Origin of the sequence: Pantoea sp. VS1 (assembly GCF_002207995.1) — a bacterium.
Lineage (GTDB): Bacteria > Pseudomonadota > Gammaproteobacteria > Enterobacterales > Enterobacteriaceae > Pantoea > Pantoea dispersa.
This window is the reverse complement of the sequence record NZ_NHZE01000038.1, coordinates 1-52,634: the sequence shown is the minus strand read 5'-3', so window position 1 is coordinate 52,634 and position 52,634 is coordinate 1. Positions and strand designations below refer to the sequence as shown.

Genomic DNA, 52,634 nt, shown 5'->3' with positions numbered 1-52,634 from the left:
GTTGTACTTGTTCAGTTCATCAGAAATGTTTTTTAATATTTTTTTAGCATCAGACTCACTATTACAAAGGATTCTATAATCATCTTTAAATCTAACACCAACAAATTCAATACCTTTGAGTTTTAAAGATACATCTCTATCAACTTTGGAAAGAACTATTTCCGCAATCAAATCACTTAAAGAAGATCCAACTGATATGCCGTTAGTTTTTTTATCATTTGAGTATTGTAGCAATCTATCAAGTTTATTACCTAAAAGAGTATATTCTTTATCGTCACGTGATTTATTTTTCTCATGTAATGCCCAAGGAATGCTATGAGTATATATTGAGGCATAAAAATTGGTAATATCAGTTCTAACTAAGTAGCTATAGTTTACAGCATCAACAATCAGATCCCTTTCAGCCATCTCAATCCACTCATATATCATCCTCCCAGAACGTATGGGTGAAAAAGACAAATCCTCTGCTTTAGTAACCGGAATAGGCAAACTGTAAGTAAAAATTTTAGTTTCATCATTAAAAAGGTGGTTGACTACTAACTGCCAATCTTTGACAAGCCAATAAACCATATCATGATAATATTTGGGATGCTGTATACCAAAAATACGATGAGTGAGTGATGTTTTAGGGTATGACACATTAACAATCTCTTTCTCTTTAAGATTGTTTAGGTTATCAAAATACGGTTCTCGATTTAATTTATTCCTTCTGGCTTTGAAGCTAGGGGGTAAAACGTATTCCTCTGGGAAATAGCCATCATTCAGTAACCATTGACCAACTACTTTTGGCTTAATACCATTAAGAAGTTTTTTAGTTTCTTGATAATGCTCCCTAACTAGCATGCAACCCTCGCCGACTCAAACGTTATGGTTTTACCATGAAAATGATAGTCTTATTCTACAACACTTTTCAAGTGACGCATCAACATAGTTACTTACTGCATAGATTATTTACCAACACATTAAAAGCATGCAATGCGGCAGCCTGAAAAAATAAACACTCCTCTGACCAAAAAGGCACTACACCGCAACCGCCTGCCACTTTCATACCAGTAAATTTTTTTAGTTTTATTTTTCTACAAACCGGTAAGCCAGCCCGCGCCAGTACAGGTTCTTTGGCATGAAAACCGGACTGGAAAAATAGAAACGAATTTCACTTTTTTTCAATTTCTGCACTTTCAGGGCTGGCACTAATTTTTTCAGATGCTTGTTTCAGAAGGGATTTTTAATTTTACGTCACTGTTCGGTAAGAGGTAACGCCTAACATGAAAATAATAATATTATTAAACTCAGATGGTTATTAAAGGGGGATACTGAAAAATTTTCATCACATTTTAGCAGTGCCGGGCATGCGTTTCGCCTCCCGGTCTGCTGCCGTTAAGCCCGTTTTTTTCGCCCTTAACAGAAGTTCCAGCGCCTTATCGCTATCTTGTTCCGGCAGGGCATCAATCAGTTCTTTAACCCTTCCCTGCCCCTTAAGGGCGCTGGGGCTGATGGTATGCGAAAAGGACGCGCTTATCACAAATGTGTGGCCGCATTCAACGTTGGTACAGCTACAGTAAACGTCCGCCAGTTGCGGATGCCTACGGTTGGTCTTGCGGATCGTGGCGTCAGCAAGACATTCAGGGCAGGTCATTTTCATTATGCGCATGCAGTTTACTTAATTAATTGCCTGACAGAATAAGTCTGTTTACCTGAGAGCGTGTAACAGCGGCAATACTGGTAACATCATTGATTTATAACGATAAATACCGTTACTCCTGCATTTCTTGTCGAGGTAACGTGTGGTAACACCCGGTTTTTGTTACCTTTGTTACCCCCCCTGTTTTTTAACCGGTAACACCCACAGCCCCTGTGGTGCCTGGCTTTGACGTTAATTTACTAAAATTAGGATCATATTTATGTTTTAAAAAGGATTTTATTGATGTGAGTTGACTTGAGAAAACTAGGGTGTGGTGCCGGAAACAGGAGTCGAACCTGCGACCTTCGCATTACGAATGCGCTGCTCTACCAACTGAGCTATACCGGCATTGAGGCGGGAACTACGGGGAGTAAACATAGAAAAATCGGGGGGATGAGTCAAGATGGTGCCGGTTAAGTGCTGCGTTTTTCAGCATCACCCGCGCTGGCCTTCCGATTTTGACGCGGAGAAACCGCCGCAAACAGTGCCCTCTCGCGCCAGGTACAAAAAAAGGCGAGGCCGCAGCCTCGCCAAAAGGTGCTGGCCTCAATCGTAATAAGGAAGCTTACGATCGACACCGTTGATATTGACCAGCACAAAGCCCGTCGGCGTGGTTTTATTGGTCGGCGTACCTGCTGCCGTCGCGACGGTAAGCACGCCTTTCTCGTTAGCCCCAATACCCGCGACGCCATTGTGCAGGCCAAAGCGCGCCGCCGGTTTGAGGGTGCCCATTTTGGTGGTATCCGTCACCACCGAGAAATCAGGCTGGAACAGCGAGCAGGAGCCGGCTTCAAAACGCGTCGGACCGGTGGTCTTCAGGTTAATCAGCGTGTCGCCGCTGTTGGCGCGCAGCTTCACCCATACCACGGCATACGTGGTGCCGACGCGGCTGTAGCGAATATCCAGCACCGCCGGCTGCCCCATATGGCAGGCGTCAGCCCATACCGTTTCCAGCCGCTGCAGGTTAATCCACGTTTTCCCGGTGCCCGCCAGATTGACCGGCGAAGCGGCCGTTCCGGTTGGCTGGGTGGCGTCGGCTTTACCAATCAGCTCCATCACCCACTGCTGATTCGCCGTCGGGAAGAACAGCTGGCCGAGGCGATACCAGTTATCGGTGTCGGTATTGTTGGTGACTTTGTGGCCGCTGTAGTAGCCCGCGCGGAATGAGCCGGTAATCAGCGTGCCGTGATGCTCTTCACGGCGATAGCCGTAGTCAAAAGTCGACAGCCAGCGCGTGCCGGCCATATCGTTCGAGATCTTCGCCCCGGACTGCAGGCCAATCTGGCGCATGATGACGCGCGCATTATTGAGATTGAACGGCGTGCCGCAATCCTCAATGTTCAGCGTATCAATGCTCCAGGCACCGTCCGACAGATCGCCCGGATTACGCGTGTGCTCAATCCACACGTTACGCATGATGCCCTGCGTCACGCGCGGCATGTACAGCGTGGCGTCGCCGTAGCCGGTCTGGAAGTTACAGTTGCAGATCTCGATAGCCGTTGAGTGGTCCCACTTGCCGTTTGGCGAGTTCGACCAGCCAATATCAAACACCCGGCCATAGGTCCACAGCGAGTAGATCTGGTCGAATTTACTGTCGAGCGTATCCAGCGCTTTAATCACCGTGCCGCCGCTGTTTTGCGCACGGAAACAGTAAATATTTAACGTGGTGCCTTCGATGCAGGTGTTTTCGAAGAACGGCTGCACGTTGGTGCACATCTCGGCGGTGATAGTGCCGGTGTTGGTGGTGACGTCGGCCGATGCCTGACCGTGCCAGGTAATGCCTTTGATCGCGGTCCGCCGTGCTTTCACTTTGAACACCGTGTTGGCACTTTTGTCGGAGATGATGGTGGTGCGCGGCAGCGAACCCAGCTCCACGTCATCCCCCTGCAGACCAAAAAAGGCGATCTCGGTGGCGCTGATGTCGATTGGGTTAATCAGGAATTTACCGCCCGGGAAACGCACCGGCAGGTCACGGATGTTACCGCTGTAGCCCTGCGTCCACGCCAGCATGCGGTTAAAGGCGTCGGTATCGTTAGCGTAACCGTCCCCTTTCGCGCCGAAGTGGTAGACGTTGACGTCGGCCGGATCGTTGATCACGCGTTTCCAGTAAAAGCCATTACCGACCGCCAGCGTACCGCCGTCATCGGCGGCCGTGGTGGTGCCGATAAAGCCGGTGAAATCACCGCCGCCACGGAAGGTGGAGTCAGGATTATAGCGGCGCAGGAACGCCAGATCGCCGTTTTTGGCCGGCACAGTGGTACGCAGTTCAGCAAAAGAGTTAACTTCGATCATCTTAGCCTCCTCGGCATTTCAGGTTTGCAATACAAAGCGAGAGAACAGCGTCAGTGCGCCGCCGGGCGGCAGTGCTGGTCCCAGAGATCGTTGTGGTTGTTGATGGCGCGCACGGTGCGAATGTCCATGCGTTCGGCGTCATTGCCGTGGGTGTAAATTGGGGAAAATAACGAACAGGCGGAGTCGATAACGACGGGCGCCTCAGGGTTGGTGGTATTTCGACTGCTGCAGCTTGTCGCGAGCAGCAGCGTCATCAAGATTACCGTTGCGGGTTTCCACACGTCTGGCCTCCTCACGCAGCTGTTGCTGCTGCTGATTAACTTCAACCGCCTGCGCGGCGGTCTTTTCGGCCTGCGCAACATCAGCTTTCGCCTGCTGCTGCACCTTGCCGATTTTTTTGCCGCCGGCGTAGCTGGCAATCAGCGCGGCAATCACGCCGCCAATTGCTGCCAGCCAGTGCCAGCTGCCGGCAAGCTGAGAAAGAAGAAAGCTCATGGTTTGTCCTCCAGCGTTTTTCTCTGCTCCACCAGGTTCTTCTGACGCACGAACTGCGCCAGTACGCCCATCGCCACCATAAAGGCGCCGATCAGGCCGAGATAGTTGTGCGGCAGGATCTCTTTGATATCCGCCGGCAGCGCGTTCCACGCATCCAGCGCTGACGAGGGAAACGACTGCACCCAGGCGCTGAGCATTGAACCCAGCGACGCCAGCCACACCGACCAGGTTTTAAACAGCAGGCGCGCGTGTTTAACAAACTCCAGCGTGGTGAAGCGCTGGAGCAACAGCAGCAGGATGATGGCCGCCAGCACGGCGATAACGAACAACAGCCAGCGCATGTTCATAACAGCCCCCTGTAAATGTCGTAGGTGCCCGTGCGCATCACTTCGGCATGACGCCGGGCGCGCCCCGCGGTTTGCCGCGCCCACAGGCTGTCGAGCATGGCGTTCGCCGCCGCGTCGAAATCACGTTGCGTCACCGCGGTGAGCATGCCGCGAAACAGCGCCAGACCGTCGACGCCCATCTGGTAGGCCATGCTGATCAGCACATCGCTGCGCGCTTCATTGCATTGACTCAGTGCCTGCTGCACCAGTGCGCGCTGCTGCATCTCCTGCACCTTGCCTTCAACGATGCACTGCTTCCACACGTCGCCAACGCGGCGCGGTACGCGGAAGATATAGTGGCTGAGCGACGCGCCTTTCGGCCCGATGCGAATACCGCCCGCAACGGTGGGAAACCCCTGCGTGTCGAGGTAAGGCGCTTCGCGGTATCCCTCTTCGAAATTCAAAATGGCAATGATTTGGCTCATAACGGTTCCTCTTTGACGGGCGCAACGGCATGAAAAGCTGCGCAAATAACCACAATACATAAACCTCGCTGATCGGTTGCGCCGGGCGACAGGCAGCCGTTAAGCGCAACGCTCAAGCGCAACTAAACAGTGAGGGAAGGTGAAACGTTCCGTTCAGAACTGGGAAAACAGCAGAGAATTAACGCACGGCGTACAGATGAACGTGGGGCAAACAGCAGTTATCAAAGCTGGGGTTGTCGTTGCAGGGCCGGGTGGGCGCCAGTACTGCGCGGTCTACCCGGGAGCGGATTTCCCGCTGGCAGATGCGCTCGGCGGTGCGCAGGGTGATCTCATCACACTCCAGGCCCAGGGCACTGTCGATGCTGCGCTTCAGGCGGCTGAGCGGCTGACGCCGCCGGTGGCGACGGGTGCGCGCGTTTCCGCTAAAGACTGATTTGCCATATTGAATAATCGCCATAACTCCTCCTGTGAATGAGTCTTTGGCGATGGGGTGGTGAGCACGGCGATTCGGCACAGACCGGGACGTCCGTGGCCCCTCTGCAATCACCCGCAACTGGCTTGCCCGGCCGTAAAAAACGGCCAGGTATAAGCAGAGGAGAGTGAAAGCAGAGGACAACTGACGACGCTGCTAAGTGCGTATCCACCCCATCCCAAAATTCACTGACTTTGGGTGGGTTGTCTCGCGCTTGTGCAGCGCCTCAATTGTTTAAGAGCGGGCTCGTCCGGGAGCAGAGATGTCGTCCATCTATGGTCAAATTATTAACAGGTTCTAATGCATTGGCAAACACTGACAGTTAATTTTTTATTTACCGACAGTTAAATTTTTGATTTCAGCCGGATTATTTTTTTGCCGGTTAGCGCACTGCTGCTCAGCCCAGAATCTGATAGTCACGCGCCTGGCTCATGATGACGCGGGCAATCACCTGCAGCGACGCCGCTTCGTCCAGCGTCAGATACCAGGTCTCGTAGCGTTTGTTATCGGAGATCACCGCCACCTTCTTGTGCTGTAACTGCAGCCGCTTGAGGTAGAGCTGGTTGTCGAGATTGAACAGATAGATACCGTCGCCGTCGAAGCGGTGCACGCTGATATCAACGAACAGCTGATCGCGCGGTGCGAAGGTACCGGCCATGGAGTCACTGTTCAGGGCAATCAGCCGGATATTTTCGGCCGGGCGGCCGTTAAACAGCACGCGCGCCTCATCCAGACCGTATTCAATCGCCTGAATGGTCTCGACCAGTTCGTCGCGCGCGACAATACCCTGTGCGCTGCGTTGCCCGATGTCCAGGCTTTCGACGCGGAACATGTGCTGCGGATCGATCAGGCGCTGACGGGCAAGCGCCACATCCGGTTTTTCCATGCCGAACTGCAGCCACTCCACGCGCACGCCTAACAGCTGGCTGAGCGCCAGCAGATTACTGTCATCCGGAATGGATTGCGCGTTAAACCATTTCCAGACCCCTGGAGTTGAGATCCTGCATCCCCGTTGTTGCAGTGCCTGAGCGACCTGTTTGTTCCGTCCATGTCCGACAATTCCCGCGCTCTCGCATGCGGCAATCAGCCTGGCAGTAAAAGCTTGTCTCGTACTCTCTTTTTTAACCATCAGTTAATAGTCTGCCATCAGTAAAAGACTGAATGTTATTTTCATTTTTGCTACCAGTTCATTTTATATTACCGCTAGTTTACTACCCAACCGCTTTTATCAATAAAGCTGGACGATCATTATCCTCTTCGCCCTGGTGGAAACCAGTAATGAATCTCTGACAGCTTGTTCTGACAGGGGTTTTCAGGATTGTTCTGTAACGCTGAGACCAGCACCCACAGCAAAAAATGGGCGAAAAGCCGCAGGCGCGCCACAGATGACAGGAATAAAACGAAAAGCTCTGGAAATAACTGGATCGAAAGCGATCAAAAAGGGCACCGCGTCAGGTGCCCATTATGATGCCGGAGAGAAAACTAACGGCGCAGGGTATCGTCGCCCCAGCCAATCCATTTGTAGGTGGTGAGCGCTTCCAGCCCCATCGGACCGCGCGCATGCAGTTTCTGGGTACTGACCGCCACTTCAGCGCCGAGACCGAACTGGCCGCCGTCGGTAAAGCGGGTGCTGGCGTTGACGTACACCGCCGATGAGTCGACCTGATTCACGAAGCGATTGGCGTTGCCAATACTGCGCGTCAGAATACCGTCGGAGTGCTGGGTGCCGTGCGCGCGGATGTGCGCGACCGCTTCATCGAGGTCCGCCACCAGCTTGACGTTCAGATCGTTCGACAGCCACTCATCGTCGTATTGGTGCATCTGCACCGCCACCACGCTGGCCGGGCCCTGCTGCAGCAGCGCCAGCGCGTTTTGGTCGGCGTGCAGCGCAATGTTCTCCTGCGCCATACGCTGCAGAAACGCCGGAATGAAGCGCTCAGCCTGATCGCGATGAATCAGCAGGGTTTCCAGCGAGTTACAGGCGCTGGGACGTTGCTTCTTGGCGTTAACAATCACCTCCAGCGCGGCGTCCGTCTCCATGGTTTCGTCAAGATAGAGATGGCACACGCCGATACCGCCGGTGATCACCGGAATGGTGGAATTTTCGCGACACAGCTTGTGCAGCCCGGCACCGCCACGCGGGATCAACATGTCAACGTAGCGATCGAGCTTCAGCAGCTGATTCACCAGTTCGCGATCCGGATTCTCAATCGCCTGCACCGCTGCTGCCGGTAAACCATGCTTGATGAGCGCGTTCTGGATCACCCGCACCGTGGCGGCGTTGGTGCGCCAGGTCTCTTTGCCGCCGCGCAGAATCGCCGCGTTGCCGGTTTTCAGACACAGTGACGCCACATCAACCGTGACGTTTGGGCGCGCTTCGTAGATCACCCCGATCACGCCGAGCGGCACGCGACGTCGTTCAATGCGCAGGCCGCTGTCGAGCAGCCCGCCGTCGATCAGCTGGCCAACCGGATCGGCCAGACGGCACACCTGGCGCACGTCATCCGCGATGCCTTTCAGGCGCTGCGGATTGAGCGTCAGACGATCGAGCAGCGCCGCGCTCATGCCGTTAGTGCGCGCATCGGCCAGATCCTGCTGGTTAGCCGCCAGAATGTCGGCGCTTTCCGCTTCCAGCCGATCGGCGATGGTCAGCAGTACCTGATTTTTTTGTTCGGTGGAGAGCTCCGCCAGTTTGTACGACGCCTCACGCGCCGCTTTCCCCATCTGTTCTAACATCATCCGCTCCTTAACTGACGATCATATCGTCGCGGTGCACCGCAACCGGGCCATATTCGTAACCGAGAATCTCACCAATCTCCTGACTGTGATGACCGGCGATCATGCGCATCGCATCGCTGTTATAGCGCGTGACGCCGTGGGCGATATCGCGCCCCTGCAGGTTACGGATGCGGATCACTTCGCCGCGCGAGAAATTGCCCTGCACGTCACGGACGCCTTTCGGCAGCAGTGAACTGCCGCGCTCCAGCACCGCCGCCAGCGCGCCGTCGTCTATGGTGATCTCGCCCGCCGGTGGCGCGCCGAAGATCCAGCGCTTGCGGTTTTCCAGCGGTGACTGCTGCGCGTGGAAGCGCGTCCCCACCGGTTTGCCGTGCAGCACATCCCCAATCACATCCGCGCGGCTGCCGGCCGCAATGATGACGTCAATACCGGCGCGGCAGGCAACATCCGCCGCCTGCAGTTTGGTGGCCATGCCGCCGGTGCCGAGACCGGAGACGCTGCCGCCAGCCAGTGTGCGCAGCGCATCATCAATCTGATGCACATCGCTGATCAGTTCTGCCTCGGGATTGGTGCGCGGATCGGCGGTAAACAGGCCAGGCTGATCGGTCAGCAGCAGCAGTTTATCGGCACCGCCGAGCATCGCCGCCAGCGCGGACAGGTTGTCATTATCGCCAACCTTAATTTCCGCAGTTGCCACCGCGTCGTTCTCGTTAATGACCGGCACGATATGGTTGTCGAGCAGCGCGCGCAGCATATCGCGCGCGTAGAGGAAGCGTTCACGGTCTTCCATGTCGGCGCGCGTCAGCAGCATCTGCCCGATATGGATACCGTAGATGGAGAACAGCTGCTCCCACAGCTGGATTAAACGGCTCTGCCCCACCGCAGCCAGCAGCTGCTTTGAGGCGATGGTCGGTGGCAGTTCCGGGTAACCAAGGTGTTCGCGACCGGCGGCAATCGCGCCTGAGGTGACGATGATAATGCGATGACCGGCGGCGTGCAGTTGTGCACACTGCCGAACCAGCTCCACCATATGCGCCCGGTTCAGCCGGCGCGATCCGCCGGTGAGGACGCTGGTACCCAATTTGACCACCAGGGTCTGACTGCCACTCATGTTTTTCCTGCCATGTAAGAAAAAAATCTGCGAAGGGACGTTTTATCAGGAGTCAGCAAGGAAGCCAACAGCGGCAAGGGGAAAAGCACAAAAAACGCCTGACAAGCGGGTAGACCAAAAGTTCGCGATTAACAAGAAATCAGAAAAAATGTCATAAAACCTTCATTGCCAGTCGGTAAAACGTCCCGTGTTTTACAAACCTTTTCACGGGTACAACAAATCTTACTCATTGGGATTGATAGCAAAATGAAGAAAAGCACACTGGCACTCATCGTTTCCGCGCTGGCTCTGGCCTCGACCGCACAAGCCGCAGAAGTTTATAACAAAGACGGTAACAAACTGGATCTGTACGGTCGTGTGAAAGGCATGCACTACTTCAGCGACAACGCAGCCGCTGACGGCGACAAAACTTACATCCGTCTGGGCTTCAAAGGGCAGACGCAGATTAACGACCTGATGACCGGTTACGGTCAGTGGGAATATCAGTTCCAGGGTAACCGCGCGGAAACCAACACCGACGCTAACATCGGTAACAAAACCCGTCTGGGCTTTGCCGGTCTGAAGTTTGGTAACTACGGCTCTGTTGATTACGGTCGTAACTACGGCGTGGTTTACGATGTGCTGGCATGGACCGACGTGCTGCCAGAATTCGGTGGCGACAGCGCCTACACCGACACCTACATGCTGGGCCGTACTTCTGGCGTCGCCACTTACCGCAACAGCAATTTCTTCGGTCTGGTTGATGGCCTGCGTTTCGCGGTGCAGTATCAGGGCAAGAACGATTCCACCAGCGCCAACGGCCGTTCAGAGATTCCTAAGCAGAACGGCGACGGTTACGGTGCGTCACTGGGTTACACCCTCGGCGATAGCGGTGTCAGCCTGATGAGTGCGATCTCCTCTGCTGACCGTACCAACTCGCAGGACGTGGCGACCCGTCTGGGCCGTGGTGACAAAGCGGAAGCCTGGGGCGCGGGCATCAAATATGACGCGAACAGCATCTACCTGGCATCGACCTACTCTGAAACCCGTAACATGACGCCAATCACGGGCGGCGTGGCGAATAAAACGCAGAACTTTGAAGTGGTTGCGCAGTATCAGTTCGACTTCGGTCTGCGTCCATCGCTGGGCTACGTGCAGAGCAAAGGCAAAGACATTGAAGGCATTGGCGATGCGGACATCGTGAAATATGTCGACGTGGCGATGACGTACTACTTCAACAAAAACATGTCGGCCATGGTTGACTACAAAATCAACCAGCTGGATGACAACAACCCGCTGGGCATCAACAGCGATGACGTGGTAGCGGTCGGTCTGACCTACCAGTTCTAAGCGTCAGCATTACCCTGTCTGTGTCTGTAAAAAAAGAGCCGGCTCATCACCGGCTCTTTCTTATTCTGGTCTGACTCAGGTTCAGGCGCTGAGTTTAACCGGCTCTTCTTTGAACCCTGCCGCGGGCCTGAGATCAAGCTTAAACTCATGCAGCGTGGCTTTCAGGCGCTCGTGGAAATTACGCAGCGTGCTCTCCACTTTCTCATTGTTCTCTTTGCCCTTGATGGCGGCCACGCTCCAGTCGCCGTCTTTATCAAACAGGCCGAAGTGGTATTCGTAGGTGAAGTGATCTTCATAGGCGTTCAGCGTCATCCACCAGCCCCAGAACTCGCGGCTTTCCGGCGCCGGTTTGACGTTGACGCACGCTGCCAGGCAATCAAAGAAGAAACGCGTCTCTTCACACTGTCCTTCACGGATGTACGGCCCCAATTCGGTGAAGCGCTTAAGCAGGCGACTACGGGGGTGACCACTCGGTAACGTCATGCTAACTCTCTCCCTCAAATAAACCGTATAAAACGCAGCGCGGCGGCAAAACGCCACCGCACGTATTTTCCCGAAGATAAGTTGTAGCAGAGTCTGCGTATTTCGCCAGTTAGCGCTGCAACTGTTTTGCCAGCCAGTCGCAAATTTGATTGAGCGCCCTGTCAAAGCTGGCAAACACTGGCGTAGCGGGAATCGCCAGCGCCTTGCCCTGCGCCGAGGAGTTGACGATCAGCTGCGCCTCCTCTTCCGGGCTGAACAGATCGTTGGGCCAGTAAGCGGCCAGCATCGGTACCGGCGTCCGGCGGCCCAGCAGGCCCTGTACTTTGAGCGAATAGCGGTTGAGCTCAATGCGCAGATTGCTGTCGGAGGTCGACGACATACCCAGCCGGCTGGCCAGCATGTCCATATACATATCAGGCAGTTGCTGCTGGCGCTGCGCATCGACAAACACGTGATGCACCATCGGCCCGAGCGATGCCACCGCGCGCAGACGCGGCACCTCAAGGTAAGCCAGCCGCGTCGCCACGTTGGCACCAAAGCGGTAACCGAACAGCGCCACGCGCGTGTGGTCAATCCACGGCACGTTGCTCAGCTCGCGCAGCACCTGCTGATGCAGCTGGCTGGTGTCCTGATTGAGCGTCCATTTGCTGCTGAAACCCACCGACGGCATATCCAGCGTCAGCATGGCGATGCCGCGCGGTGCCAGATAATCGTGAAACAGCCGGTAATGGTCGCTCTGCAGCGAGTCGAGACCGCCGCACAGCAGCACGGTGGGATACGGCGCGCTGGCCTGCGCCGGCATATGCAGGAAGCCGGTGACCGGACTGCCGCCGCTGATGGGAAAGGTCAGGGATTTCAGCTCGCCGGGCAGGCGCTGGGTGGCTTCTTCATAAGCGCGATTCGCCAGCACCTGCGCCTGATCCGCCAGCTCATCACCTTTAATGTACGGATACGCGGCCAGGCTGTAGAGACTGGCGGCATGCAGCCACTGCTGGCCGGCCTCATCGTGATCGGCGTTCTGCATCGCGCGCTGCTGCCACAGCGCCGCCTGCTTCGACCACTCATAGTTCCAGTTGCCGCCGCGATAGCCAATCACCGTGTCCAGCAGCGTTTCGTCGGTGTGTTCAAACTCACTGACGGCAATGCGCGCCAGCACTTCGCTGATCTCCTGCGGCGCCAGGCCGCGCCATGTCCACAGCAGCTTGTTCAGCATGCGATACCAGCCGCGCTGGGTATCGCCTTCCAGGGCATTGTGCACCTGCGCCGTCGGGTGGTGCTGGCGATGCACCAGCGAGGAGGTTTCCGGGTGTTTGAAGCGGGGTTTGAACAGTTCTTCGCTGAGATTTTTCTCGGCCATCTTAAGCTTCTCCTGCGGCAGTCGCATAGATGGCTAAGAGTGTACTGCACCCGCCGCACGGGCGCGAGGCGCAGAAAGCACCACGCCCGGCATAACCGGGCGTTGTTTGCGTTGCATCAATCAGCTTTTTACAATCGGCGGAATGTACACCACGCCCATGTCCCACGGCTGCTCGATCCAGGTGTTCTGCGGAATATCGACAATGTAGTCGTCCACCAGCGCGCGGCCAGCCGGCTTGGCGAAAATGGTGCAGAAACGCGCTTTTGGATACATATCACGAATCGCCTGCGCGGTACCGCCGGTATCCACCAGATCGTCGATGACCACAAAACCTTCACCGTCGCCTTCTGCGCGCTTCAGCACTTTCATTTCACGCTGGTGATCGTGATCGTAGCTGGAGATGCACACGGTATCGACGTAGCGAATCCCCAGTTCACGCGCCAGCAGCGATGCCGGAACCAGACCACCGCGGCTGACCGCGATGATGCCTTTCCACTGTTCCACAGGAAGCAGGCGCTGGGCCAGTTTACGGGCATGAATCTGCAGCATGTCCCAGGTAACGACGTATTTTTCGCTCATAAAAGGAATCCCGGCCAATGAGATTGGCTTAAAAATATGCAAGGGGGAAAAGGTTGCGCGAGATTATAAGGATCTGACGCGTTAAAAACCAGCACCCGTCACATCGGTTGCAGGTTTTTAGCGCGCCCGATGGCGCACCCGGCAGGAAACAGTGATATTCTCTGGCCCATCACGTCAGATGTGCTGACGGCGATCTTTCACTGGAAACCCGCGTGCGAGCGGTATGTCCGCCGCGCTGACACAGGAGACGCGTTGTGTCTGAATTGTCTCAACTTTCCCCGCAGCCGCTGTGGGATATCTTCGCAAAAATCTGCTCGATTCCGCACCCTTCTTACCATGAAGAAGCGCTGGCCGAATACGTTGTTGGCTGGGCTAAAGAGCAAGGTTTCTGGGTTGAACGCGATCAGGTCGGCAATATCCTGATTCGTAAACCTGCTACCGCAGGCATGGAAAACCGTACTCCGGTGGCGCTGCAGGCGCACCTCGATATGGTGCCGCAGAAGAACAATGACACGGTACACGACTTCACCAAAGACCCGATTCAGCCGTACGTTGATGGCGAGTGGGTGAAAGCGCGCGGCACCACGCTGGGTGCGGATAACGGTATCGGTATGGCCTCTGCGCTGGCGGTGCTGGCGGACAACAGCCTGACCCACGGTCCGCTGGAAGTGCTGCTGACCATGACCGAAGAGTCGGGCATGGACGGCGCCTTTGGTCTGCAACCAAACTGGCTGCAGGCGGACATCCTGATCAACACCGACTCGGAAGAGGAAGGTGAGATCTATATGGGCTGCGCCGGGGGTATCGACTTTATCACTACCCTGCCGCTGAGCCGCGAGGCCGTGCCTGCCGGTTTCGAAACCCTGAAGCTGACGCTGAAAGGTTTGAAAGGCGGCCACTCCGGCGCGGACATTCATCTTGGTCTCGGCAACGCCAACAAGCTGCTGGCGCGCTTCCTTGCCGTGCACGCGGCTGAGCTGGATATCCGTCTGATTGAGTTCACCGGCGGTACGCTGCGCAATGCGATTCCGCGCGAAGCGTTCGCTACGTTAGCCATCGACAGCCATAAAGTGGATGCGCTGAAGTCTGCTGCCGCCCATTTCCAGGCCACGCTGCAGAATGAGCTGGGCAGTAAAGAGAAGAACGTCGCCGTGCTGAGCGAGCCGCTGGCGCATCAGGGCCAGGCGCTGACCGCAGACAGCCGCGATCGCTTCATCAACCTGCTGAACAGCACGCCAAACGGTGTGATTCGCAACTCGGACGTGGCGAAAGGCGTGGTGGAAACCTCGCTTAACGTCGGCGTGGTCACCATGGAGCAGGACAGCGCCGAGATCATCTGCCTGATTCGCTCGCTGATCGACACCGGTAAAGATTGGGTGGTCGAAACCCTGACTTCGCTGGGTGCGCTGGCCGGGGCGAAAACCGCGCCGAAAGGCGGTTACCCGGGCTGGCAGCCGGATGCCGACTCGCCCATCATGGCGCTGACGCGTAAGACCTATGAAGCGCTGTTTGGCAAGACGCCAAACATTCAGGTGATTCACGCCGGTCTGGAGTGCGGTCTGTTCAAAAAACCGTATCCGGACATGGATATGGTGTCGATTGGGCCAACCATCACCGGTCCACACTCGCCGGACGAGCAGGTGCACATCGACAGCGTCGGTCTGTACTGGAAACTGCTGACCGCGCTGCTGAACGTGGTGCCGGAAAAAGCGTAACGCCGTTGCGATAAAAAAAATCCTGCCCCCGGGCAGGATTTTTTATTTACGGTAACGGTGCCGCGTCAGGCGACCGCGCTGTAGCTCTCTTCCAGCGGCAACATCTCCAGCAACGGCAGCGTCTCACTGCGTGCCAGCTGAACGCCGCTCTCGACGCGCACATCGAGGTTGTCCAGACTGAGCGTGGCGGGAGAGGCCGACTGCGGCGACTCGCTGAACAGCTGCGGCGCGGCATCGCTTAGCAGCGACGTCAGCGTCAGCGAGCTTTCATCCAGCGCCAGCATCGTGAAGTCCTCTTCAACCGGCTCCTCAACCACCAGGCTGAACGCTTCGGTCTTCAGATGACGCCCCTGAATTTCAAAGTTATGTTCACCCGGCTCAAGGTGCCATTTGGGTTCCAGCGTCCACTCGCCTTTACTGTTTACCTTAGCGGAACCGACTTTCTCGCCGTTATCCAGCAGATAAATGAATTCGCCCGGCAGGCCAGTGCCTTTAAACTGCGGCTTGCTGTCATCGGTGATATCGCCTGGCTGCAGCAGCGCCGGCTCGTTGACATCATCCAGCACCTGAGTAATTTTCAGCTCAACGACAGTGATCGGCATGGTGTTGCCGGCTGTACCCGCAACTTTCGCCACCAGCTCATGCTCACCCACCGCGAGATCGCTGTGCGGCTGGAATTGCCACATGCCATCCGGCTGGATCTTCACGCTACCGATCGACACGCCGTTATCGAAAATTTCCACCAGCGCGCCAGCGCGCCCCTGGCCGGTAATGACCGGACGACGATCGTAGAAGTTGCCGTTTTCAGAGATGTAGTCAACGTTGCGCACGTTATCGTCCAGCCACAGGATCTCCGGCGCGTCTTCCATTGCGGCCACGATCTCAACATAGAAAGGCTGGCTGTAAAAACCGTCGCTCACCACCATCAGTTTATGTGAACCCACCGGTAAGTCGCGCACCGGCTCAATCTGCCACAGTCCATCCTCATTGACGATGGCACTGCCTAATACCGTACCGCCTACAATCAGTTTAACCAGGCTGCCCGGCTGACCCATGCCGCTTGCTTTGGGACGCGTATCATCGGTGACGCCATTATTGCCGATGGTTCCTTCCATCCCGACATCATCGTACAGATTCAGAATGCGGTTTTCCGCCACCACGTCAATCTTCCACGGCGCGCTCTTCTTACCGTTGCTGTCGACCACCAGACTGTAGCTGCCCGGATCCAGATCGCGGTACGGCTCCATCGTCCAGTTACCGTGCGCATCAACAAGGGTGTTCGCCACCTGAATCCCATTGGCCAGCAGCGTGACGGTTTCGCCCGGAATGCCTTTGCCGCTCAGGGTTGGCCGTGCATCGTCGGTTTTGCTGCCGTTGGCAACATTACCAGCATGGTAGCCCGCATCGTCATACACCGCGTGGATCTCCGGTGCCTGACCCTGCATGGGCACAATGTTAATCGGATAGATGTCGCTGACCGAGTCGCCGTTGCTGACCCAGAGCTTATTCAGACCATAACGCAGTTCGATATCCGGCTTGATGCTCCAGTTACCTTGCGCATCCGAACGCGCGCTGCCGAGGATACCGCCGGAATCCAGCAGCCAGATGGTGGTGTGCGGCAGCGCGGTGCCGCTGACAATCGGACGGCGATCGTCGCTGTCTTTACCTGGCTCAACCACCCCCACTTCATTCACATTGTCATGAATAGCCACGATCACCGGCTCAGACCCTTCACGGATCACCACGTTGAGTTCAACCGGTTCACTGACCACGCCATTGATGTAAACCGCGAGGTGGTGTTTACCCAGCGCCAAATCGTTAGTCGGCTGCAGCGTCCAGTTGCCCTGCTTATCCACCACGGTATAAGTAATGCCGCGGCCATTGTCCATCAGCCACACCACCGCACCCGGCGTGCCCACGCCTTTCAGCAGCGGACGACGGTCGTCGGTATCATCACCAGGCTTCAGCAGGCCGGTTTCATCCACGCGGTCAAAGATTTCCAGAATTTCCGGTTTGATGGTTTTCACCGGCACCACCTCGACCTTGAAGCCGCTGCTGCTCATGCCCTGGCTCTGCACCGTCAGGTGATGTTCACCTAACGCCAAATCGCGCGACGGCTGCAGGCTCCAGTTGCCTTTGGCATCAACGCGGGTCTGGCCGATTACCGTGCCGTTATCCAATAGCGTTACGGTGGCCCCCGGCGTGCCGCTGCCTTTGATCAGCGGGCGGCGATCGTCGGTCTTGTCACCGTGCAGCACATCACCGGTTTCACCCACGTTATCGTACAGTGAGAGAATTTTCGGCGGCTCGACGTTGACTGAAGAGATATTGATCGCGTAAGGCTCGCTGTACTGGCCCTGGCTGGATAACCGGAAACTGTGTGCTCCCGGCGGTAAGTCATACCCGAAGGTCACGTCAAAGGTTCCGTCGCGCCCGGCCTGAAACTGGTAAATAACCCGATTGTTGTCATAGAGGTAAATCATCGCCCCCGGATTCGCTTTACCGGTAATGCGTGGACGCGCATCGTCAGTGAACCCGCCGCGTGAAACGACGCCGGTCTCGCCAACATCATCATAGATTGACGTAATGGTCGGGCGGATTGAGTAATAATTTGCCATGTTGCACCTTGAGTGAGGAGTGTAAAAGCGTGCATTGTTGGCGATTCATTAGTGGAACGATGTACGAAACGTCCCGAAGAGAGTTGAAGCGGGCGCGGCGTTACAGTCCCAGCACCAGCTGGCGCTCCAGCTGCGGATTTACCAGCGTGACGTGGAGCCCCACCAGCCGCACACCGCGTCCGGCGCGGCGTTCATCCCAGGCCTGACGCGCCACGGCGATCATGTCGTCTTTATTCAGCACCGGCCAGACATGTTCCTGGGTGGTGAGCTGAAAATCGTTGAATTTCAGCTTTACGCCCTGACGTGCAATCTGCTTATCCGGGCGGATCGCGCTGAGACGGCGATCGAGCTCGGCGTAAAGAAAATCAATAATCTCCAGACACTGCTCCCAGTGATGGATGTCCTCGCCCAGCGTACGCTCGACGCCCAGCGATTTGCGTTCGCGCTCCACCACCACGTCGCGATCGTCGATGCCGTTGCTGCGCTCCCACAGCACGCGGCCAAATTTTCCAAAGCGCTTCAGCAGCTGCGCCAGATCGGCCTGCTGTACGTCAGCACAGGTGCGCAGCCCCATCTCTTCGAGCTTTTTGGTGGCCACTTTGCCAACGCCGGGAATCTTGCTCAGCGGCAGCGTCAGCAGAAAGTCCGGCATCGCCTGCGGCGTGATCACATACTGGCCGTCGGGCTTGTTCATGTCTGAGGCGATTTTGGCGAGGAACTTGATCGGCGCAATGCCGGCAGACGCGGTCAGGCCGGTTTCACGCAGAATATCGGCGCGAATCGCCTGCGCCATCAGCGTGGCCGATCCCTGGCAGTGTTCACTGTCGGTGACGTCCAGGTAGGCTTCATCCAGCGACAATGGCTCAATCAGTGGCGTATAGCGGGTAAAGATGGCGCGAATCTGCTGCGAGGCTTCTTTATAGGCATCGAAGCGGCCGGGCAGCAGTTTCAGGTGGGGACAGAGGCGCAGCGCCGTGGCGGTTGGCATCGCGCTGCGCACGCCGTATTTCCGCGCCGGATAGTTGGCGGTGCTGATTACGCCGCGCTGCACGCGGCTGCCGCCGATGGCAATCGGGATATCACGTAATGAAGGATCGTCGCGCATTTCCACTGCCGCGAAAAAGCAGTCCATATCGACATGAATGAATTTGCGCATACGCCCCTCCGGATACTGGATAAGTATACAGCAGAGAAAAACAACGGCAATATTTGTGGCGCGTGCGATTAAAGTTTACAAATTTGTGGTCGTATTCCCTTTAGGATTGCACCATTTTCTCGGACTCCGGCTTGATTAAACGCCAGACAATGATAATGTTGCGCTGCGGTAGCGGATATTTCCGATAATGCAATACAGTGACGCACTGCGTCAGCGTTCCTCTTCACTTCAAGGTACACACAGAATGGGCAGAATCGCATTATTGTTTGCGATGATTCTTATGCCGCTCCTGAGCTGGGCAATGACGCCTGAGCCAATGCAGCCGCTGGCTCCGGTGAGCAAAGAGTTAAAGAAACAATTACTGGGTACACCGGTATTTATTCAGATCTTCAAGGAAGAGCGTACGCTGGAACTGTACGGCAAAATCGGTAATGAATATCGTCTGCTGGACAGCTATCGCATCTGTAACTTCTCCGGCGGCCTCGGGCCGAAACGTCGTCAGGGCGATTTTAAAAGTCCGGAAGGCTTTTATAACGTGAAGATGAATCAGCTCAAGCCGGACAGCCGTTTTTATCGCGCCATCAATACCGGATTCCCGAATCAGTACGATCGCGCCAAAGACTATAACGGTAACTATCTGATGATTCACGGCGATTGCGTGTCCGTGGGCTGCTATGCCATGACCAACGCGTCGATGGATGAGATCTTCACTTACGTGAACGCCGCGCTGCGTAACGGTCAGCAGGATGTGCAGGTCAACATCTTCCCGTTCCGCATGACCGACAGCAACATGCAGCGTCATCGTTACTCGACTTACATCAGCTTCTGGCGTGAACTGCAGCCGGGCTATGCTTACTTCGCCAAATACCACGTGCCGCCAACGGTCAACGTGACGGCAACCGGTCAGTATGCGGTGAACAACACGCCGGTCATGACCACGCCGGAAGCGGCGTCGAAATCATTCCTGGCGCTCACCCAGGTAAAATAATGCCCACTCACCTGGCACGATGCGGTGCCAGGTTTCATTACCGGTCAGCGGCTGCGTCGCAATCACCGTCACCACGTCTTTCGGCGTGGTCTGCTGCAGAAAATCAATCTCCACATCCTGATCGAGCAGCTTCGCTTTGCCAAACGGCGCGCGGCGCGTAATCCAGTACAGATTGGTTGAGCAGAAGGCCATTAAATAGCGTCCGTCAGACAGCAGCATATTGAATACGCCCTTCTGGCGCAGCTCCGTCGCCAGTTCCGCCACATAGCGAAACACCGCCGGCCAGTTGCCCGGCGTGCGCGGATAGCGCTCAGCCAGCTTATGCAGAATCCAGCAAAACGCCTTTTCGCTGTCGGTTTCGCCTACCGGACGGAAATGCCCGGTCTCCAGCTGGCGATAGCCCTTTAGCTGGCCGTTGTGCGCGTAAGTCCAGTTGCGGCCCCACAGTTCGCGGGTAAACGGATGGGTATTTTCCAGTGACACCTGGCCGCGATTGGCCTGACGAATATGCGCCACCACCGAGTGCGACTTGATTGGATACTCCTGCACCAGGCGGGCAATCGGCGAGTTGTAGCTCGGCAGCGGATCTTTAAAGGTGCGGCAGCCTTTATCTTCGTAAAAGGTGATGCCCCAACCATCTTTGTGCGGCCCGGTTGCACCGCCACGCTGCACCAGACCGGTAAAACTGAAACAGATATCCGTGGGGACATTGGCGCTCATCCCGAGCAATTCGCACATAGCAACCGCCTTATCAGAACCTCCCGCAGGCGCGGGAGGAGCACGTCATCACTTAACCATCTCTTTTTCGATTAACAGCATCAGGATGTGGATCACTTTGATGTGAATCTCCTGAATGCGATCGGCATAACCAAAGTGCGGCACGCGAATTTCGATATCGGCCGTACCGGCCATTTTGCCACCGTCTTTGCCGGTCAGGGTAATCACTTTCATGCCTTTGGCGCGCGCGGCTTCTACGGCTTTGATGATGTTGGCCGAGTTACCCGAGGTGGACAGCCCCAGCAGCACATCGCCCTCACGCCCGACCGCCTCGATGTAGCGGGAGAACACATAGTCGTAGCCAAAATCGTTGCTGACGCAGGAGAGATGGCTGACATCCGAAATGGCGATGGCCGGATAGCCAGGACGATTTTCGCGGTAGCGCCCGGTCAGCTCCTCAGCGAAATGCATGGCATCGCAGTGCGAGCCGCCGTTGCCGCAGGAGAGCACTTTGCCACCGGCTTTGAAGCTGTCGGCCAGCAGCACGGCTGCGCGCTGAATGGCGTGAATGTTGGCTTCATCACTCAGGAACTTATTGAGCGTATCGGCGGCTTCATTGAGTTCTGAGCGAATAATGTCCTGATACATAGGGATGTCCTTTAGAGGAAAATTGACCCAGCAAGTTTAACGGAATGGGCCAGAGCCGCAAAGCGCCCGCAGCAGGGAAAAGCGCGACGCCGCGCTGGCGTCCAATTGCCGGCACGATTTTGTGAGTTCGGTTCTAATTGCGATGTAAACAGATTGATAAATTTCGTGCACTGCTCTAAACCTTATCACTAACAGGTCAGACCTCTTACAACTTACGGAGCGGTTCATTATGTTGCTTGCCTCGATCATCGCGACGCTGGTGTTAATTAGCGCCCTCTTCTACCATCAGGTTTCACTGCGGCTCAGCAGTGCGATTGTGCTGCTGTGGACCGCGGCACTGGCCGCCACCGGCCTGTGGACGCCGTGGCTGCTGCTGCCGCTGGCCATCATTCTGCTGCCTTTCAACCTGCCGGCGATGCGCCGCAGCATGTTCTCTAAGCCGGCACTGCACAGCTTCCAGAAGGTGATGCCGCCGATGTCGCGCACCGAAAAAGAGGCGATCGACGCCGGTACCACCTGGTGGGAAGGCGATCTGTTTCGCGGCAAACCGGACTGGCAGAAACTGCACAACTATCCGCAGCCGCGCCTGACCGCAGAGGAACAGGCGTTTCTGGATGGCCCGGTAGAAGAAGCCTGCCGCATGGCTAACGACTTCGAAATCACCCATGAAATGGCCGATCTGCCGCCGGAGCTGTGGGCTTACCTCAAGCAGCACCGCTTCTTTGCCATGATCATCAAAAAAGAGTACGGCGGTCTGGAGTTTTCCGCTTACGCGCAGGCGCGTGTGCTGCAAAAACTGGCAGGCGTGTCCGGGATCCTGGCGATCACCGTCGGCGTGCCGAACTCGCTGGGTCCGGGTGAACTGCTGCAGCATTACGGTACCGATGAGCAGAAAGATCACTACCTGCCACGCCTCGCGCGCGGTGATGAAATCCCCTGCTTTGCGCTGACCAGCCCGGAAGCGGGCTCCGACGCCGGCGCCATTCCAGATACTGGCGTGGTGTGCATGGGCGACTGGCAGGGTCAGCAGGTGCTGGGCATGCGCCTGACCTGGAACAAGCGCTACATTACCCTGGCGCCGATTGCTACCGTGCTCGGCCTCGCTTTCAAGCTCTCCGACCCCGATCATCTGCTGGGCGAAACCGAAGAGCTGGGCATTACCTGTGCGCTGATCCCGACCCACACGCCAGGCGTTGAGATTGGCAGACGTCACTTCCCGCTGAACGTGCCGTTCCAGAACGGGCCGACGCGCGGCAAAGATATCTTTGTGCCGATCGATTACATCATCGGCGGTCCGGCGATGGCCGGTCAGGGCTGGCGCATGCTGGTTGAGTGCCTGTCGGTAGGACGCGGCATTACCCTGCCGTCTAACGCCACCGGCAGCCTGAAAAGCCTGGCGCTGGCGACCGGTGCCTACGCGCACATTCGCCGCCAGTTCAAAGTCTCTATCGGTAAAATGGAAGGGATTGAGGAGCCGCTGGCGCGCATCGCCGGTAACGCTTACGTGATGGACGCGGCGGCGACGCTGATCACCAGCGGCATTATGCTGGGCGAAAAACCGGCGGTGCTGTCAGCGATTGTTAAATACCACTGCACCCATCGCGGCCAGCGCGCCATCATTGATGCAATGGATATCGCCGGCGGTAAAGGCATCATGCTTGGCGAGAACAACTTCCTGGCGCGTGCCTATCAGGGCGCCCCGATCGCCATCACCGTTGAGGGCGCGAACATCCTGACGCGCAGCATGATTATCTTTGGCCAGGGCGCAATCCGCTGCCATCCGTGGGTGCTGGAAGAGATGAACGCCGCCGCGAAGAACGATCTCGTCGCCTTTGACCGCGCGCTGTTCAGCCATATCGGCCACGTCGGCAGCAATAAAGTGCGCAGCCTGTGGCTTGGCCTGACCGGCGGCCGCACCAGCGCTACGCCAACCCGTGACGCGACCCGCCGCTACTATCAGCAGCTGAACCGCCTGAGCGCCAACCTTGCGCTGCTGTCGGATGTGTCGATGGCGGTGCTGGGCGGTAGCCTGAAACGTCGCGAACGTATTTCGGCACGCCTCGGCGATGTGCTGAGCCAGATGTATCTGGCATCCGCCACGCTGAAACGCTATGACGATGAAGGCCGCAACGAGGCGGATCTGCCGCTGGTGCACTGGGGCGTGCAGGATGCGCTGCATCAGGCGGAAGTGGCGATGGACGATCTGCTGCGCAACTTCCCGAATCGCCTGGTTGCGGGCGCGCTGCGGCTGGTGATTTTCGCCGGCGGCAAACACTGCCCGGCACCGTCCGATAAACTGGATCATAAGCTGGCCAAAATGCTGCAGCTGCCGTCCGCAACCCGCACCCGTCTGGGCCGCGGCCAGTATCTGACGCCGAGTGAGCACAACCCGGCCGGTCAGCTGGAACAGGCGCTGCAGGATGTGATGGCGGCGGAAGTGATTCACGATCGTCTGTGTCAGCAGCAGAAAAAACACTTCTCCTTCACCCGGCTGGATGCGCTGGCCCAGCGCGCGCTGAAAGAAGGCTGGATTGACGAGAGTGAAGCGAAGGTGCTGACGCGGGCCGAAGCCAGCCGTCTGAAGGCCATCAACGTGGATGATTTTGCGCCCGAGGCGCTGGCGGTGGCCAAACCGGACAGCAAACCCAAACCGAGCGCCCGCCCCAGCGAAGCGGCGTAACCGTAAAAAGCCTCCAGCCGGAGGCTTTTTTTATGGCCTGCGGCAGCGGATAAGCGCACTCAGCATCTGTGCCACCCACGTTTAGACGTCTAAGCGTCTCGATTGCCAAGTGTTAACATCCTGTTTATAGTGGCTGCAGCACAAGGTTACTCCGCAACGACATTCGCGCTTAAGGCACCCGATAATGACGCAGCCCAACCTGATCCCCGAGAGCAAACTACCGGCGCTCGGCACCACCATTTTTACCCAAATGAGCGCCCTCGCCGCCCAGCACAACGCCATCAATCTGTCACAGGGTTTTCCCGATTTTGACGGCCCGCGCTATTTGCAGCAGCGCCTGGCACATCACGTCAGCGAAGGCGCTAACCAGTACGCGCCGATGATTGGCACCCTGCCGCTGCGCGAGGCGATCGCCGATAAAACCGCAGATATGTACGGTCACCGGCCGGATATCAACAGCGACATCACCGTGACGGCGGGCGCGACCGAAGCGCTGTATGCCGCGATCACCGCGCTGGTGCGGCCGGGCGACGAGGTAATCTGCTTCGATCCCAGCTACGACAGCTATGCGCCGGCGGTTCAGCTGGCCGGCGGCGTGCTGAAACGCATCGCGCTGCAGCCGCCCGCTTTTCAGGTCGACTGGCAGGCCTTCAGCAGCCTGCTCAGCGCGCGCACCCGGCTGGTGATCGTCAACACACCGCATAATCCGTCCGCCACCGTATGGCACGCCAGCGACTACGCCGCGCTGTGGCAGGCGATCGCCGGACAGGAAATTTATGTGCTCAGCGATGAAGTCTATGAGCACATCTGTTTTGATGAGCAGGGCCATGCCAGCGTGCTGGCACATGCCGACCTGCGTCAGCGCGCCATCGCAGTCTCATCCTTCGGCAAAACCTTTCATATGACCGGCTGGAAAGTGGGTTACTGCATCGCTCCGGCGGCGATCAGCGCCGAAATTCGCAAAGTGCATCAGTATCTCACTTTTTCAGTGAATACCCCGGCGCAGCTGGCGATTGCCGATATGCTGCGCCAGCAGCCGGACCATATTGATGCGCTGCCGGCATTCTATCGCGCCCGGCGTGACCGCCTGACGCAGGCGCTGGCCGCCAGCCGGTTTAAGGTGCTGCCCTGTGCCGGCACCTATTTCCTGCTGGTGGATTACAGCGCCATTTCCGATTTGGATGATGTCAGTTTCTGCCAGTGGTTAACCCGCGAAGTGGGCGTGGCGGCGATTCCGCTGTCAGTGTTCTGCGCGGACCCTTTCCCGCACAAGCTCATTCGCCTGTGCTTTGCTAAACAGGAAGCGACGCTTGACGCCGCTGCGGAGCGTTTATGTCAGCTTTAAAACTTACCGTATTACAGGAAACCCTGAGCTGGATGGATGGCGCGGCCAACCTGCGTCATTTTGATGAGGTGCTGCAGGGCATGACGGGCCGCGATGTCATCCTGCTGCCGGAGATGTTTACCACCGGCTTCGCCATGGAGGCGGCGGCCAGTTCGCTGCCGCAGGATCAGGTGGTAGCGTGGCTGCACGGTCATGCCAAAGCCCTGAATGCCCTGGTCGGCGGCAGCGCGGCGATTCAGAGCGACCAGGGCGCGGTAAACCGTTTCCTGCTGGTGGAGCCCGACGGCACGCTGCACCAGTACGACAAACGCCATCTGTTCCGCATGGCCAGTGAGCACCAGCACTATGTGCCCGGTGAAACGCGCGAGGTGTTCCACTGGCGCGGCTGGCGTATTCTGCCGCAGATTTGCTACGACCTGCGCTTCCCGGTGTTTTCGCGCAACCAGAATGATTACGATCTGGCGCTGTACGTCGCCAACTGGCCGGCACCGCGCGCGCTGCACTGGCAGGCGCTGCTGCTGGCGCGCGCCATTGAGAATCAGGCCTATGTAGCCGGGTGTAACCGCGTCGGCAGTGACGGCAATCAGCATCAATACAGTGGCGACAGCCGGATCATCTCGCCGCAGGGTGAGATCCTCGCGGCCGCTGACTCCTTCGCCCGCGCGCGCCTCGACGCCGAGTTATCACTGGAGGCGCTGCAGGACTATCGCGAGCGCTTCCCGGCCTGGCGCGACGCCGATGAATATACGCTGAAGTAATAAAAAACCCCGGCCAGGCCGGGGTTCGCGTTATTCACGTCAGTTGCTTACAGATCGAACCGGTCGAGGTTCATCACTTTGGTCCAGGCAGTCACGAAGTCGTTAACGAACTTCTGCTTCGCATCGCTGCTGGCGTAAACTTCCGCCAGCGCGCGCAGGATGGCGTTAGAACCAAACACCAGATCGGCGCGGGTGGCGCTGTACTTCACTTCTCCGCTCTGACGATCGCGGCCTTCGAACAGCTCAGCGCTCTCATCGGTGGCGCGCCATGCGGTGCGCATATCCAGCAGATTGATGAAGAAGTCGTTGCTCAGCACGCCCACGCGATCGGTAAACACGCCGTGCGCGCTGCCGTCGAAGTTGGTGCCCAGCACGCGCAGACCACCCAGCAGTACCGTCAGCTCTGGCGCGCTCAGCGTCAGCTGTTGCGCTTTGTCCAGCAGCAGGGTTTCGGTGGAAGAACCGCCCTGTACGCGGCGATAGTTGCGGAAACCATCGGCCAGCGGCTGCAGTACGTTGAATGACTCGACATCCGTCTGGTCCTGACGCGCATCTACGCGGCCCGGCGTGAACGGCACCTGCACCGCGACACCTGCCGCTGCTGCCGCCTGCTCAATCCCGACGCTGCCCGCCAGCACAATCACATCCGCCAGCGACGCTTTACCTGACTCCTGCTGAATCTTCTGCAGCACCGGCAGCACATCGCGGGTGACACTGGCGTTGACCGCCCAGCCGTTCTGCGGCGCCAGCGCCAGACGGGCACCGTTCGCGCCGCCGCGTTTATCGCCGCCACGGAAGGTGGAAGCAGACGCCCAGGCCGCAGAGACCAGCTGGCTGACGCTCAGACCCGAAGCGGCAATTTTCGCTTTCAGATCGGTGATGTCATCCGGCGTCGGCTGATGCGTGGCCTGCGGTAACGGATCCTGCCACAGCAGATCTTCCTTCGGCACTTCCGGACCGAGGTAACGCGCTTTTGGTCCCATATCGCGGTGCGTCAGTTTGAACCAGGCACGGGCGAAGGCTTCGTTGAACGCCTGCGGATCGTTGAGGAAACGACGCGAGATCTTCTCGAACTCCGGATCGAAGCGCAGCGTCAGGTCGGTGACCAGCATGGTCGGCTTGCGTTTTTTCTCTGGATCGAACGGATCCGGGATAATCGCTTCGGCATCAACCGCTTCGAACTGAATCGCGCCCGCTGGGCTGTGCGTTTGTACCCACTCATATTTGAACAGGTTCTCGAAGAAGTAGTTGCTCCACTGCGTTGGGGTTTGCGTCCATACCACTTCCAGACCGGAAGTGATGGCATCGGCACCGGCACCGCTGCCGTAGCTGCTGTGCCAGCCCAGACCCTGCGCTTCCAGCGGCGAGGCTTCCGGATCGACGCCCACGTGGCTGGCCGCAGCGGCACCGTGCGTTTTACCCAGCGTGTGACCGCCGGCAATCAGCGCGACGATCTCTTCATCGTTCATGCCCATGTTGCCGAAGGTAGCGCGAATCGCCGGGGCCGCCGAGCGCGGATCGCCGCTGGCTTCCGGACCTTCCGGGTTCACGTAGATCAGGCCCATTTCCGTCGCACCCAGCGGCGCGTTTGCCAGGCTTTCCGGATGGCGGTGCGCCAGCCATTCGGTCTCATGTCCCTAGTCCACGTCCATGTCCGGTTCCCAGACATCTTCACGACCGGCACCAAAGCCAAAGGTACGGAAGCCGGCGTTTTCCAGCGACACGTTACCGGCAAGAATGTAGAGATCGGCCCAGGAGATTTTCTGGCCATACTTCTGTTTCACCGGCCACAGCAGACGACGTGCTTTGTCGAGGCTGACGTTATCCGGCCAGGAGTTGAGCGGCGCAAAGCGCTGCTGGCCACGTCCGGAACCGCCGCGACCGTCGATGGTGCGGTAGGTGCCGGCGCTGTGCCATGCCATACGGATAAACAACCCGATGTAGCTGCCCCAGTCGGCAGGCCACCAGGATTGCGAGTCGGTCAGCAGCGCACGAATATCGGCTTTCAGCGCGGCGTAATCCAGTTTGCTGAACTCTTCACGGTAGTTGAAAGTGTCACTGAGGGGGTTAGAACGGCTGGAATGCTGGTTTAACAGATCGACGCGCAGCATGTTTGGCCACCAGTCGCGGTTAGTGGTCCCGCTTCCGGCGCCACGCGCTAAAACGCTTTTCTCTTCCGATGCTCCATGATGAAAGGGGCATTTTCCTGAGGCGGCTGCATTATCATTATTTTCGGGCGTGCTCATTTCTCGGCTCCATTGGCTTCACGTTGTTCGGTTAAGATAACCGCACCGTGTTGCAGAATATATTTGGATGGACCGAAGGTTTTGATAGTTACTGGCTTTCAAGCGCGAGGTTTGTGATAGAGAGCACGAATTTCAGCGGGCCTGAGAGGGTATGAAGCCGGTACTGCAAGTCGCACAAGATTCGTAGCGGCGCGATTCATCGCGCATTAAATTGCGCCGCTACCAAAACGCAACCGTTGTTAAGCGGATTTACAATTTAACAGACAAGCATTGCGCCATTTATGGCGACCTGGATCAACTCCCGCGGTAAGTCGACCACGACCATGGGGAAATGAGGAACGGCAGGTGATAATGGCTGCCGGCGGAGCCAATCACAAAATCAATCTGCGCGCTGACGTACAGCGCATCACGTCCGTCGGCGGCGAAATAGTCACCGATCTCCGCGGTTAAGCGATAGTGGCCCGGCGCCAGCGGTTCAGGCGTGAGATCTTTGATGCGTCCGTCGCTGTCGGTTTCGCCCTCGGCCACCGGCAGCCAGCCCTCAGGGCTGTTCTGCTCCAGCGACATCGCGACGCCAATCGCCGGTTTGCCCAGCGCGGTGTCGAGAATATGGGTAGTGATGGTGCTCATGTGATGCTCTCCTTAAGCCGTAACAGGGTAATTTCCCGCAGCTGCGCCAGTGCTTCCTGCTGCTCAGTCTCTTCATCATTGTTGAGCCTGCGCTGTAATTCCGCCAGCATCTGCTCGCCGCTGCGCCCTTTGGCGCGAATCAGAAACACCCGGCCGAAGCGCTGCTCATAGCGCTCATTACCGGCCAGCATCGCCAGCTGCAGCGCGCCGTTAGCCTGCTGCATCGCCGCCTGTTCCTGCTGCGACAGCGCGGCCTCTTTACCCGCGCCCTGCGCTTTTTCGCCGATGCGCGGATGGGCGCTCAGCGCCTGTCGCAAGGCGTCGCCCTGCCACGCCAGCGCCAGCTGTTGCGCCGTGGCGTACAGCGCCGTCAGGCTGGCGAACGGCCGCGCCGCCACCAACGCCTGCTGCCAGGCGGGAATCGCCACGCAGTGGGCAATCGCCGCCTGCGCCTGCGCGACGCTCGCCTGATTAAAATCGTTCAGATCCATTTCGCGGCTCCTTTAGCTGCGCGCCAGATCGCACACCGCCTGCAGATAGGCCTGCACGCCGAGCGCCACATCGGCCACCTGCACCGATTCCGCCGGATGATGGCTGATACCGCGATGGTTGCGCACAAACAGCATGCCCACCGGCCAGCGTTCAGCCATCGCGATCGCGTCGTGACCGGCTCCGCTCGGCAGCGCCAGACTGCGCCCCTGTACGGTTTCTACCGCATGGCTTAGCGCCTGCTGCAGCCGCGTATCACAGGCGGTGGCCGCGATGCGATAGTACTCGTTAGCGCTGAAGCTGAGCCCGCGCCGCAGCGCGATGGCTTCCGCCTGGGTCAGCAGGCTGGAGAGCAGACGCTCCAGTGGTTCATCCTGCGGTCCGCGCACGTCCAGCGACAGTTGCACTTCGCCGGGGATAACGTTAACGGCGCCCGGCAGACAGCTCAGCGTGCCCACCGTTGCCACCAGCTGCGCATCCTGATCCTGCGTGGCCTGTTCCACAAACACCATCCACTCTGCCGCTGCTGCCAGCGCGTCTTTGCGGTGCGTCATCGGCACCGTGCCGGCATGACCGGCCTCTCCGACAAAGCGGCAGTTAAGACGGCGCGCGCCGTTAATCGCCGTCACCACACCAAGCGCCAGATCGTCCTGTTCCAGGCACGGTCCCTGCTCAATGTGCAGTTCGAGATAAGCCACAATGTCGCTCACCTCACGTGCCGCCTGCGGGATCAGCGCCGCGTCCAGGCCGAGGTCCTGCATCGCCTGCGCCACCGTAATACCGTTACCGTCCGGATGTGACACCCAGCTCTCCGGCCAGCTGCCGGTGAGACCGCGGCTGCCAAGCAGCGTGATGCCAAAGCGCGTGCCCTCTTCATCGCCGAAGCCGACAATTTCAATCGCCAGCGGCAGGCGCTGCTGATGGTCATGCAGCCACTGCACGGTTTCGATGGCGCTGAGCACGCCCAGCATGCCGTCGTAACGTCCGGCGTTGCGCACGGTATCAAGGTGCGAGCCGAGCAGCAGCGCCGGTGCGCCCGGCTCCGCCGCTTCATAGCGACCGCAGATATTGCCGACCGCATCCTGCCAGGTGTGCATACCTGCCGCCTGCATCCACTCAGCAACGCGCGCGTTGGCGCGCACCTGCTCCGGCGACAGATAGACGCGGGTCAGCCCCTCTTCGCTCTCACTGATTGCTGCCAGCGCGTCACAGCGCGCCATCACCCGCGCCGCCGCTGACTGCGCCTCACTGGCGCTCATCAGGCTATGACTCATGCGTGGCTCCCGTAGTGGTCCCAGGCAGCCTGCAGCGCCGCACCCTGAGTGGTGCGGAAACCGACGTGATTCAACACGGACTCCAGCGCGCTCAGCGTCAGCATCACGCAATCTTTGCGCGCGTTGTAGCCCATGGTGCCGATGCGCCACACTTTGCCGTGCAGCGGACCGAACGAGGTGCCAATCTCAATGCCGAAATCGTCCAGCATCAATTTGCGTACCTGGTCGCCGTTAATGCCCTGCGGGATCACCACGCCAAGCACGTTATTCATCTTGTGTCTGAGATCGCCAAAGGTTTCCAGCCCCATGCCCTGAATACCTTTCAGCAGCGCATCACCGTGCAGCTTGTGACGCGCGATGCCGTTATCCAGCCCTTCCTGCAGGATCAGACGGGCACATTCGCGTGCGCCAAACAGCGCCGAGGTGGCTTCGGTATGGTGGTTGAGCCGCTCCGGTCCCCAGTAATCCATGATCATGCCGAGATCGAAGTAGTTGGAGTAGATCATCTCGTCGACGCCATCCTGATGTGCGTCGGTGCGGATGCCCTGCTCCACGCACTTACGCTGGCGGATCACCGCTTCCATTTGCGGGCTGAGGGTGATCGGCGAGGTACCGGACGGACCACCGAGGCATTTCTGCATGCCGGCAGAGACCGCATCCAGCCCCCAGGCATCGGTTTCCAGCGGGTTGCCGCCCAGCGATGCGGTGGCATCGGTGTACAACAGCACGCCGTACTGGCGACAAATCGCACCGAGCTGCTCCAGCGGTTGCAGCATGGTGGTTGAGGTATCGCCCTGCACCGTCAGAAGCAGGCGCGGTTTGACTTTTTTGATCGCATCTTCGATCTGATCCGGGGTAAATATCTCGCCCCACGGCACCTCGATGGTATGGACTTCCGCGCGGCAGCGACGGGCAATTTCGCACAGCAGATGGCCGAAGCGGCCGAACACCGGCACCAGCACTTTATCGCCCGGACGAATCGCCGACAGCAGGATGGCTTCGATACCGGCGCGTGAGGTGCCATCAATCAGCAGGGTCCAGCGGTTTTCAGTGCGGAATACGCCACGGTACAGCGCCATCACCTCGTTCATATAGTGCGTCATCGCCGGATCGTACTGCCCAAGCAGCTGGCTCGACATGGCGCGCAGCACGCGCGGGTCGGCGTTGATCGGGCCCGGTCCCATCAGCAGACGCTGTGGCGGATTGATTTGCGAGAACTGGCTGATATCCATGAGGGGTTCCTTATTGTTCGGTTACAGACGCACGGTCGAAATAAACTGCTTCAGCTCGGCGGTTTGTGGATTTGCAAACAGCGTTTTGCTGTCGCCCTGCTCCCACACGCGTCCCTGATGCATAAACACCACGCGGTCGCCCACGTCGCGGGCGAAGTTCATTTCATGGGTGACGAGAATCAGCGTCATGCCTTCGGCGGCCAGCTGCTCCAGCACTTTCAGTACTTCACCCACCAGCTCCGGATCGAGCGCCGAGGTGATTTCGTCACAGAGTAAAACTTTTGGCTGCATCGCCAGCGCGCGGGCAATCGCCACGCGCTGCTGCTGACCGCCCGACAGGTTGGCCGGGTAGTAATTGAGGCGTTCGCCGAGCCCGACTTTTTCCAGCATCTGCGTAGCCAGCGTGCGGCACTCCGCCTCGCTCTTTTTCAGCACGCGGCGCGGTGCCAGCATCACGTTTTCCAGCGCGGTCATGTGCGGAAACAGGTTGAAGTTCTGAAACACCATGCCCACCGAGCGGCTGATTTCACGCGCCTGCGATTCACGATCGGTAATCGTCATGCCGCCCAGTTTAATGCTGCCTTCCTGATAGCCTTCCAGCCCGTTCATGCAGCGCAGCAGGGTACTTTTACCGGAGCCGCTGCGGCCAATGATGGAAATCACCTCGCCGTTGTCGATATCCAGATCGACCCCTTTCAGTACGTGGTTATCACCGTAGTACTTCTGGACCTGATTAATGGTGATGAGCGGCATTGAATTTTTTCTCCAGGTACTGGCTGTAACGCGACAGCGGATAACACATCAGGAAGTAACCGAGCGCCACCAGGCCAAACACCTTGAAGGGCTGATACGTCACATTATTGAGAATGGTGCCGGCTTTGGTCAGCTCGACGAAGCCGATAATCGACGCCAGCGCGGTGCCCTTGATCACCTGCACGGCAAAGCCGACGGTCGGCGCGATGGCGATGCGGATCGCCTGCGGTGCCACCACGCGATACAGCGTCTGGCCAAAGTTCAGGCCGAGGCAGCGCGACGCTTCCCACTGCCCTTTTGGCAGCGCGCGAATGCTGCCGTACCAGATATCCAGTAAAAACGCGCTGGTATACAGCGTCAGTGCCAGCGACGCCGCGGTCCAGGGCGCGACGTCGATGCCGAACAGGCCGACGCCGAAGAAGGCGAGAAACAGCTGCATCAGCAGTGGCGTGCCCTGAAACAGCTCGGTATAACAGCGAACCAGGCGGGTGAGCCAGCGCCGCTGCAGCAGACGCAGAAACAGCAGCGGCAGTGTCACCAGCGTGCCGCCGAAAAAGGCCACCAGCGACAGCAAAATCGTCCAGCGCGCCGCCAGCAGCAGGTTGCGCAGGATGTCCCAGTCAGTAAACGTTGTCATGCCGGCTGCGCTCCAAACCATTTGCGACCCAGCGCCAGCAGCAGCTGACGCATGGCAATCGACAACGCCAGATAGATCAGCGTGGTCACCAGATAGACTTCAAAACTCAAAAAGGTGCGCGACTGAATCAGGTTGGCGGCAAACGTCAGCTCTTCATAAGAGACCTGTGACACCACCGACGAGCCGAGCATCACAATAATGCACTGGCTGACCAGCGCCGGATAAATGCGCTGCAGCGAGGGCGGCAGCACCACGCGGATGAAGGTTTGCGTGCGGCTCAGCCCGAGCACGCGCCCCGCTTCCCACTGCCCGCGCGGCGTGACCTGGATACCGGCACGGATGATTTCAGTGCTATAGGCGCCAAGGTTAATCAGCATCGCCAGCAGCGCCGCTTCACCGGCCGTCAGTTTCAGCCCGAGATTAGGCAGACCAAACACGATAAAAAACAGCTGTACCACAAACGGCGTGTTGCGAATCAGCTCGACGTAGATGCCCCACAGGCGGCTGGCCCAGCCCGGTTTGCCGCTGCGCAGCGCCGCGCCGAGAATACCCAGTCCGACACCGCCCACCGTTGCCAGCACCGTAAGCTGCACCGTGACCCACAGTCCGGCCAGCAGCTCTGGCCAGTGCGGCCAGAGATCTGCAAAGTTAAGTTGCCCAATCATTGGCCGTTCCTGTTATGCGCCGAGGTTGGCAGGCAGCGGCGCTTTCAGCCACTCTTCCGACAGCTTGTTCAGCGTGCCGTCTTTAATACCCTGCTCAATCAGTGCGTTCACTTTCTCTTTCAGCGCTGGCTCATTCTTTTTCAGGCCGATAAAGCACGGTGAATCTTTCAGCATAAACTGCGGCACCGGGGCTTTTTCCGCGTTCTGGCGCGCAATCGCCGCGACCACCAGGTTACCGGTAGCGACATACTGCACCTGACCGGAGAGATAGGCGGACAGCGTGGTGTTGTTATCTTCGTAGCGCTTCACCTGAGCATCTTTCGGAGCAACATCACTCAGTACCATGTCCTCTACCGCACCGCGCGTCACGCCAATCGATTTACCGCTCAGCGCCGCCGCATCTTTCAGCGTCTCGCCTTTCGGGCCGAACACGCCGAGGAAGAACGGCGCGTAGGCGCGGCTGAAGTCGATCACTTTTTCGCGCTCGGCGTTTTTGCCCATGCTGGAGATCACCAGGTCGACCTTGTCGGTCTGCAGATACGGCACGCGGTTGGCGCTGGTCACCGGCACCAGCTGCAACTTCAGTTTCATCTGCTTCGCGAGGTATTTCGCCATGTCGATGTCATAGCCCTGCGGCTGCAGATCGGTACCGACCGAGCCAAACGGCGGGAAGTCCTGCGGCACCGCCACGCGAATCACACCACGCTTCTGGATATCCTGCAGCTGATCGGCCATGGCGCTGCCTGCCTGCGCCAGCAGCAATGCTGCCCCTGCTACTGCCAGTAATACTTTGTTCATTATGCACCCCGGTGAGTTAATGGTGAAACAAAAGATTCTTGATAAATTGATTTGCAACTAATGTGCCAACCACAACGGGCAGCAAACGCAGCGGCCAAGCGGAGGATTTAAGGCGATTAAGGGCGCATCTTAACGGGGAGCACCCCGTTAGCAGACGCGATCAAAAAAGGTGCAAAGCACCAAAACAGTGCCCTTTAGCGGTGTTCCAGCTCGTCGAGCTGCTGGTAAAGATCGGCAATCTGATGAATGCGCTGACGCCCCTGCGACAGCATTTCGTGCAGTAGTGCGTTGGCCAGCAGGTTGATCAGGCTCATTGCCGAGGCGTAGCTGTCAAAGGCGGAAACGCTGTCGAGCGGTGCGCACAGCTGCCAGCGCGCCAGGGTGAGAATGCCCTGCGCCTGGGGTTCGCACAGCACCAGCACCGGGATGCCGCTCTGCTGCAGCTGCTGCATCAGTGGACGAATGATGCGTGGCCGGCGGCGAAACGCCATCACCACCACCACATCTTCCGGCGTCATGTCCACCAGCTCTTCGCCCAGCGTCTGGCCGGGCTGTGGCAATACCTGCACCTGGGCACGCGCCTGTAGCAGCTGCTGACGCAGATGCAGCGCCACCGGATACGCGTTGCGCATACCAATGATGAACACCCGCCGTGCGGCGCCCAGCGCGGCAATCACCTCGCTAAACTGCCGGGCGTCAATGCTGTTGACCCACTGCGTCAGGTTCGCCATCTCCTGCTTGTAATGACGCGACAGCAGCGTGTTGCCCTGCACCGCGTCGCGGTTATCGGTCAGCGGCATTCCGCTCTGGCGCAGGGTGCGCAGCTCATCACGCATGTCTTTGTATTTTTCATAGCCGAGGCGTTTGAACAGCCGGCTTACCGTGGCCTTTGATACGCCGCTGAGCCGCGCCAGCTCAGCGCTGTTATAGCTAATCAGATCATCAAAATGGTCAAACACAAAGTCAGCAATGCGCTGCTCCTGCGGCGACAGTTGCGGATAGTGACTGCGAAGGCGTTCATCGAGCTGTTTCATCATCGGTCCTGTAACTTTCGTTTCATCACAAGCTAGCATAAATCGATCCAGGCTGGCGTAACACCAAAACTGGAACGGCTCTTGCTTTACCATTGCTACAGACTGGTAGCGGCGCAATTTGTTGCGCTTGTTTTCCCTATCCAGCGCGCCAAATCGCGCCGCTACAAAAGAATAATCCGGGAACAGTTCATTATGATTCAAAGCAATATGGCCCCGATGGGCATGGCGGTGACGCCACATCACCTTGCCAGCGAAAGCGCACTGGCGGTTCTGCGTGAAGGCGGCAACGCGCTGGAAGCCATGGTGGCCGCCGCGGCGACCATTGCGGTGGTCTATCCGCACATGAATGGCCTCGGCGGCGACGGCTTCTGGCTGGTGGTGCCGCCCGGCGGCGATCCGATTGCTATCGATGCCAGCGGCGCCGCCGGTTCGCTGGCGCACCCCGACTTCTACCACGGTGAGAGCCATATTCCGCATCGCGGCCCTAAAGCGGCACTGACGGTTGCCGGCACCGTCAGCGGCTGGCAGGAAGCGCTGACGCTGGCGCACGAACTGGGCGCGACGCCGCTGCCGCTGAGCCGTTTGCTGCGCGATGCGGTTCGCTATGCGGCCGATGGCATTCCGGTCACCGCCTCGCAGGCGGCGGCGACGGCGGCAAAACAGCATGAGCTGCAACATCAGCCCGGTTTTGCTGCCACCTTTCTGCCTGATGGCGCACCGCCCGCTGCCGGCAGTCGTTTTACCCAGCCGGCGCTGGCGCAGACGCTGAGCGTGCTGAGCGAGCAAGGGCTGGAGAGCTTTTATCGCGGTGAGCTGGCGCACCAGCTGGCACGCGAAATGGGCGCGCTCGGCATGCCGATTACGCTGGACGATTTACACCGACAGCGCGCCCGGCGCTGCACGCCGCTGCACCTCGCGCACAGCGAAGGCGATATCTGGAACATGACGCCGCCGACGCAGGGGCTGGTGTCGCTGGCGATCCTCGGTATCACCGATCGTCTGGCGATGGCCGACGCCAGTGAAGCGCAGACGGTGCACCGCATCGTTGAAGCCACCAAACAGGCCTTTGCCCTGCGCGATCAACACATCACCGATCCGCGTCACATGGCGATTGATGTGCAGTCGCTGCTGAATGCCGATCATCTCGGCACGCTGGCCGCGCAGGTGCAGGACGATCGCGCCGCGCCCTGGGGCACCGGACGCGGACCGGGCGATACCGTGTGGATGGGGGTGATGGACAGCAGCGGCCTGGCGGTCTCCTTTATCCAGAGCATTTACCACGAATTTGGCAGCGGCGTCGTGCTGCCCGGCACCGGTATTACCTGGCAAAACCGTGGCGCGGCGTTCAGCCTGCAGCCGGATCACCTGCTGACGCTGGCACCGGGCAAACAGCCGTTCCATACGCTCAATCCAGCGGCTGCACGCCTGAAGGATGGCCGCACGCTGGTGTACGGCTCGATGGGGGGTGATGGCCAGCCGCAAACCCAGGCGGCGATCTTTACCCGCTATGTCATTCAGGGCCAGCCGCTGCAGCAGGCGGTCAGCGCACCGCGCTGGCTGCTTGGCCGCACCTGGGGCCAATCCTCAGACTCCCTCAAGCTGGAGGCGCGCATCGCGCCTGAAACCGTGCAGCAACTGCGCGCGCTCGGTCATGAGGTCGAACTGCTGGCTGAATACAGTGAAGTGGTGGGTCACGCCGGCGCCATCGTCAGACACAACAATGGCATGCTGGAAGGCGCGTTTGATCCGCGCAGCAACGGCAGCGCTGCCGGCTTTTAACGGAGACAATCATGAATGCACAACCGGACTGGGCAACCTATATCGCCCAAATGGAACAGATTCTGGCGCTGGAGCTGGACGACACGCGCCGCGCCGAGCTGCTGACGCAGTTTAACCGTATCGCCGCTATGGCGCAGCCGCTGATGGCGCTGCCGCTGGACGATCGCCTGGAAGTGGCGGGAGTATTTCATCCATGACGCTGGCAGCCTTATCGATTAGCCAGCTGCAGCAGGCACTGGCGCAGGGCGATCTCAGCGCACGCGACATCGCACAACAGACGCTGGCCGCCATTGAACAGCATAACCCGGCCATTAACGCCTGGACCGCCGTCACCGCGCAGCGCATGCTGCGGGAAGCCGATCGGCTGGATCAGCAGCGTCAGCGCGGCGAGCCGCTGCCGGCGCTGGCTGGCATTCCCTATGCGGTAAAAAACCTGTTTGACGTCGCCGGTCACAGCACGCTTGCCGGTGCCAGCCTGTTCAGCGAGCGGCCGGTGGCACAGCAGGATGCGTGGGCGGTCTCCAGACTGCAGCAGAGCGGCGCGCTGCTCTCCGGCATGCTGAATATGGACGCCTACGCCTACGGCTTTACCACCGAGAACACCCATTATGGTGCCACCCGCAACCCGCGCGATCTGTCACGCGTGGCCGGCGGCTCATCTGGCGGTTCCGCAGCGGCCGTCGCTGCCGGGCTGGTGCACTTTTCACTCGGCACCGACACCAACGGCTCGATTCGCGTGCCTGCTTCGCTGTGCGGCATTTTCGGCCTGAAACCTACCTTTGGTCGTCTGTCGCGCAGCGGCAGCCACCCGTTTGTCGCCAGCCTCGATCACATCGGTCCGTTTGCCCGCTCGGTGGAAGATTTGAGTCTGGTCTACGATGCGCTGCAGGGCGGCGACGCCAGCGATGCATTCCAGGCGGCGCGCCCTGCGGAACCGGTCAGTGACAGGCTCTCTGCAGGCAGCGAAAAGCTGCGCAGCGCGGTGCTGGGCGGCTTTTTTGCTGACTGGTGCAGCGATGAGGCGCGCGCGGCGGTGGCGGTAGCGGCCCGCGCGCTCGGCGCGACAGAAGAAGTGACGCTGCCCCAGGCCGAACTGGCGCGCTCGGCCGCGTTTATCATGACCGCCGCGGAAGGCGGCAATCACTATCTGCCGGCGCTGCGCACCCAGCCAGAACGCTTTGAGCCGAATTCACGCGAACGCCTGCTGGCTGGCGCGATGCTGCCCGCCGCGTGGTATGTGCAGGCCCAGCGTTTCCGCCGTCACTTCCAGCAGCAGGTGCTGCCGCTGTTCGACCATTACGACGTGCTGATCGCCCCGGCCACGCCCTGTACCGCCACCACCATCGGCCAGGAAACCATTCACATCAACGGTCAGGATTTGCCGACACGCGCCAGCATGGGCATGCTGACGCAGCCGATTTCGTTCCTCGGCCTGCCGGTGTGTAGCGTACCGCTGCTCACTGCCAGCGGCTTACCGATTGGCCTGCAGCTGATTGCCGCGCCGTTTAACGAACAGCTGGCGCTGCGCGCCGCCTGGGCACTGCAGCAGCAGGGTGTGACGCTGCCACAAACCTCTTTTATGGATGCCTGAAGATGACACCTGAACATATCGATCGTCCGGCGATACTGGCTGAAGTCACCGCCGCGTTTTACCGCTACGAGCAGGCGCTGGTGAGCAATGATGTCGCCGTGCTGGACGAGTTGTTCTGGCACGATGCGCGTACGGTGCGACTCGGTGCCGGAGAAAATCTGTACGGGATTGACGAGATTCGCGCCTTTCGCGCGGCGCGGCCGTCAAAAGGGCTCGATCGCACGCTGCGCAATACGGTCATCACTACTTTTGGCGATGACTATGCGGTGTGCAGCACCGAATTCACCCGCGAGGGCGTGGAGAAGACTGGCCGTCAGCAGCAGACCTGGGTGCGACTGCCGTGTGGCTGGCGCATCGTGGCGGCGCAGGTGAGTTTGATGAGCTGACGCAGGCGCGAGTGTTGCCCTCTCCTGGCAAGAGAGGGCAAAAACGACCTGACATCCGTGAAAGGTAAGGCCGCTCAGGCAGCCGGATGCGTCTTCATCCAGTGATCGGCAATCTGCTGACGCGTACACACCCACACCTTGTCGTGCTGCTGGATATGGTCGAGGAAACGCTGCAGCGCGCGGAATTTCCCCGGACGCCCCAGCAGACGGCAGTGCATGCCAATCGACATCATCTTCGGCGCCGTCGCGCCCTCTTCATACAGCACATCAAAGGTATCGCGCAGATAGGTATAGAACTGCTCGGCGGTGTTGAATCCCTGCGGCGTGGCGAAGCGCATGTCGTTGCACTCCAGCGTATAGGGAATGATCAGATGCGGCTTCACCGTGCCGTCCTGACAGGTGACCTGCGTCCAGAACGGCAGATCGTCACCGTAGTAATCGCTGTCGTAGCTGAAGCCGCCCTGCTCGACCACCAGCCGCCGCGTATTGGGGCTGTCGCGCCCGGTATACCAGCCGGTGGGCGCTTTACCGAATAGCTCGGTGAGCACGTCCACTGCCTGCTGCATGTGCTGACGCTCGGTTTTGGCATCCATCCCCTGATAGTGAATCCAGCGCCAGCCGTGGCTGACCACATCGTAATCGGCGGCTTTGATGGCCTCGACAATCTGCGGATGCCGCGCCAGCGCCATCGCGACGCCAAAGATGGTCAGCGGCAGGCCGCGCTGCTGAAACTCCTGATGGATGCGCCAGAAACCGGCACGCGAACCGTACTCATACAGGGAATCCATCGACATGTGGCGATCGGCATAGCTGGCGGCACCGATGATGTCGGAGAGAAACTGCTCAGAGCCCGCGTCACCATGCAGCACATTGTTTTCAGCGCCCTCTTCATAGTTGAGCACGAACTGCACCGCCACCCGCGCCTCACCCGGCCACTGCGCGTGCGGCGGCTGGCCCGCATAGCCAATCAGATCGCGCGGATAATTTTTGTTGAAGCTGTACTCTTTCTTTTCAGATACATCACTCATTCTGCAAGTTCCTGTCATCAGTCCTCAACCAGCCCTTAGTTTAGGTGCTGAAATGCCGCGCTGAGCGGTTTTTTAATCGGGTAAGCCAGATCGCCGTGTTTGCTGGTACCAAAGCCCAGCGCCAGTAATGACTCGACCATTTTCACCGCCGCACTGACGCCATCAATCACCGGCAGGCCCAGCTCTTTAGTCAGATCCTGCGCCAGCGACGCCATGCCGCCGCAGCCCAGCACAATCGCCCCGCTGCCATCTTCACGTTTCGCCTGCAGGCAGCGCTCGCGCACTTTCTCCTGCGCGACGCCGCTGCCGTCCTCAAGCGCCAGCACTGGCAGGTCAATGGCGTGCAGCGCGGCACAGTGATGGCTGAATCCGTACTGCTGCAACAGATGGCGGGCGATCACCAGCGTGCGCGGCAGCGTGGTGACAATCGAAAAGCGCGTCGCCACCAGCGTCGCGGTGTGCATCGCCGCTTCGGCAATGCCAATCACCGGTCCGCTCGCCAGTTCGCGCGCCGCCAGCAGTCCCGGATCGCCAAAGCAGGCGATGATATGGCCGCTGACGCCCTGCTCTTTGCCGCGTTTTACCTGTTCCAGCACGCCCACCGCGGCAATCGCTTCATCAAAGTGTCCTTCAATGGAGGGCACGCCCTCGCTCGGGCACACCGCCACAATCTCCGTGCCAGGTGCGGCCACGGCGCGCGCCGCTGCACCGATGGTCGCCGTCATGGCGGCGCTGGTATTCGGGTTGATCACCTGGATCAGGCTCATGATGCCGCTCCTTTATGACCGGCAAATAACCGGGTGAAATCAGGCAGGGTTTCGCCGCTGCGCTCAAAGTGCAGGCTGGCAACGATATGTTCGAAGTGATGCTGCAGCGCCGTGGTTAACGCCGGCAGATCGTTTTGCCGCAGCAGATCCACCAGCCGATCGTGATGATCGCAACGACAGCCGCGCTGCCAGGGTGCACCGTAAGCGGCGATCACCAGTGAGGAGCGCTGCGTCAGGCGCGTCACCATGTCAGTCAGCACCTGGTTGCCGGAAATCGCCTGCAGCTGGATATGAAAAGCCGCAGACAGACGGATGGCGGCGGCCCCGTCGTGCTGCTGGTGCGCCTGCTGCTCGTCGGCAATTAAGCCACTTAGCGCGGCGAGATGCGGCGGCTGCAGATGCGCCAGCACCGCCGGTAGGTTGGCGCACTCCAGCAGGCTGCGCGTGGCGAAGATGTCGCGCGCTTCCTCCACGCCCGGCGTCGCCACCTGTGCACCACGTCTGGGCGACAGGGTGATCATTTGCACCGCCGCGAGGCGCTGCAGCACCTTACGAATGCCGGTGCGGCTGACGCCAAACACCTCCGACAGTGCCTCTTCCGGCAATTTGCTGCCCGGCGGCAGCTGATGCTCCACGATGGCGTTCAGCAACGCCTGATAGATAGGTTCGTCTCTGTCATTCAGATCGGCAGCCGTTTTCAGACCTGTTTCACTCTTCATTACCCGCTCCGGCAAGTGACTGTATGCAGACATCGTATACGTGAAATTCATTTTTTGTATACAAGAAATCAATTCTGGCCTGGATCCTGCAATACCGTTTCACGCTGTCATTATTTTTCCATGAAGTTAAGAGGAGCAGGTTTCATGCCAAATCATTCTGAAGTGACCTCTGCGGTGGCCTCTGAAGCCAACGCCCATTACAGCCCGCGTCTGTGTAACGACGACCTGGCGCCGACCCGCAACCAGAGCTGGTCGTGGTACAACATTTTTTCGTTCTGGATGTCGGACGTGCACAGCATGGGCGGCTATGTGGTGGCGGCCAGCTTCTTCACCCTCGGTCTGGCCAGCTGGCAGGTGCTGCTGTGTCTGCTGGTGGGAATTTGCATCGTGCAGCTGTGCGCTAACCTGGTGGCGAAGCCGAGCCAGATGGCTGGCGTGCCTTACGCGGTGATTTCGCGTCAGGCATTTGGCGTGTTCGGGGCCAACATCCCGGCGGTGATCCGCGGGCTGATCGCCTTCGCCTGGTACGGCATTCAGACCTATCTGGCGGCGAATGCGCTGATGCTGGTGCTGCTGAAGTTCTATCCGTCGTTAAGCAGCATGACGCAGAGCAGCTGGCTCGGCTTGTCGCAGCTTGGCTGGTGCTGTTTCGGCGTAATGTGGCTGCTGCAGGCGATGGTGTTCTGGCACGGCATGAGCGCGATTAAACGCTTTATTGATATCGCCGGTCCGGCGGTCTACGTGGTGATGGTGGCGCTGGCGGGCTGGATTGTATACAAAACCGGTTTTGACGGTATCTCCTTCACCCTCGCCAGTAAATCACTGAGCGCGGGCGAGCAAACCTGGCAGATGATTACCGCGACCGCGCTGGTGGTCTCTTATTTCTCCGGCCCGCTGCTCAACTTTGGTGACTTCTCGCGCTACGGCAAAAGCATGGGTGAGATTCGCCGCGGCAACCGCTGGGGCCTGCCGTTCAACTTCCTGCTGTTTTCGATTGTGACCGTGGTCATTGTCTCGGGTACTCAGTCGCTGTTTGGCAAAATGATCACCGATCCGATTGAAACCGTGAGCATGGTAGGCAACGATGTAGCGGTCGCTATCGGGCTGCTGACCATGATTACCGCCACCATCGGCATCAATATCGTGGCGAACTTCGTTTCGCCAGCGTTTGATTTCTCTAACTGCTCACCGCAGAAGATCAGCTTCCGCGCCGGTGGCATGATCGCCGCCGTGGGTTCAGTGCTGCTGACGCCGTGGAATCTGTTCCAGTCGCCGGAGCTGATTCACTACACGCTGGATGTGCTGGGATCGTTTATCGGGCCGCTGTTTGGCATTCTGATCGCCGATTTCTACCTGATCAAACGCAGTAAGGTATACGTTGATGACCTGTTCAACGATACGCCAAAAGGCCGCTACTGGTATCGCGGCGGTTTCAATCCGAAAGCGATTGCTGCACTGCTGCCTTCCGTTGGCATTTGTCTGGTGATTAGCTTTATTCCGTCCCTGCACGCGGTGGCGAACTTCAGCTGGTTCATCGGCGTGGCACTGGGCGCTGGCTGCTACCGCTGGCTGGCGCGCGCTGAACGTGAGGTGCCGCAAGCCACCTATCGTGCGGAAGTGGCGGTACAGAAGGATTAATGCGCTGGCGGTCGCCATTAACGGCGACCGTACGCCAGATGGGTATGATTTAGAAAAGCAAAAAGCCGATGCATTGCTGCATCGGCTTCTTTAAAGAGATTGGCGGAACGGACGGGGCTCGAACCCGCGACCCCCTGCGTGACAGGCAGGTATTCTAACCAACTGAACTACCGCTCCGCGCTTTGTTCCCCGTCGGGAACGAGGCGCATATTAATGGCAGCCTCATCCCTCGTCAACGCTTTTTGCAGGGGAATCTCTCGTTTGCCGTTTTTTTCAGCTTAACGACGCTTTTCCACGCAAAATCAGCGGCTTCAGGCGCGCCACAGGCAGCTGCCGCCCTTCTTTTGCACCAGATCGAGCCGGCTCTCATGCGCCATTATCTCTTCATCGCTGGCGCTAACCACGCGCAGGCCGGCGCCCGGACGAACGATGCGCTGTATATGCTCACCTTCCACCTGATTGCTCTGCTCGCCTTCCATTGAAAACGCCAGCGAGGTCTGGCCGCCGGTCATGGTGAGGAACACCTCGGCCAGAATCTCGGCATCAAGCAAAGCGCCGTGCAGCGTACGTTTGCTGTTGTCGATCTCGAAACGGTTACACAGCGCATCCAGGCTGTTGCGCTTGCCCGGGAACATTTTACGCGCCATCGCCAGGCTATCGGTGATTTGACAGAAGGTTTCTGTCTTGCCGATGTCACGCTGCAGCATGGCAAATTCGTAATCCATAAAGCCGATGTCGAACGAAGCGTTATGGATCACCAGCTCCGCGCCGCGAATATAATCGAGGAATTCGTCGGCGATTTGCGCAAAGGTCGGTTTATCGGCGAGGAATTCATCGGCAATACCGTGTACGCCGAACGCTTCCGGATCCACCAGCCGATCGGGCTTGAGATACATATGGAAGTTGTTGCCGGTCAGGCGACGGTTGATCACCTCAACCGCACCGATTTCAATGATGCGATGTCCTTCGTAATGTACCCCGATCATGTTCATGCCGGTGGTTTCGGTATCGAGGACGATCTGGCGGTTATTTGCAGTGCTCATAGGACTCGTTTTATGTCAGACTTGGCGTTTTGTCAGAAGGAAGTCTACCAGAGATGCGCAAACAGGTAGAAATATTCACCGATGGATCCTGCCTGGGCAATCCCGGTCCCGGCGGCTACGGCGCCATTCTTCGCTACCGCCAGCACGAGAAATTATTCAGCGCCGGCTATCGCCTTACTACCAATAATCGCATGGAGCTGATGGCGGCCATTGTGGCACTGGAAGCGCTGACCCAGCCGTGTGACGTGGTGCTCAGCACCGACAGCCAGTACGTGCGCCAGGGCATCACCAGCTGGATTCACAACTGGAAAAAGCGCGGCTGGAAAACCGCAGAAAAGAAGCCGGTGAAGAACGTTGATCTGTGGCAGCGACTCGACGCGGCGCTCAGTACCCATCAGATTCAATGGGAGTGGGTAAAAGGCCATGCCGGTCATCCGGAGAACGAACGCTGCGATGAACTGGCACGCAGCGCTGCCGGCAATCCTTCCCTCGACGATATTGGCTATCAGGTTGAGTCCTGATCGCTGGCTTCACGAAACTGCCGCGTGGCATTGACCGCTGGCCGTAACTGGGTTTTGCCGGGCATCATCTTCACTTTGCCCGGCGTCAGCGGGAAGGTGCGCTTACGCGCAACCACGATGTTCAGACAGCCCAGCGCCGGCAGGTGCGTGCTGATCATCTTGCCGCCCTGGCGGTGCCACGGCACCACCTGAAAGCGCGTACGATACACCACTTCATAGTTGAGTAAGCTCAGCCAGTCGAGCAGGCGCACCTGGCTGAACATCCGTCCGCTCCACGGTGCGCGGCGCTGTAATCCGGGCAGGCCTTTACTGATGCCCAGCAGGCTAAACGGATTGAAGCCGCTGATAATCATCCAGCCGTCATCAATCAGTACACGATCCACTTCGCGCAGGACGCGGTGCGGATCCTGGCTCCAGGCCAGCGTGTGCGCCAGCAGACAGGCATCAATCGATTTGGCTTCAAATGGCAACTGCGTTGCGCTGGCGATGACGTGCAGCCCATCGCCCTCATCGCCCACATTAACCTGATGCGATATGGCACACTGGCGGGTATTGATTTCTGCGCTGAGGCTGCCAATTTTAAGCATATGAAAGCCGTACAGCTTGCCGAGATACGGTTGCAGTTGCTGGGTTAACGCGTCGCGGAAATAGTCGCCCCAGGGCATATCCTGCCAGGAGCGCGGCGCAGTCAGGATTTGGCGTGTTTTCGCTGGCTTCATGCTCTACCATTTTCCTTTTTCTACGACCTGAGAGGTGTTTATGAATCTTACCAGTATTCCCGCGTTGCAGGATAACTACATCTGGACACTGAACGATGAACAGGGACGCTGTCTGATCGTCGATCCGGGTGAAGCCCGGCCGGTGCTGGAAAAAATTCACGCCAATCACTGGCAGCCGCAGGCCATTCTGCTGACCCATCATCATCACGATCACGTGGGCGGCGTTGGCGAACTGCTGGAGCGCTATCCGCAACTTGAGGTTTATGGTCCGCAGGAGACCGCCGATAAAGGCGCGCGCACTATTCTCAGTGACGGTGATGAATTTACGCTGCTCGGGCTAAATTTCCGCGTCATCGCAACGCCTGGACACACTTTAGGACATATCTCATATTTCAGCTCACCTTATCTTTTCTGTGGCGATACAATGTTTTCGGGTGGCTGCGGACGACTGTTCGAAGGCACTGCGCAGCAAATGTTTGAGTCGTTTCAGTCGATTAATCAACTTCCTGCCGATACGCTTATCTGCTGTGCGCATGAATATACTTTATCCAATATGAAGTTTGCTGCGGCTATTCTGCCTCAGGACCCGAAAATTTTGGCAAGGTATCAGCAAATTAAGGACTTACGCGCAGAAAATCGCATTACTTTGCCAACAAAACTGGCGCTGGAGCGTGAAATAAATTTATTCCTGCGTACGCAAGATCCTGATTTGCAAAAGGCTTTAGGCATTAATGTGTCGTCGGCTCCGTTATGGCAGACTTTTGCCGATCTACGCGAGAAGAAAGACCGTTTTTGATATTTCTGGTTGTGTTGTGCCGGTCGCTAACGTATAGTTGCTCGTCTTTTAAGCGAACTATTGACACACACATGAAGGCTAAAGCGATATTACTCGCCTCGGTCTTGCTGGTTGGATGTCAGGCATCAAGGAATGACGCCAGTATCCCGGTACAGCATGCACAGAGTCTGTCTTCAGCTGGTCAAGGTGAAAATGGAAAGTACGGAGATCGCTTGTTGTCGCCGCGCTGGCAAGATGATGGAACCAGCCTCGCAGAAGACACTGATCTCTGGAATCACATTAGTGACGAGTTGAAGATGGGGATTCCGGAAAACCCGCGAATCCGCGAACAAAAAACAAAGTACTTAAAAAATAAGAGCTATCTCCACGATGTAACATTACGGGCAGAGCCGTACATGTACTGGATTGTCGAGCAGATACAGAAACGTAAAATGCCGATGGAACTGGTACTGCTACCCATAGTGGAGAGCGCTTTTGACCCACACGCAACCTCTTCTGCGAATGCCGCTGGCATCTGGCAGATCGTTGCGCAAACGGGCAAAAACTATGGTTTGAAACAGAACCAATGGTACGACGGACGCCGCGATGTGGTGGCCTCAACCAAAGTTGCGCTGGATATGATGCAGCGTCTGAACGGCATGTTTGACGGTGACTGGTTACTGACCATCGCCGCCTATAACAGCGGTGAAGGGCGTGTGCTGAAGGCGATGAAACAGAACAAGGCGCGCGGTAAGCCGACCGACTTCTGGCATTTATCGCTGCCACGCGAGACCACGGTTTACGTACCTAAAATGCTGGCCCTGAGTGATATTCTCAAGAACAGCAAGCGTTACGGTATTAAGCTGCCAACCGCGAATGAGAGCCGTGCACTGGCTCGCGTTGAAGTGGGACAGCAGATTGAACTGACGCAGGCCGCAGATATGGCCGGTATGTCGCTCAGCAAGCTGAAGACATTCAATGCCGGGTATAAAAACGGCACCACCGCGCCAAACGGACCGCACTATATTATGGTGCCAAAGTCCAACGTGGCTCAGCTGCGCAATTCACTGGCTTCCGGTGATATTGCTGCGGTACAGCCCGGCGAGCTGGCGAAAGTCAGCGCTGCAGGCAATAGCTATAAGGTCCGCAAAGGCGACACCTTATCGGGCATTGCCAGTAAGCTTGGCGTGAGCGTTAGTGCACTGAAGCAGCAGAATAACCTGCGCAGTGCGTCAGTACGCATCGGTCAGACCCTGACCGTTGGCAGCAAAGCTGGCGCGTCGCAGCTGGCGGATAACGGCAACAGCATCACCTACCGTGTACGTAAGGGTGATTCTTTTGCCAGTATCGCCAAACGTCACGGTGTTAACACCAAAGACGTGATGCGCTGGAACAGTGACGCTAAAGATATTCAGCCCGGCGATAAGCTGACGCTGTTTGTGAAGAATAGCGCAACACCTGATACCTGATGCACCGAAAAGGCTGACTTTTGTCAGCCTTTTTCATTATTTACCTTTTCCCGTTCCCGCAGTCCGACACACTCCCGCGTAAAACTCGTTATTTTTTCGCCGCTGCACCATGCCTGTAGCGGTCTGAAGTGGTTTATTGAGCAGGATGCGGCTTCAGCGCTGTGAATCATGCGCTTTGGCGCGCCGCACTTGGCTTAGCGTTTAGCCGCGCCGGGACTGAATTCAACCAGCAGAGGATTGTGGTCAGAGGCACGCGTCACCAGCACCGACGCCTCGCTGACCTTCATATCGCGGTAAAAGACAAAATCCAGCGGGCGGCCAAAGGCTTTGCGCCGATGATCATCAGTAAAGTTTACTTCGCGCAGCGCCATCTCACGGGCAAAGCGGTAGAGCGCATTCATACGCTGGCGGCTCCAGGCATTGAAGTCGCCGGCCATGATCACCGGCCCGCGATGATGCTGGATTTGCTCGCCAATCGGCCCCAGCTGTTTGCTGTACACATCAACGCCGAGGCTGAAATTGACCGCATGAATGTTGACCACCATCAGCATTTCGCCGGTGGGAAGCGGATAGGCAGTGACCAGAGCGGATTTAGACAGCCTCAGTAGCGGCTCACGCTCACGCAGCGGACAACAGTAGACCGGATGGGCAGAAGCCAGCGTCATGACGCCAGAGGGGTGTTGTGGCAGCACAAAGGCCGGTACCTGATCGGCCGCCAGATAATTACTGGTGGCGAACTGCACCAGTTCCGGTGTGGTCTGCGCTTCCTGCAGCAGCACCAGATGGGCATCTTTACCGAAGCCCTGCAGTACTGACATCCAGTCTGCCCGCTGCTGTTTGAAGATATTCCACACCAGCACGCGCAGGGTTGGGTCGGCTGGCAGCGGTGCACCGGGCGGTAACGCCTGCCCAAGATGCAGCATCGCCCCTGGCGGAAAAATCCGCTCAGCAGGCTGACCTGCTACATACCGCATTGCATAAGTTTTTTTTCGCACTGTCCCGCCTGGCTGATTTTCGACTACAACTTCACCTGACTGTTATAGGGATTTTAGCGCGGGGTTTCAATTGCTGTTATTGATTGTCGGAATTCGCCTCACAGCCAGCAACGGCAACAGCCCGCCATGCGGCAGGCTGTTGTGCAGCTTATTCAATGATGGCTGCCGTGCGCGGCTTATCCAGCTGGCCGCTGAGGCGGACCAGCAGCAGAGCCGCAAACACGATGACGGCACCCACCCATGGCGTCTGCGCCAGACCGTAATGTTCCACGATGTGACCGCCGACGGTTGAACCCAGTGCGATGCCAATATTAAAGGCCGCGATATTCAGCCCGGACGCGACATCAACTGCGCCTGGCGCATAGTGTTCGGCCTTTTGCACCACGTAAACCTGCAGGCCGGGTACGTTAGCAAAGGCAAAGACGCCCATCACCAGCACCGTGAGCAGCGCGGGGTAATGCATGCTGGCGGTGAACTGGAATACTATTAACAGAATGGCCAGCGCGATAAAAATCAGCGTCAGCGCCGGTACCGCCCCGCGGCGATCGGCCAGCCTGCCGCCCCAGATATTCCCGATCGCCACTGCAATACCGTACCCCAGCAGCACGCCGCTGACGGCGGTCGGCGAGAAACCGGCCAGTGACTGCATCATCGGTGCCAGGAAGGTAAAGGTGGTAAAGATGCCGCCGTAGCCCAGCGCCGTAATCGCGTAAATCAGCAGCAGACGCGGATTGATCATTACCGCGGCCTGTTGTGCCAGTGAAGTGGCAGGCGGCTGTGCGATGTTACGTGGTACCAGTATCATGCTGCTGACCAGCGCAATCACGCCCAGCAGAGAGACCGCCAGAAAACTTTCACGCCAGCCAAAGTGCTGGCCAATCAGTGTGCCAAGCGGTACGCCGGTGACCAGCGCCACGGTTAAGCCGCCAAACATGATGGCTATCGCACTGGCAGCCTTCTCTTTGCTTACCAGGCTGGTGGCAATGGTTGAGCCGACGGAGAAGAAAACGCCGTGCGCCAGTCCGGTCAGCAGACGCGCCATCACCAGCGTTTCATAGTTGGGTGCCAGCCAGGCCACCAGATTACCGACGGTAAACAGCGCCATCAGCCCCATCAGCAACTGCTTGCGCGGCAGCTTGCCGGTTAAGGCGGTGAGCACTGGCGCGCCGACGGCTACGCCAAGCGCGTAGATGGATACCAGCATCCCGGCAGAAGGTAACGTAATGCTGAGCTGTTCAGCGATGGTCGGAATCAGCCCGACGATAACAAACTCGGTGGTTCCGATAGCGAAGGCGCTGATGGTCAGCGCCCAGAGTGCAAGTGGCATGGTTGACTCCCAATAATGTTTTGATGGGCGCCATTATCGACTCGTGCTTTAATAACAAAAAGAAGCAAAGTAACAATAAACTTTTGCCTGAGGAGGCATAATGAAGGCATCTTCAGAGGAGTTAAAAGTCTTTATCGCTGTGGTGGAAAGCGGCAGTTTTAGCCGTGCAGCGGAGCAGTTACAGATGGCCAATTCAGCGGTGAGCCGCACGGTGAAGAAGCTGGAGAACAAGCTTGGCGTGTCGCTGCTGACGCGTACCACCCGTCAGCTGGCGCTGACTTATGAAGGCGAACTCTATTTCCGGCGCGTGCAGAAGCTGATCCTTGAGATGGCAACGGCAGAGAATGAGCTGATTGAGCGCCAGCAGGCGCCACAGGGCGTGCTGCGCATCGACGCGGCAACACCGGTGATCCTTAACCTGCTGATGCCGATGATTAAACCCTTTCGTGAGCGCTATCCGGCGGTCACGCTATCGCTAATCTCCTCTGAAAGCTTTATCAACCTGATCGATCGTAAAGTGGATGTCGCTATTCGTGCCGGGGATTTAACTGATTCCACGCTGCGTGCCCGGCTGCTGTTCACCAGCTATCGTAAAATGGTCGCTACGCCAGCTTACCTGGCAAAATATGGCACGCCGGCGTCGGTGGAGGCGCTGGCACAGCATCAGTGCCTCGGCTTTGTCGAGACGCCTCGTCTCAATCGCTGGCCCGTGTCGGCTAATGGTAGCGATCTGTATGAAATTGACGCGGCGATGTCATCAAACAGCGGAGAGACGATTAAACAGCTGTGCCTTAACGATCAGGGTATCGCCTGCCTGTCGGACTTTATGGTGAATGCAGAAATTGCGGCGGGCACTTTTGTTGAGGTGCTGGCGCACCAGTCGGTACCGGTTGAGATGCCTTTTAATGCGGTGTATTACAGTGATTTAGGGGTGAGCCAGCGCGTGCGGGCCTTTATTGATTTTCTCAGCGAGTGGGTCAGAGATCAGCCCTGGCGCGTGCAGGGCTGATGCACGGGAGAATTAATCCCAGTCTGGTGCCAGGCCTTCCGGGCTGACCAGACGCTGCTGACGATCCAGCGCGGCGATCTGCGCCATGTCGTCCGCATCCAGTGTCAGATCCTGCGCCGCCATATTGCTGGCCAGGTTCTCACGTTTGGTTGAGGAGGGGATCACGGCATAACCCAGTGCCAGTGCCCACGCCAGGACGACCTGCGCGGGTGTGGCCTGATGTTTCTGCGCAATCTGCTTTATCACCTGTTCTTTTAACGCTTCGCCATATGCCAGCGTCATGTATGAAGTGATGTGAATGCCCTGCTGTTTCGCGAACTCCACGACCTGGCGATTTTGCAGGAACGGGTGCAGTTCAATCTGGTTAGTCGCAATGTTCTCTGCGCCCACAGCGGCAATGGCCTCTTTCATCAGGGCAATCGGGAAGTTGGAGATACCAATCTGACGCGTCAAACCCGCCTCTTTCGCTGCCATCAATGCCTGCATGCTCTCTTTGACCGATACCGCTGCACCCGGCGATGGCCAGTGAATCAGCGTCAAATCGACATAGTCGGTACGTAGTTTCGCCAGGCTCTGCTGCAAGCTGGGGATCAGTTTGTCGGCGGCGAGATTCTCAATCCAGATTTTAGTGGTGATAAACAGCTCATCACGTGCCACGCCGCTTTCGGCAATAGCCTGACCTACGGCAGCTTCGTTTTCATAAATTTGAGCGGTATCGATGGTGCGGTAACCGAGTTCCAGTGCAGTTTTCACTGAATGAATAACGACATCGTCCTGCAGACGAAATGTTCCTAAACCAAAAGCGGGGATTGTCATGTTTTCCTCATCATTGCGTTGAATGTTGCGATGAGGCGTATTGTGGCAGGATTATTGTTGCTGAAAAATCCGCTTATGAGCAGAGGAATTTTGCGTTTTACTCAACAATAGCGGATTTTGAGCGGACATGAAAAAGCCCTGACTTCACAGTCAGGGCTTCTCAATTTAAGTGGCGGAACGGACGGGGCTCGAACCCGCGACCCCCTGCGTGACAGGCAGGTATTCTAACCAACTGAACTACCGCTCCACCGATTCTGTACTGATATCAGACCGTCGCTGATTTCAGGTGTTTCGCCCTTTCCGCGTCACCGGGAAGGTCA

48 protein-coding genes, 3 tRNA genes and 2 pseudogenes are annotated in these 52,634 nt (G+C 58.0%); 15 read left to right on the top strand and 38 right to left on the bottom strand.

Features of this window, described 5'->3' with window-relative positions:
* From CBW22_RS14240 to proB, 11 genes are all read right to left on the bottom strand, one after another.
* Nucleotides 1–843: RNA-directed DNA polymerase (locus CBW22_RS14240; protein WP_141097324.1), on the bottom strand; the 843-nt coding region annotated here is incomplete at its 3' end.
* A 484-nt stretch (nucleotides 844–1,327) separates the two neighbouring features.
* The gene (locus CBW22_RS14235) at nucleotides 1,328–1,651 is read right to left on the bottom strand and encodes an ogr/Delta-like zinc finger family protein (RefSeq protein ID WP_088517015.1); all 324 of its coding nucleotides are present in this window, start codon (nucleotides 1,649–1,651) and stop codon (nucleotides 1,328–1,330) included.
* A 302-nt stretch (nucleotides 1,652–1,953) separates the two neighbouring features.
* Nucleotides 1,954–2,029: transfer RNA gene (locus CBW22_RS14230), tRNA-Thr, on the bottom strand.
* A 198-nt stretch (nucleotides 2,030–2,227) separates the two neighbouring features.
* Nucleotides 2,228–3,973 (bottom strand): amylovoran biosynthesis protein AmsF, encoded by a 1,746-nt coding sequence (locus CBW22_RS14225; RefSeq protein ID WP_058758009.1) that lies wholly within the window; start codon nucleotides 3,971–3,973, stop codon nucleotides 2,228–2,230.
* A gap of 201 nt (nucleotides 3,974–4,174) precedes the next feature.
* Nucleotides 4,175–4,468, bottom strand: coding sequence for a hypothetical protein (locus tag CBW22_RS14220; RefSeq protein WP_058769339.1), 294 nt, complete (start codon nucleotides 4,466–4,468; stop codon nucleotides 4,175–4,177).
* Nucleotides 4,465–4,809, bottom strand: coding sequence for a DUF7940 domain-containing protein (locus tag CBW22_RS14215; protein WP_031279668.1), 345 nt, complete (start codon nucleotides 4,807–4,809; stop codon nucleotides 4,465–4,467). Before CBW22_RS14215 ends, CBW22_RS14220 begins: the two co-directional genes overlap by 4 nt.
* Nucleotides 4,810–4,811: 2 nt before the next feature.
* Nucleotides 4,812–5,279 (bottom strand): glycoside hydrolase family protein, encoded by a 468-nt coding sequence (locus CBW22_RS14210; protein WP_021507272.1) that lies wholly within the window; start codon nucleotides 5,277–5,279, stop codon nucleotides 4,812–4,814.
* A gap of 178 nt (nucleotides 5,280–5,457) precedes the next feature.
* Nucleotides 5,458–5,736: a transcriptional antitermination N peptide gene (locus CBW22_RS14205; RefSeq protein ID WP_021507273.1), complete on the bottom strand. Its 279-nt coding sequence runs from the start codon at nucleotides 5,734–5,736 to the stop codon at nucleotides 5,458–5,460.
* Between the two features lie 412 nt (nucleotides 5,737–6,148).
* Nucleotides 6,149–6,880, bottom strand: a complete 732-nt coding sequence (locus CBW22_RS14200) for a S24 family peptidase (protein ID WP_031279669.1) — start codon at nucleotides 6,878–6,880, stop codon at nucleotides 6,149–6,151.
* 353 nt (nucleotides 6,881–7,233) lie between these two features.
* On the bottom strand, nucleotides 7,234–8,487 hold the full coding sequence (gene proA, locus CBW22_RS14195; RefSeq protein ID WP_088517014.1) for a glutamate-5-semialdehyde dehydrogenase: 1,254 nt from the start codon (nucleotides 8,485–8,487) through the stop codon (nucleotides 7,234–7,236).
* Between the two features lie 10 nt (nucleotides 8,488–8,497).
* Nucleotides 8,498–9,601, bottom strand: coding sequence for a glutamate 5-kinase (gene proB, locus CBW22_RS14190; protein WP_088517013.1), 1,104 nt, complete (start codon nucleotides 9,599–9,601; stop codon nucleotides 8,498–8,500).
* A gap of 246 nt (nucleotides 9,602–9,847) precedes the next feature.
* Between proB and ompC the strand changes: the two genes are divergently transcribed.
* Nucleotides 9,848–10,930: a porin OmpC gene (gene ompC, locus CBW22_RS14185; protein ID WP_021507277.1), complete on the top strand. Its 1,083-nt coding sequence runs from the start codon at nucleotides 9,848–9,850 to the stop codon at nucleotides 10,928–10,930.
* 81 nt (nucleotides 10,931–11,011) lie between these two features.
* Here the strand turns inward: ompC and crl are convergent, their stop codons facing one another.
* The 3 genes from crl to gpt form a co-directional block, all read right to left on the bottom strand.
* Nucleotides 11,012–11,413 carry a sigma factor-binding protein Crl gene (crl, locus tag CBW22_RS14180; protein ID WP_021313042.1) on the bottom strand — a complete coding sequence of 134 codons (402 nt, stop codon included), beginning with the start codon at nucleotides 11,411–11,413 and terminating at the stop codon, nucleotides 11,012–11,014.
* 109 nt (nucleotides 11,414–11,522) lie between these two features.
* Nucleotides 11,523–12,770, bottom strand: coding sequence for an esterase FrsA (gene frsA, locus CBW22_RS14175; protein WP_088517012.1), 1,248 nt, complete (start codon nucleotides 12,768–12,770; stop codon nucleotides 11,523–11,525).
* A gap of 120 nt (nucleotides 12,771–12,890) precedes the next feature.
* Nucleotides 12,891–13,349, bottom strand: a complete 459-nt coding sequence (gene gpt / locus CBW22_RS14170) for a xanthine phosphoribosyltransferase (RefSeq protein ID WP_021507279.1) — start codon at nucleotides 13,347–13,349, stop codon at nucleotides 12,891–12,893.
* 254 nt (nucleotides 13,350–13,603) lie between these two features.
* On the opposite strand from gpt, the gene pepD reads away from it, so the two are divergent.
* On the top strand, nucleotides 13,604–15,064 hold the full coding sequence (gene pepD / locus CBW22_RS14165) for a beta-Ala-His dipeptidase (protein ID WP_021507280.1): 1,461 nt from the start codon (nucleotides 13,604–13,606) through the stop codon (nucleotides 15,062–15,064).
* Between the two features lie 65 nt (nucleotides 15,065–15,129).
* On the opposite strand, the gene CBW22_RS14160 is transcribed toward pepD, so the two are convergent.
* Together CBW22_RS14160 and dinB are read right to left on the bottom strand one after the other, a co-directional pair.
* Nucleotides 15,130–17,682, bottom strand: a complete 2,553-nt coding sequence (locus CBW22_RS14160; RefSeq protein WP_088517011.1) for an Ig-like domain-containing protein — start codon at nucleotides 17,680–17,682, stop codon at nucleotides 15,130–15,132.
* A 100-nt stretch (nucleotides 17,683–17,782) separates the two neighbouring features.
* Nucleotides 17,783–18,838 (bottom strand): DNA polymerase IV, encoded by a 1,056-nt coding sequence (dinB, locus tag CBW22_RS14155; RefSeq protein ID WP_088517010.1) that lies wholly within the window; start codon nucleotides 18,836–18,838, stop codon nucleotides 17,783–17,785.
* 244 nt (nucleotides 18,839–19,082) lie between these two features.
* On the opposite strand from dinB, the gene dpaA reads away from it, so the two are divergent.
* Nucleotides 19,083–19,826 (top strand): peptidoglycan meso-diaminopimelic acid protein amidase, encoded by a 744-nt coding sequence (gene dpaA / locus CBW22_RS14150; RefSeq protein ID WP_088517009.1) that lies wholly within the window; start codon nucleotides 19,083–19,085, stop codon nucleotides 19,824–19,826.
* Here the strand turns inward: dpaA and CBW22_RS14145 are convergent.
* Nucleotides 19,797–20,564 (bottom strand): class II glutamine amidotransferase, encoded by a 768-nt coding sequence (locus tag CBW22_RS14145; protein ID WP_021507283.1) that lies wholly within the window; start codon nucleotides 20,562–20,564, stop codon nucleotides 19,797–19,799. The genes dpaA and CBW22_RS14145 overlap by 30 nt on opposite strands.
* A 48-nt stretch (nucleotides 20,565–20,612) precedes the next feature.
* A complete protein-coding gene (gene lpcA / locus CBW22_RS14140) occupies nucleotides 20,613–21,191 on the bottom strand; it encodes a D-sedoheptulose 7-phosphate isomerase (RefSeq protein ID WP_021507284.1) in 579 nt (192 codons plus the stop codon).
* A 229-nt stretch (nucleotides 21,192–21,420) separates the two neighbouring features.
* On the opposite strand from lpcA, the gene fadE reads away from it, so the two are divergent.
* The 3 genes from fadE to CBW22_RS14125 all read left to right on the top strand — a co-directional run bounded on the left by fadE (nucleotide 21,421) and on the right by CBW22_RS14125 (nucleotide 25,974).
* Entirely contained in the window at nucleotides 21,421–23,871 is a 2,451-nt protein-coding gene (gene fadE / locus CBW22_RS14135) for an acyl-CoA dehydrogenase FadE (protein ID WP_058758016.1), read from the top strand.
* Between the two features lie 184 nt (nucleotides 23,872–24,055).
* Complete coding sequence (locus tag CBW22_RS14130) at nucleotides 24,056–25,216, top strand: pyridoxal phosphate-dependent aminotransferase (RefSeq protein WP_088517008.1); 1,161 nt, start codon at nucleotides 24,056–24,058, stop codon at nucleotides 25,214–25,216.
* Nucleotides 25,204–25,974, top strand: coding sequence for an amidohydrolase (locus CBW22_RS14125; RefSeq protein ID WP_088517007.1), 771 nt, complete (start codon nucleotides 25,204–25,206; stop codon nucleotides 25,972–25,974). Before CBW22_RS14130 ends, CBW22_RS14125 begins: the two co-directional genes overlap by 13 nt.
* A gap of 47 nt (nucleotides 25,975–26,021) precedes the next feature.
* On the opposite strand, the pseudogene katG reads toward CBW22_RS14125, so the two are convergent.
* From katG to hpxU, 10 genes and pseudogenes are all read right to left on the bottom strand, one after another.
* Nucleotides 26,022–28,220 (bottom strand): annotated as a pseudogene (gene katG / locus CBW22_RS14120) (catalase/peroxidase HPI).
* Between the two features lie 294 nt (nucleotides 28,221–28,514).
* Nucleotides 28,515–28,850 carry a hydroxyisourate hydrolase gene (gene uraH / locus CBW22_RS14115; RefSeq protein WP_021507290.1) on the bottom strand — a complete coding sequence of 112 codons (336 nt, stop codon included), beginning with the start codon at nucleotides 28,848–28,850 and terminating at the stop codon, nucleotides 28,515–28,517.
* Nucleotides 28,847–29,341, bottom strand: coding sequence for a 2-oxo-4-hydroxy-4-carboxy-5-ureidoimidazoline decarboxylase (gene uraD / locus CBW22_RS14110; RefSeq protein ID WP_088517006.1), 495 nt, complete (start codon nucleotides 29,339–29,341; stop codon nucleotides 28,847–28,849). Before uraD ends, uraH begins: the two co-directional genes overlap by 4 nt.
* Before the next feature lie 12 nt (nucleotides 29,342–29,353).
* The gene (gene hpxK / locus CBW22_RS14105) at nucleotides 29,354–30,613 is read right to left on the bottom strand and encodes an allantoate amidohydrolase (RefSeq protein WP_058781167.1); all 1,260 of its coding nucleotides are present in this window, start codon (nucleotides 30,611–30,613) and stop codon (nucleotides 29,354–29,356) included.
* Nucleotides 30,610–31,845 (bottom strand): pyridoxal-phosphate-dependent aminotransferase family protein, encoded by a 1,236-nt coding sequence (locus CBW22_RS14100; protein WP_088517005.1) that lies wholly within the window; start codon nucleotides 31,843–31,845, stop codon nucleotides 30,610–30,612. Before CBW22_RS14100 ends, hpxK begins: the two co-directional genes overlap by 4 nt.
* Before the next feature lie 21 nt (nucleotides 31,846–31,866).
* Nucleotides 31,867–32,598, bottom strand: coding sequence for an amino acid ABC transporter ATP-binding protein (locus tag CBW22_RS14095; RefSeq protein ID WP_021507294.1), 732 nt, complete (start codon nucleotides 32,596–32,598; stop codon nucleotides 31,867–31,869).
* Entirely contained in the window at nucleotides 32,579–33,235 is a 657-nt protein-coding gene (locus CBW22_RS14090; RefSeq protein ID WP_088517004.1) for an amino acid ABC transporter permease, read from the bottom strand. The genes CBW22_RS14095 and CBW22_RS14090 overlap by 20 nt, the downstream gene beginning before the upstream one ends.
* Nucleotides 33,232–33,900, bottom strand: a complete 669-nt coding sequence (locus tag CBW22_RS14085; RefSeq protein ID WP_021507296.1) for an amino acid ABC transporter permease — start codon at nucleotides 33,898–33,900, stop codon at nucleotides 33,232–33,234. The genes CBW22_RS14090 and CBW22_RS14085 overlap by 4 nt, the downstream gene beginning before the upstream one ends.
* A gap of 12 nt (nucleotides 33,901–33,912) precedes the next feature.
* Complete coding sequence (locus CBW22_RS14080; RefSeq protein ID WP_031279673.1) at nucleotides 33,913–34,698, bottom strand: transporter substrate-binding domain-containing protein; 786 nt, start codon at nucleotides 34,696–34,698, stop codon at nucleotides 33,913–33,915.
* A gap of 194 nt (nucleotides 34,699–34,892) precedes the next feature.
* Entirely contained in the window at nucleotides 34,893–35,732 is an 840-nt protein-coding gene (gene hpxU / locus CBW22_RS14075; protein ID WP_021507298.1) for a MurR/RpiR family transcriptional regulator HpxU, read from the bottom strand.
* A 192-nt stretch (nucleotides 35,733–35,924) separates the two neighbouring features.
* Here hpxU and CBW22_RS14070 point away from each other — a divergent pair, with 192 nt between their 5' ends.
* Genes CBW22_RS14070 through hpxZ form a run of 4 tightly spaced genes read left to right on the top strand, consistent with a single transcriptional unit; the run spans nucleotide 35,925 to nucleotide 39,488 of the window.
* A complete protein-coding gene (locus CBW22_RS14070) occupies nucleotides 35,925–37,511 on the top strand; it encodes a gamma-glutamyltransferase family protein (protein WP_088517003.1) in 1,587 nt (528 codons plus the stop codon).
* An 11-nt stretch (nucleotides 37,512–37,522) separates the two neighbouring features.
* Entirely contained in the window at nucleotides 37,523–37,708 is a 186-nt protein-coding gene (gene hpxX / locus CBW22_RS14065) for an oxalurate catabolism protein HpxX (protein ID WP_088517002.1), read from the top strand.
* The gene (locus CBW22_RS14060) at nucleotides 37,705–39,102 is read left to right on the top strand and encodes an AtzE family amidohydrolase (RefSeq protein ID WP_088517001.1); all 1,398 of its coding nucleotides are present in this window, start codon (nucleotides 37,705–37,707) and stop codon (nucleotides 39,100–39,102) included. Before hpxX ends, CBW22_RS14060 begins: the two co-directional genes overlap by 4 nt.
* Before the next feature lie 2 nt (nucleotides 39,103–39,104).
* Complete coding sequence (hpxZ, locus tag CBW22_RS14055) at nucleotides 39,105–39,488, top strand: oxalurate catabolism protein HpxZ (RefSeq protein ID WP_059010985.1); 384 nt, start codon at nucleotides 39,105–39,107, stop codon at nucleotides 39,486–39,488.
* A 74-nt stretch (nucleotides 39,489–39,562) separates the two neighbouring features.
* Here hpxZ and puuE read toward each other — a convergent pair whose 3' ends face one another.
* Genes puuE through CBW22_RS14040 form a run of 3 tightly spaced genes read right to left on the bottom strand, consistent with a single transcriptional unit; the run spans nucleotide 39,563 to nucleotide 42,002 of the window.
* Nucleotides 39,563–40,516 (bottom strand): allantoinase PuuE, encoded by a 954-nt coding sequence (gene puuE / locus CBW22_RS14050; RefSeq protein ID WP_021507302.1) that lies wholly within the window; start codon nucleotides 40,514–40,516, stop codon nucleotides 39,563–39,565.
* A 35-nt stretch (nucleotides 40,517–40,551) separates the two neighbouring features.
* A complete protein-coding gene (gene hpxA, locus CBW22_RS14045; protein ID WP_021507303.1) occupies nucleotides 40,552–41,283 on the bottom strand; it encodes an allantoin racemase in 732 nt (243 codons plus the stop codon).
* Entirely contained in the window at nucleotides 41,280–42,002 is a 723-nt protein-coding gene (locus CBW22_RS14040) for a GntR family transcriptional regulator (protein WP_058769324.1), read from the bottom strand. Before CBW22_RS14040 ends, hpxA begins: the two co-directional genes overlap by 4 nt.
* Nucleotides 42,003–42,146: 144 nt before the next feature.
* Here CBW22_RS14040 and CBW22_RS14035 point away from each other — a divergent pair, with 144 nt between their 5' ends.
* Nucleotides 42,147–43,640, top strand: coding sequence for an NCS1 family nucleobase:cation symporter-1 (locus CBW22_RS14035; protein ID WP_021507305.1), 1,494 nt, complete (start codon nucleotides 42,147–42,149; stop codon nucleotides 43,638–43,640).
* Nucleotides 43,641–43,740: 100 nt separating this feature from the next.
* Here the strand turns inward: CBW22_RS14035 and CBW22_RS14030 are convergent.
* Nucleotides 43,741–43,817, bottom strand: a tRNA-Asp gene (locus CBW22_RS14030).
* Nucleotides 43,818–43,951: 134 nt separating this feature from the next.
* A complete protein-coding gene (gene dnaQ, locus CBW22_RS14025; protein WP_058758031.1) occupies nucleotides 43,952–44,683 on the bottom strand; it encodes a DNA polymerase III subunit epsilon in 732 nt (243 codons plus the stop codon).
* On the opposite strand from dnaQ, the pseudogene rnhA reads away from it, so the two are divergent.
* Nucleotides 44,637–45,204, top strand: a pseudogene (gene rnhA, locus CBW22_RS14020) (ribonuclease HI). The gene dnaQ and the pseudogene rnhA sit on opposite strands and share 47 nt — an antisense overlap.
* On the opposite strand, the gene CBW22_RS14015 reads toward rnhA, so the two are convergent.
* The gene (locus CBW22_RS14015; RefSeq protein WP_021507307.1) at nucleotides 45,189–45,923 is read right to left on the bottom strand and encodes a class I SAM-dependent methyltransferase; all 735 of its coding nucleotides are present in this window, start codon (nucleotides 45,921–45,923) and stop codon (nucleotides 45,189–45,191) included. The pseudogene rnhA and the gene CBW22_RS14015 overlap by 16 nt on opposite strands.
* Nucleotides 45,924–45,963: 40 nt before the next feature.
* On the opposite strand from CBW22_RS14015, the gene gloB reads away from it, so the two are divergent.
* Nucleotides 45,964–46,719, top strand: a complete 756-nt coding sequence (gloB, locus tag CBW22_RS14010; RefSeq protein ID WP_088517000.1) for a hydroxyacylglutathione hydrolase — start codon at nucleotides 45,964–45,966, stop codon at nucleotides 46,717–46,719.
* A 71-nt stretch (nucleotides 46,720–46,790) separates the two neighbouring features.
* Nucleotides 46,791–48,167, top strand: a complete 1,377-nt coding sequence (mltD, locus tag CBW22_RS14005; protein ID WP_031279674.1) for a murein transglycosylase D — start codon at nucleotides 46,791–46,793, stop codon at nucleotides 48,165–48,167.
* Nucleotides 48,168–48,361: 194 nt separating this feature from the next.
* On the opposite strand, the gene CBW22_RS14000 is transcribed toward mltD, so the two are convergent.
* Together CBW22_RS14000 and CBW22_RS13995 are read right to left on the bottom strand one after the other, a co-directional pair.
* Nucleotides 48,362–49,162 carry an endonuclease/exonuclease/phosphatase family protein gene (locus CBW22_RS14000; protein WP_031279675.1) on the bottom strand — a complete coding sequence of 267 codons (801 nt, stop codon included), beginning with the start codon at nucleotides 49,160–49,162 and terminating at the stop codon, nucleotides 48,362–48,364.
* Nucleotides 49,163–49,310: 148 nt separating this feature from the next.
* Entirely contained in the window at nucleotides 49,311–50,489 is a 1,179-nt protein-coding gene (locus CBW22_RS13995) for an MFS transporter (protein ID WP_088516999.1), read from the bottom strand.
* A gap of 100 nt (nucleotides 50,490–50,589) precedes the next feature.
* Between CBW22_RS13995 and yafC the strand changes: the two genes are divergently transcribed.
* On the top strand, nucleotides 50,590–51,498 hold the full coding sequence (gene yafC / locus CBW22_RS13990; protein ID WP_021507312.1) for a DNA-binding transcriptional regulator YafC: 909 nt from the start codon (nucleotides 50,590–50,592) through the stop codon (nucleotides 51,496–51,498).
* A 12-nt stretch (nucleotides 51,499–51,510) separates the two neighbouring features.
* On the opposite strand, the gene dkgB is transcribed toward yafC, so the two are convergent.
* On the bottom strand, nucleotides 51,511–52,314 hold the full coding sequence (dkgB, locus tag CBW22_RS13985; RefSeq protein WP_088516998.1) for a 2,5-didehydrogluconate reductase DkgB: 804 nt from the start codon (nucleotides 52,312–52,314) through the stop codon (nucleotides 51,511–51,513).
* Between the two features lie 170 nt (nucleotides 52,315–52,484).
* Nucleotides 52,485–52,561: transfer RNA gene (locus CBW22_RS13980), tRNA-Asp, on the bottom strand.
* Nucleotides 52,562–52,634 lie beyond the last annotated feature (73 nt).

Excerpts from the sequence above, each read along its gene's own strand:
- uraH (WP_021507290.1), bottom strand. The coding sequence starts at position 28,850 with ATGAGCACCATCACTACCCATATTCTCGACACCGCGCTGGGCAAACCG.
- CBW22_RS14200 (WP_031279669.1), bottom strand. The coding sequence starts at position 6,880 with ATGGTTAAAAAAGAGAGTACGAGACAAGCTTTTACTGCCAGGCTGATT.
- ompC (WP_021507277.1), top strand. The coding sequence starts at position 9,848 with ATGAAGAAAAGCACACTGGCACTCATCGTTTCCGCGCTGGCTCTGGCC.
- CBW22_RS14100 (WP_088517005.1), bottom strand. The coding sequence starts at position 31,845 with ATGGATATCAGCCAGTTCTCGCAAATCAATCCGCCACAGCGTCTGCTG.
- CBW22_RS14095 (WP_021507294.1), bottom strand. The coding sequence starts at position 32,598 with ATGCCGCTCATCACCATTAATCAGGTCCAGAAGTACTACGGTGATAAC.
- CBW22_RS14220 (WP_058769339.1), bottom strand. The coding sequence starts at position 4,468 with ATGAGCTTTCTTCTTTCTCAGCTTGCCGGCAGCTGGCACTGGCTGGCA.
- gloB (WP_088517000.1), top strand. The coding sequence starts at position 45,964 with ATGAATCTTACCAGTATTCCCGCGTTGCAGGATAACTACATCTGGACA.
- CBW22_RS14070 (WP_088517003.1), top strand. The coding sequence starts at position 35,925 with ATGATTCAAAGCAATATGGCCCCGATGGGCATGGCGGTGACGCCACAT.
- puuE (WP_021507302.1), bottom strand. The coding sequence starts at position 40,516 with ATGAGTGATGTATCTGAAAAGAAAGAGTACAGCTTCAACAAAAATTAT.
- mltD (WP_031279674.1), top strand. The coding sequence starts at position 46,791 with ATGAAGGCTAAAGCGATATTACTCGCCTCGGTCTTGCTGGTTGGATGT.
- CBW22_RS14035 (WP_021507305.1), top strand. The coding sequence starts at position 42,147 with ATGCCAAATCATTCTGAAGTGACCTCTGCGGTGGCCTCTGAAGCCAAC.
- CBW22_RS14085 (WP_021507296.1), bottom strand. The coding sequence starts at position 33,900 with ATGATTGGGCAACTTAACTTTGCAGATCTCTGGCCGCACTGGCCAGAG.
- crl (WP_021313042.1), bottom strand. The coding sequence starts at position 11,413 with ATGACGTTACCGAGTGGTCACCCCCGTAGTCGCCTGCTTAAGCGCTTC.
- CBW22_RS14080 (WP_031279673.1), bottom strand. The coding sequence starts at position 34,698 with ATGAACAAAGTATTACTGGCAGTAGCAGGGGCAGCATTGCTGCTGGCG.
- lpcA (WP_021507284.1), bottom strand. The coding sequence starts at position 21,191 with ATGTATCAGGACATTATTCGCTCAGAACTCAATGAAGCCGCCGATACG.
- CBW22_RS14205 (WP_021507273.1), bottom strand. The coding sequence starts at position 5,736 with ATGGCGATTATTCAATATGGCAAATCAGTCTTTAGCGGAAACGCGCGC.
- frsA (WP_088517012.1), bottom strand. The coding sequence starts at position 12,770 with ATGGCCGAGAAAAATCTCAGCGAAGAACTGTTCAAACCCCGCTTCAAA.
- CBW22_RS14060 (WP_088517001.1), top strand. The coding sequence starts at position 37,705 with ATGACGCTGGCAGCCTTATCGATTAGCCAGCTGCAGCAGGCACTGGCG.
- dkgB (WP_088516998.1), bottom strand. The coding sequence starts at position 52,314 with ATGACAATCCCCGCTTTTGGTTTAGGAACATTTCGTCTGCAGGACGAT.
- uraD (WP_088517006.1), bottom strand. The coding sequence starts at position 29,341 with ATGGATCTGAACGATTTTAATCAGGCGAGCGTCGCGCAGGCGCAGGCG.
- fadE (WP_058758016.1), top strand. The coding sequence starts at position 21,421 with ATGTTGCTTGCCTCGATCATCGCGACGCTGGTGTTAATTAGCGCCCTC.
- proB (WP_088517013.1), bottom strand. The coding sequence starts at position 9,601 with ATGAGTGGCAGTCAGACCCTGGTGGTCAAATTGGGTACCAGCGTCCTC.
- CBW22_RS14130 (WP_088517008.1), top strand. The coding sequence starts at position 24,056 with ATGACGCAGCCCAACCTGATCCCCGAGAGCAAACTACCGGCGCTCGGC.
- hpxU (WP_021507298.1), bottom strand. The coding sequence starts at position 35,732 with ATGAAACAGCTCGATGAACGCCTTCGCAGTCACTATCCGCAACTGTCG.
- CBW22_RS14090 (WP_088517004.1), bottom strand. The coding sequence starts at position 33,235 with ATGACAACGTTTACTGACTGGGACATCCTGCGCAACCTGCTGCTGGCG.
- gpt (WP_021507279.1), bottom strand. The coding sequence starts at position 13,349 with ATGAGCGAAAAATACGTCGTTACCTGGGACATGCTGCAGATTCATGCC.
- hpxA (WP_021507303.1), bottom strand. The coding sequence starts at position 41,283 with ATGAGCCTGATCCAGGTGATCAACCCGAATACCAGCGCCGCCATGACG.
- CBW22_RS14215 (WP_031279668.1), bottom strand. The coding sequence starts at position 4,809 with ATGCGCTGGCTGTTGTTCGTTATCGCCGTGCTGGCGGCCATCATCCTG.
- yafC (WP_021507312.1), top strand. The coding sequence starts at position 50,590 with ATGAAGGCATCTTCAGAGGAGTTAAAAGTCTTTATCGCTGTGGTGGAA.
- CBW22_RS14125 (WP_088517007.1), top strand. The coding sequence starts at position 25,204 with ATGTCAGCTTTAAAACTTACCGTATTACAGGAAACCCTGAGCTGGATG.
- proA (WP_088517014.1), bottom strand. The coding sequence starts at position 8,487 with ATGTTAGAACAGATGGGGAAAGCGGCGCGTGAGGCGTCGTACAAACTG.
- dpaA (WP_088517009.1), top strand. The coding sequence starts at position 19,083 with ATGGGCAGAATCGCATTATTGTTTGCGATGATTCTTATGCCGCTCCTG.
- hpxK (WP_058781167.1), bottom strand. The coding sequence starts at position 30,613 with ATGAGTCATAGCCTGATGAGCGCCAGTGAGGCGCAGTCAGCGGCGGCG.
- CBW22_RS14225 (WP_058758009.1), bottom strand. The coding sequence starts at position 3,973 with ATGATCGAAGTTAACTCTTTTGCTGAACTGCGTACCACTGTGCCGGCC.
- hpxZ (WP_059010985.1), top strand. The coding sequence starts at position 39,105 with ATGACACCTGAACATATCGATCGTCCGGCGATACTGGCTGAAGTCACC.
- CBW22_RS14015 (WP_021507307.1), bottom strand. The coding sequence starts at position 45,923 with ATGAAGCCAGCGAAAACACGCCAAATCCTGACTGCGCCGCGCTCCTGG.
- hpxX (WP_088517002.1), top strand. The coding sequence starts at position 37,523 with ATGAATGCACAACCGGACTGGGCAACCTATATCGCCCAAATGGAACAG.
- CBW22_RS13995 (WP_088516999.1), bottom strand. The coding sequence starts at position 50,489 with ATGCCACTTGCACTCTGGGCGCTGACCATCAGCGCCTTCGCTATCGGA.
- CBW22_RS14235 (WP_088517015.1), bottom strand. The coding sequence starts at position 1,651 with ATGCGCATAATGAAAATGACCTGCCCTGAATGTCTTGCTGACGCCACG.
- dinB (WP_088517010.1), bottom strand. The coding sequence starts at position 18,838 with ATGCGCAAATTCATTCATGTCGATATGGACTGCTTTTTCGCGGCAGTG.
- CBW22_RS14160 (WP_088517011.1), bottom strand. The coding sequence starts at position 17,682 with ATGGCAAATTATTACTCAATCCGCCCGACCATTACGTCAATCTATGAT.
- CBW22_RS14145 (WP_021507283.1), bottom strand. The coding sequence starts at position 20,564 with ATGTGCGAATTGCTCGGGATGAGCGCCAATGTCCCCACGGATATCTGT.
- CBW22_RS14210 (WP_021507272.1), bottom strand. The coding sequence starts at position 5,279 with ATGAGCCAAATCATTGCCATTTTGAATTTCGAAGAGGGATACCGCGAA.
- dnaQ (WP_058758031.1), bottom strand. The coding sequence starts at position 44,683 with ATGAGCACTGCAAATAACCGCCAGATCGTCCTCGATACCGAAACCACC.
- CBW22_RS14040 (WP_058769324.1), bottom strand. The coding sequence starts at position 42,002 with ATGAAGAGTGAAACAGGTCTGAAAACGGCTGCCGATCTGAATGACAGA.